Below are 57,671 nucleotides of genomic sequence, written 5' to 3' on the forward strand. Positions count from 1 at the left end.
GATCCAGCGGCTGTTCTGGATGAACCATCAGCCAGCAGATAGCCCCGATAATCGCCAGCGCAGCTGAGAAGGAAAATGAGTTTGTCCACCCATAGCGTTGAGCGATCCATGGAGTCAGTGAGGCGGTCACAGCTCCTCCAATCTGACCTCCCATGTTGACCAGACTCGAAAATACTCCCGAGCTGCGACCTGCAATATCGACGGAAACCGACCAGAATGAGCTTTGTGAGAGATATAGCGCCCCTGCACCGCCAGCAAGAATGACACCTGCCAGTTGCGGGCTGTGAACCTGAGCTCCCAAAACAAGAAAGATTGCAGTCAAGAACAAAGCAATCGATGCCAGACCGCAGCGCCCCATCCGTAGACCAAATCTGCGAGTCATCCGGTCACTCAGGACTCCTCCAATCAGACAGCACACGGTCATCGAAAGAAAGGGCAGCATTGCGTACTGCGCGCTCGCTTTCAAATCGAATCCGCGCACCTGAGCCATATAAAGAAAGAACCAACTGAAGTAGATCCAAGCAACATATCCAAAGCTGAAGTAACCAATCATAAGCGCCGGCAAATCGCGGCGGTGGAGGATTGCCCGCCAGGAGATCGGCGAATCGGCTGCTTCAGAATCGGCCGCAGCGGAAGATGAGGTCGTCGCGCTGAAAGAGAGACCATCGCGAATCTCCTTCAGTTCCTCTGTCGTCATTCCTGGATGCTCTTCAGGGGTATCCCGCGAAGACTGCCACCATACAATTCCAACGGCAAATCCAATAATGGCGCTGCACCAGAATGCAGTGCGCCAGCCGTGATGCGTAATCAACCAAGTCAGCATGGGCGGTGTAAGACCGCTTCCAGCACCAACGCCGGCAAAGATCAGTCCATTAATAACGCCGCGCTCCTGCAAAGGGACCCATCGGGCGACAAATTGGTTCGCCGCAGGATAGATGACACTCTCTCCAGCTCCCAGAAGGAAGCGGATGCCAATCAGAAAGACGACAGCAAAAGGCATGCCGCTTGGGAGTAAGGCGGTCAATACCGTGGTCACCCCCCACGACATCACACCAAGGGTCAGGACTCGCCGAGGTCCAAACCGCGCAGAGAGCCATCCTGCGGGGACCTGAAACCCCGCATAACCGATCAGAAATGCACTGAAAACCCAGCCGAGGCGCTGATTTCCCAGACCATATTCAGTACTGATCTGAAGTCCTGCGATGGAGATATTTGTGCGATCAAGAAATGCGACTCCGCTTAATACAAACAGCCAGAAGGCCAAAAAGTACCGCACTCGCAACCAACGTCCAAACATCCCCGCTCCCAATGGCGCCCCCACTTCCCTCACATAACTTCACCAATAGAAACATGGCTTAATCGCAAAGCCCTCAGGCAAAGACACCCCGACCGAGCAGGGTCAAACAATCTGCTGACTGGAGTTGCCATTACTATACAAAATCCCATAGACGTTCGGCCCGTCTTTTTAGAGTCTTAGGGGGAAATTGATCTCGCGCGTCGAACGGTCGCCACCTTTCCACTCAGGAATATCATCCTGTCTAAATCGTTTTAATTGACGATCTCTCACCCTCCGCATTAGCATGAACACGCAAAATCAACCGCTTAAGGGAGCTTCATGCAGATTCTCTGGTCAGGAAAGTTCCTTCCCTTAGCCTGCTTCGCAGTATTTTCCATAGTGAACGTATCGATCAGCGCCCAGGTGACGACGCCGGCTTCACCCTCCGCTCGTCCTTGGATGAACAAAAACCTGTCTCCGGATGAACGAGCAGAACTGGTTCTGAAGCAGATGACTTTAGAGGAAAAGATCAACCTGCTCCATGGAACCGGAATGGCGCACGTACCGAACTGGCAGACTCCATTGACCTACCTCTCTAATGGCGGAGCCGGCATGACGCTTGGGGTTCCGCGTCTGGGAATTCCGAATATCTACATGTCCGACGCCGCTTACGGGGTTCGCAGCAGTGGGGAGAACGGACGCTATTCGACAGCTCTTCCCTCTCCTGTTGGGGCTGCCTCCAGCTGGAGTACCGAAGCGGCATGCGAATACGGCGGACTCATTGGACGTGAACTCAGGGCACAGGGCTACAACATGACACTTGGCGGCGGTGTAAACCTCACACGCGAGCCTCGTAATGGACGCACCTTCGAGTACATGGGTGAGGACCCCTTGCTCGCCGGAACTCTCGTGGGCCATCGGATCAAGTGCGAACAGGCCGAACATGTTATCGGGGACATCAAACACTACGCACTCAACGACCAGGAGACAGGGCGAAATATCGTCGATGTGCACATGTCCAAACGGGCCATGCAGGAAAGCGATCTGCTCGCCTTCCAGATCGGCATTCGAATCGGTAACCCAGGTGCGGTCATGTGCTCCTATAACCGTATCGATGGTGATTATGCCTGTGAGAACAAATACCTCCTGACCGATGTTCTTAAAGAGGAGTGGAACTACAAAGGCTTTGTTGTCTCCGATTGGGGAGGAACTCACAGCACCCAAAAGGCGTCTGCTGCGGGGCTCGATAACGAGCAACCCATGGATCAATACTTTGGCCCCCAACTAAAAGAGGCCGTCGAATCAGGACGAGTCCCCATGACCGAGATTGACGATCACGCCCACCGCATACTGCGATCTGAGTTTCTTTCCGGCATCGTCGATGACCCCATACAGAAGAGCGTCGTCGATGTCGAACGCGGCTTCGAGATTTCTCAACGAATTGAAGAACAAAGCATTGTTTTACTCAAAAATGAGAAGAACATCCTTCCGCTTGATCAGACCGGAGTCCATAACGTAGCGATCATCGGGGCCCATGCGGATGTCGGAATGATCTCTGGTGGTGGATCAGCGCAGGTCGATCCACCAGGAGGAAACGCCATCATGCCTCCAGGACAGGGCGCTACTCACTGGCAGGATCACATTTGGTTCCCTACCTCGCCATTGAAGGCATTAAAGGAGAAGCTGCCCGGTGCGAACTTCACGTTCAATACAGGCGACAATGCAACTTCCGCAGCTGATCTGGCCCGGAAGTCTGATATCGCCATCGTCTTCGCCTCTCAGTGGACTTCAGAAGGGATGGACCTGCCCAACCTCTCTCTTCCCAATCATCAGGATGGGTTAATTGAGCAGGTCGCGGCGGCCAATCCCCGTACAATCGTAGTTCTTGAAACCGGAACGGCGGTGACAATGCCATGGCTGAACAAGGTCGCTGCTGTGGTTGAAGCTTGGTACGCGGGTAGTCGTGGCCATATCGCACTCGCCAACGTGCTAACAGGCACAGTCAATCCGTCCGGCAAACTGGCAATGACGTTTCCAAAGAGCGAGCAGGACCTCCCACGCCCTGTGATTGCTCCGCTCTCCAAAGAAGACGAGGGTTCGGGAAGCAGTGCTGTTAATGGCACCGCACGATCCACATCCAACTACAGCGTTCACTACGATGAAGGTGTAAAGGTTGGCTACAAATGGTATGAAGCCGAGCATAAACAACCGCTCTTTCCTTTTGGGTTCGGACTGTCCTATACCTCCTATTCTTATTCCGGTCTTACGACCGACAGCACGCAGAAGACCGTATCATTCACTGTAAAAAATACAGGGAAACGCACAGGAGCGGAGATCGCCCAGATCTATGCAGTGCTGCCGCAACAAGCAGGAGAACCATTCAAACGTCTTGTAGGCTGGCAAAGGGTCGATCTCTCTCCCGGTGAATCAAAGACGATAAGCGTTACTGTCGATCCGCAGATGCTCTCGATCTTTGACGAACAGAAGAACGACTGGCAGCTCCCGCCTGGGAGATATCGGATTCTGGCAGGACCCTCCTCCGCAACCACTCCCCTGACAGGTTTCTTCGATTTGAAGTGAATCGCGATTAAAGCCATAAGGAAAATGGCTTTACGGCCTTTATCTCCCCGTAAAGTCTCCGTTGTTTTTTACTTGAACCTAGATTCTACGCAGCGTATAAAAGCCACACGCAAACAAAAGAAACCGGCATAGAGGGCCTTTTTTACTTTCTATGTACGGCAGTCCTGTGCGTTCGAGGCTGAATGGCTGTTTGTATTTTTCTCCGAAGGCTTTCTGGAAACTGGCTCCTTTTCTGGCTCTGTCTGTTGTCTCCTTCTTGTTCTTTCGCAAAGGAGAGCCTTCCCGACTGGGTTCGCACAGCAATCGCTCAGCCTCTTCCGTCCTATCCATCCGAGACGAAAGCTGTCGTACTGCTCGATGACATTACCTATACAGTCGCGCCGGATGGCACCGCGATCGAACATGCCCGAACTGTTATCAGGATTCTTCGCCCCCAGGGCCGCGATGAGGGACTGGTCTATGTTCCTTTCGACAAAGATCGCAAGATCCTCTCGATGCATGTCTGGAGCATCGGCCCCGATGGCCACGAGTACACGCTCAACGACAAGGAATTGGTAGAGTTCGGTTATCCCGGCCAAGGAAACCTATATGAGGATATGCGCGTTCGCGCTGCAAAACCTCCGGGCCGCGATCCAGGGGGAACCATAGCCTACGAGTATGAACAACGGATGCTTCCTTACATCGCCGAGAAGACGTGGTTCTTCCAAGACAGCAACCCACGGTTGCATCAGGTTTTTACTCTCGAACTCCCTGCAGGTTTCCAATACACCACTGTATGGGCTCATCATGCAGCAATTCAGGCTGCAGATTTAGAGAATCGACGCTGGCGCTGGGAGTTGCATAACACTCCCGGCATCGATCTTGAACATATTCTGTATAGACCTGCTGAGTTCTCGCTTGCGGGCCGCATGACTGTACGCTACGGCCCCACTTCTGCATCTAAAGACGGCTGGCAAAGCATCGGCGAATGGTACGACAGTCTCTCCCACGACAGGCTCGCAGTAACTCCCGATATCGCGGCAAAGGCAAGTGAGCTTACTGCTGGAAAGACAGACTTCTACGACAAAACTGAGCCAATCGCCGAATTTGTTCAAAAGCAGATCCGCTACTTCGTCATTGAGATGGGAATTGGTGGATATCAGCCACACTTCGCATCAGACATATACCGCAATCGTTATGGCGACTGTAAAGACAAGGCCACGCTGCTTTCGTCCATGCTCGCTTCTGTTGGGATTCATTCTGCACTTCTGATGGTGGACAGCCGTCGCGGCGTTATTGATCCTGAGGCACCTTCCATTGTGGGAAACCATATGGTGGTCGCCATAGAGATTCCCCAGGGTTATAGCTCTCCAAAGCTTCGCAGTATCGCCATCGCGAAAAATGGACGACACTACCTCATCTTCGACCCCACTTGGGAGGAGACGCCCTTTGGACAGCTTGAACATGAGTTGCAGGGTAGTTACGGCGTCTTGATGGAGGGTGCTAACAGCCAGGTCATCGCGCTTCCCCTGCTGCCCCCCGAGTCCAACACCATCCACCGTACAGGAAACCTGCAGCTCTTACCCGATGGCTCTCTGAAAGGCCGAATCGCCGAAGACCGCTTCGGCGATCTCTCTGACCGATGGCGAGCACTCTATACACGCAGCGATGCCAAAGAACAAAGCGAATATCTAGATCACGTTCTCGGGGAAAGTTTACCGGCATTCACAGTCTCTGATGTAAAGGTCGAAAACGCCACGACTCTCAATAAGAATTTAACTCTTACCTACGTCCTCGATGTTCCTCATTACGCACGCGCAATGGGTTCTCTCTTCACGATCCGCCCTCGTGTACTCGGCGAAGAAGCGCCTGCCACCGATCATAAAGTTCGTAAAGTACCGATCAATCTGCGTGCCGCTATGCGGGTGAACGACGAATACGACATCGAACTGCCTGCCGGTTACGCGGTGGACGAATTACCTGATTCCGTCAAGCTCGACCTTGGCTTCGCCTCATACGAGAGCTCAACCACGAGCAAAGGAAACATACTTCACTACTCGCGGACCTACACAATCCGCGAAGTAACTCTCCCACCTGAAAAATACGATGATTTGCAGAAGCTCTCGAGTGTGATCGCCACTGACGAACAGGCTCGCGCCGTTTTAAAGAAGCAATAAAGCCTCACAGAAAGAAGGAACAGAACAAAATGATCCGGGGTTCCCATCTTCTCCGCACCATATTCCTTGCGACACTGATATCGACTACTCTGCCGCTCCTCTCTGAACAATGGACGAATCCCTCCAAGGAAGAGCTCTCTATGACTTCGCAGGAGGGATACCCCGGTATTGCGGGTGTCTATCTGAACCGCGAGGAAATTACAGAAGACAAGCTACACATGTGGACAGTCTACGTCCGGCTGAAAGTGCTTACGGAAAAAGGCAAAGACTATGCGAATGTCGAGCTGAAGTACGGTTCTTCAAACAGCGGAGGCGGTTATACCGTCAACAACATCTCCGGACGCACGATTCATGCAGACGGAACGATCATTCCATTTACCGGAAAACCATATGAAAAGCTAATCGAAAAGACGCAGGGATACGATGGCTATAAGCACATGGCCAAGATCTTCACGATGCCCAGTGTAGAGATTGGGAGCATCATCGAATACCGCTACTCCTTACGCTACGATGACTATTATTTCTTTGCGCCCAGCTGGTTTATTCAGTCTGACCTTTATCTTCGCAAGGGACACTATGTCTGGAAGCCAACCGACAAACAATTGGTCAGCAAGCGGGACGGCCACGAACAACTCACCAACAGCATCGGCTGGTTTCCTGTTCTCCCTAAAGATGCGCAGATCCAGCAAACTCGGCTACCAGCAATTTCGCCGAATCCGAATGGTCAACTCATTCTTAGCCTCGACGTGCACGATGTTCCTCCGGCCCCTCAAGAGGAATACATGCCTCCGATCTCCAGCTTTACTTATCGTGTTCTTTTCTACTATTCCCCTTATCGCAGTGCGGCAGAATACTGGCAGAGCGAAGGAAAATACTGGTCAAAAAATCAGGACAAGTTCATTGGGCCTGGTTCCAAAGTTGCCGGATTTGTTCATGAACTAACGGTGCCTTCAGATAGCCAGGAGCAGAAGCTGCACAAGATTTACGCGGCTGTGATGCAGATTGAAAACACCGACTTTACCCGCGCACATGAAACAGCAGAGGATAAGGCCGCGGGATTGCGTGAAATCCATAACACGGATGACATTCTCGATCGCAAACGCGGCACTAGCGACCAGCTCACAGCGCTGTTCGTCGCCATGGCGCGTGCGGCAGGCATGAAAGCCTATGTATTTGCGGTAACTAATCGTGATCGCAGCATGTTTACCAATGCATATCTCAACATGTCGCAGCTTGATGATTCTGTTGCTGTTGTAAACCTTGACGGCAAGGAGGTGTACTTCGATCCGGGGTCACGATATTGCCCCTATGGCCACCTCGATTGGAGGCATACGTTTGCCGGCGGCATTCGACAGACAGAGAATGGAACGGCACTCTCCGACACTCCCGGAGAGCCATACACCTTCTCCCGCACTCAGCGAATTGCAGAGTTAAAGATGAATGAACATGGAGAGGTTTCCGGCATCGTCAAGCTGACTTACATGGGCGCCCCTGCGCTCGCATGGCGTCATCGCTCCTTGAGGGGAGACGACGAAAGCTTCCGTAGAGAGCTCCGCACAAATCTTGAACACTTGCTTCCAGGTGGGGTCGACATCAAGGTTATTAATATTCTCCAGTTGGAAAATTATGAGCAGCCTCTCACCGTGGAATTCACCGTCAACGGCCCTGTCGGATCACCCACAGGAAAACGTCTCTTTGTACCTGCAGACATTTTTATGAGTAATGCGAAGCCTGCTTTTCCCCATGAGAAACGGGATCTCGCCATTTATTTCGACTACCCACACATGGTTCAGGATGCTATCCGCATCCACTTGCCTGCCACGATTACGGCTGAATCCGTTCCATCTCCAGATACAGAGCAGTTCAAAAAATCGGCCTTATATACTTTGACGAACGAACAAAAACCGGACTCCGTAACGATCCGCCGCAATTTCACTCTTGGCGAGTTTCTGTTCGACGCAAAGGACTACACTGAGCTACGGGCTTATTACAGCAAAATTGAAAACAAAGACCAAGAGAATATCGTTCTCGCCAATGCGCCACAAACAAACGCGCCCAAACCAGCGCTTTCATCGAACTGAACAGATCCTCTAAAACAAAAATGCTGGATGCGCCGATAACTCGGCGCATCCAGCGCTTTTTTCTCTCTCTTCCTACAAATTTCAACAGACTGTTTTTTTGATCCCTGTCAGAAAAGCCTGTTGGACATGGTTGAAGCTCCGCCCTCGCAAAGCCGCAGCGACGATAGTGCGAGTTGCACCAGCATCGCTGAGGCGTATATAGCGACAGCCTGCATTCCGGTCGATCGCCATCTCAGGGACAAGCGAAACTCCAACACCTGCAGCAACCATTCCAAAGAGACTACTGAACTGTCCACTTTCAAATGCGATTCGCGGTGTGATGCGAGCGTGAGTACAGGCGGCAATACTGAGGTCACGGAAGCAGTGGCCATCGCGTAACATGACGAAAGATTCGCCACGAAGTTCCTTAAGCGAAAGCGATTCCTTCGTAGCTCGAGGATGATCCTTTGGCAATACAGCAAAAAGCCTCTCTGTAAGCAAGGGAAACATCTCCAGATCTTTATAACGCATCGGTAAAGCAAGGATCGCAAGATCGATCGATAGATCCCGCAAACCCTCGATCAAGACTGGGGTTGTCTCTTCAACGATTCGTAACTTCGCCTCAGGATACTTTTTGGCAAAAGACGCCGTATAGCGAGGGATCATGTAAGGGGCAATGGTGGGGATTACTCCCACAGCCACGCTACCTCGCACATCAGTCTCCTTGTCTGTCACGCTGGCACGCGCCATCTCGATCTGATCGAGAATAGAACGCGCATAAGGCACAAAAGCGCGACCTGCCTCTGTAAGACGAATACTCCGGCCTAGACGATCGAAGAGCTTCACCCCAAGATCTTCTTCAAGCTTCAGAACCTGCTGCGAGAGCGACGGCTGCGCGACCTGACAGCGCTCGGCTGCGCGGCTGAAACTCCCAGTATCCGCAATGGCACAGATGTAACGTAGCTGATGGAACTCCATAGGTAATGCCTATCTTACAGATGGGAAATATATATTGGAACTATCATGCTTCATGGTGCTACATTCATCTGGCCGACAAGATGCCTGGGCTCCTCGTCGGAGACCAGTAACCCGATTCAACCAGCCAAAGGGAGTAGAACATGTCAGCCGAAGCAAAGTGCCCATTTCATCAAGCCACAACTAACGGACCGTCGAATCGCGATTGGTGGCCGGAGCAGTTGAACCTCGACATTCTGAGGATTAACTCGTCTCTGTCCGATCCCATGGATAAGGATTTTGATTACGCCAAAGAGTTCAAGAGCCTCGATCTTGCGACTGTGAAGAAGGATCTTGAAGCCCTGATGACCACCTCACAAGCCTGGTGGCCTGCGGACTTTGGTCATTACGGTCCATTATTCATTCGCATGGCATGGCACAGCGCAGGCACGTATCGTATCGGTGATGGACGCGGCGGCGCAGGCTCAGGTCAACAGCGCTTTGCTCCTCTCAACAGCTGGCCTGACAATGTTGGCCTCGACAAGGCGCGGCGTCTGCTGTGGCCAGTCAAGCAAAAGTATGGGAAAAAGATCTCCTGGGCGGACCTGCTTGTCCTCGCCGGCAATGTCGCGCTGGAATCGATGGGCTTCAAGACATTTGGTTTCGGCGGTGGACGCAAAGATGTCTGGGAGCCGGATGAGTCGGTCTATTGGGGCTCTGAGACGACTTGGCTGGGCGACAAGCGCTATACCGGGGACCGCGAGCTTGAGAATCCTCTGGCCGCTGTGCAAATGGGATTGATCTACGTTAATCCTGAAGGCCCAAATGGAAATCCGGATCCGATCGCTGCAGCGAAGGACATTCGCGAGACATTTGCCCGCATGGCGATGAACGACGAAGAGACCGTGGCGTTGATTGCGGGCGGCCATACCTTCGGCAAAACACACGGCGCTGGCCCGGCATCCCACGTGGGGCCCGCACCTGAAGGTGCCGGTATCGAAAACCAGGGTCTTGGCTGGAAATCCAGCTTCGGCACAGGCACAGGTGCTGATGCGATCGGCAGCGGACTGGAAGTCGTATGGAGCAACACACCGACAAAATGGAGCAACTACTTCTTTGAAAACCTTTTCGACTATGAGTGGGAGCTGACAAAAAGTCCGGCAGGCGCACATCAGTGGAAGCCGAAGGGGGATGCAGGCGCAGGAACTGTGCCAGATGCGCATGATCCATCGAAACGCATTGCTCCGTCCATGCTCACTACGGACCTCTCCCTGCGTTTTGACCCTGCATACGAAAAGATCTCGAGGCACTTCTACGAGCATCCTGATGAGTTTGCTGATGCGTTCGCACGCGCATGGTTCAAACTCACGCATCGCGATATGGGTCCACGCGCTCGCTATCTTGGCTCTGAGATTCCATCCGAAGTGCTCATCTGGCAAGACCCTCTTCCATCTGTCGATCACAAATTGATCGACGCCCAGGATGTCGCTGCTCTAAAGAGCAAGATTCTGGCTTCGGGTCTTTCTGTGTCACAGCTGGTTTCCACGGCCTGGGCTTCTGCGTCCACCTTCCGCGGCTCCGACAAGCGCGGTGGTGCAAACGGTGCGCGTATCCGTCTTGCTCCGCAGAAGGATTGGGCGGTGAACCAACCCGATCAGCTCGCCAAGGTACTAAAAACACTCGAAGGCATCCAGGATGAGTTCAACAAGGCACAATCCAATAGGAAGAAAGTCTCACTCGCTGACCTGATCGTCCTGGCTGGTTGCGCAGGTATTGAACAGGCGGCGAAGAACGCCGGCATCAACATAACAGTTCCCTTCATTCCGGGGCGCACGGATGCCTCTCAAGAGCAGACTGATGTGGATTCGTTCGCTGTGCTCGAACCTGCCGCGGATGGATTCCGCAATTACAGCAGAGGCAAATTCAGCATTCCGACCGAAGCACTACTGGTAGATAAGGCTCAATTGCTGACCTTGACCGCTCCTGAGATGACAGTGCTACTTGGCGGCCTGCGCATGCTGAACACCAATGTTGGACAGACCAAGCACGGTGTTTTCACCAAGAAGCCGGAAGCCTTGACGAACGACTTCTTCAACCATCTGCTCGATATGGACCTGGAGTGGAAGGCTGTTTCGGACGCTCAGGATGTGTTTGAACTACGCGACCGCAAGACTGGGGAAGTTAAGTGGACCGGCACACGGGTCGACCTTATCTTTGGCTCAAACTCTCAGCTTCGGGCGCTTGCTGAAGTCTATGGAAGTTCCGACGCCAAAGAGAAGTTTGTTCATGACTTCGTTGCTGCCTGGAACAAGGTGATGAACCTCGATCGTTTTGATCTTGTCTAAACCAAAAAGATCGACTCTGAATCGTTTATTAATCCACTACCCGGTCAGGAATTCCTGACCGGGTAGTGGATTTTCTGCGTTTTCTAAATATGCTGTCACAGATCACAGGCAACGAATTCAGGTCCTTTTCAAAAGGCTCACATTCCATTTTCCAGACCATTGCAATGAATTCTGATTTGCCACGCAACCAACAAAATGCGAATATCGGAACCACCCATGATGAATCGTCGAAGCTTCCTGCAGACCGCCGCCGCAGCGACCATGATGTCCGCTGTATCCGCTCGAGCCAATACCCGACTGCCCATTCGCATGGCGGTTGAGTACAACATGCTGCCCGAGAACCTGTCGATCCTGCAACGCTTTCAGCTCGCCAAGGATTGCGGTTATGAGCAGATCGAATGCCCTACTACACCAGGCCAGGCCGATGCGGACGCAATGAAGACCGCTTCGAAAAAAGTTGGACTGCCGATTCACTCCGTCATGAATATGGATCACTGGAAGTATCCATTTTCATCTGCCGACCCGGCGGTGGTGGAGAAAAGCCTTGAAGGTGCGCGTACCTCAATCCGAAATGCGCATCTTTGGGGAGCCTCGACGGTACTGTTGGTACCGGGTGTGGTGAATCCGCAGACTTCATACAAGGATGCATACACGCGTTCTCAGGTAGCCATTCGTAAGCTAATCCCTCTGGCTGAGGAGTTAAACGTAACGCTCGCGCTAGAAGAAGTCTGGAACAAGTTCCTGCTTAGCCCGCTGGAATTTGCGCACTACATCGACGAATACAACTCGCCTCATATACGCGCCTATTTCGATGTGGGCAACGTCGTGCTCTATGGCTACCCGCAGGACTGGATACGCACCTTGGGCAAGCGCATTGCCAAGCTGCATATCAAGGACTTTTCGTTCCATCACGATAAAGCCAGTGGCGGCTCAGTCGCTCGCTGGGTATCTCCCGGCGATGGCGACATCGACTGGACTGCCGTCTATGCAGCGCTGGGAGAGATTGGCTATCAGGGAACGGCGACGCTCGAACTCAGTTCCGGTGACGCAGACTACCTGAAGGAAATGCGGCGCCGCTTTGCTCTCATTCTGTCTGGCGAGATGCGGTCCAAGGCTTAGCGGGACAACATGGACAGGGCATAACATAAACATCAGATCATTCGTTTGATTGTGTTTTGTTATGTATCATTTCCATCATGCGATTTATCAGTCTCGGTCTTGTGCTGATAGCTAGCCTCGTGCCACCAGTGGCCCTGGGACAAGCGCCCAGCTCTCCTCTACCGGAAGGTGCGCACCGCGAAACTGTCGAGCGCGCCTGCTCCGGCTGTCATAGCGTGCAGATGTTTACTGGACGCAGAATGAATCGGGAGGAATGGGGTACTACTGTCTCGAACATGATCGGACGTGGAGCAAAGATCACCGATGATGAGTTCGATCAGATTGTTGGTTATCTTGCAACGGCATTTCCCCCCAATAGCCAAGCCAGTGCAGGCACAGCTCCGGCGAAGCAAGCCAAGGCTCCACGCAGGCCCAGTCTGATCGATCAGGTGGGTCCCAACGACAAACAGGTCATCGATGAAGATGCCGCAGCGCTTGGCAAGACGGTCTATATTGCGCAATGCATTACCTGTCACGGAACACATGCGCGCGGTGGTGTCGGAGGCACGGATCTGGTGCGCTCAGTGCTGGTTCTGCACGATCGCTATGGCAGCACGATAGGGCCGTATCTTGCACAGGGACATCCCAAAGTGAAGCCCGTGGATCTGACTAAGGAACAAGTGGTGGATTTGTCTCACTTTCTGCATCAACAGATCGGGGACACACTGCGTACGGGGCCTTATAACCATCCATTGAATATCCTGGTGGGCGACGCAAAGGCAGGCAAGGCCTACTTTGAAGGTGCTGGCGGTTGTTCAAAGTGCCATTCAGTTACGGGAGACCTGGCACATATCGCCAGCAAGTATGCTCCATTCGCTTTGCAGCAGAAGGTTGTATTTCCAGATAATCGCGCAATCACCAAACAGGGAGCGGCCTCGCACCAGCGCAGCGTAAGAACCGTTACTGTCACAACGCCTTCCGGAACAACAGTCACCGGCGAGCCATTGAACATCGACAATTTCAATGTCTCTTTGCGAGATGCGGCCGGACAATATTACAGCTTTACTCGCAGCCCCGACCTCAAGGTAGAAAAGCACAATCCTTATGCCGGTCATGAGGCACTTCTCGACATCTACACCGACAAGGATATTCACGACGTCGTGTCATATCTGGAGACCCTGCAATGAAGTTTTTTTTTGTTCTCCTCGCTCTGCTCGCTTTGACTTCAATGCAGGCAACAGGCGCGGCGCAGCAAGTCGGCGCTGGCCTTGATCCAGCAGCATTAGTGCATCCGGCGCCGGATTCTTGGCCAACCTACAACGGAGATTATTCTGGCAGGCGCTTCAGCACGCTAACTCAGATCAATGACAAGAATGTGAAGTCGCTTAGCCTTGCGTGGCTCTATCAATTACCGAATGTGGGCGAAGGAGTGGTGCGAAGACTCGCCGGTACACCGATTGTCGTGAACGGTGTGATCTATATCACGGTGCCAGACCACGTATGGGCGATTGACGCGCGCACCAGCAAAGAATTATGGCATTACGCGTGGACCTCCAAAGGCGGCATTCATATTGGAAACCGCGGCGCGGCCATCTCTGGGAATTCTCTATTCTTCGAGACGCCGGACTGTAACCTGGTCGCGCTGAACATTGCCGATGGCAAAAAGCTTTGGAGCAAGCCCATCTGCGATCTGGACCAAATGTATTACGCGTCAGTGGCTCCCGTGGTGGTGAAAAACCACATCATCACTGGCGTCAGCGGTGACGATCTGGATCGCCCTGGATATCTTGAAGCCCATGACCCGGAGACTGGCGCGCTGCAATGGCACTGGTCCGTTGTGCCCAAACCGGGTGAGCCAGGGTCTGAGACCTGGCCGAATGCCGATGCGATGGCACATGGAGGCGGCATGACATGGATCTCACCCACCTATGATCCGGAGTTGAATCTTATCTACATTGGTACTGGCAATCCGCAGCCGGTGCTTGTCGCCAGCAAGCGTGCGGGAGCCAATCTTTATACAGAGTCGATCGTGGCTCTCCATGCAGACACGGGAAAGATGGCATGGTACTTTCAGGCGTCGCCACATGATACCCACGACTGGGACGCAATCCAGACGCCGGTTCTGTTCAACGGAGAAATTGAAGGCAAACCGCGCAAGCTGTTGGCGCAGGCCAGTCGCAATGGCTGGTTCTTTGTGCTGGACCGCAAGACAGGAAAGAACTATGTCAGCACCGAATTTGTGAAGACGAATTGGGTCAAAGGACTGGATGCCAAAGGACAGCCAATTCCCGATCCTGCTAAGGAGCCACAGATTCCCGGGGTTCTGGTTGCGCCGGATGCATCGGGCGGAGTGAACTGGGAGCCGCCAACATTCAGCCCGGCAACGGGACTGTTCTACGTGAACGCCACGCATTCGTATTCGATGTTCTATGTCTATGACGACAGTGACAAACCAGAAGGTTGGAGCGGGCAACAGAACGGCCACTGGTCTCAGGCGATACTGGAAGCCCTGGACTACCGCACAGGCAAGATCAAGTGGAGTCACAAGTGGGAGACTTCGGGCAACAAAGGTGGACTGCTTAGCACTGCCGGAAATCTTTTGTTTGCCGGCGATCCGAACAATAACTTAGTCGCGTTCGATGCAACGACAGGCAAACCGTTGTGGCATGTCGGCCTAAGCACAGGCCTGTCAAACGGCCCCATCACTTACCAGTTAGACGGCCACCAGTATCTACTCGTTGGCGCAGGCGATAAGCTGTTTGCCTTCATCATGAACTAAGTTTTTGTAGAAAATTAGAGAAGTGGCTCCTCCAGAGTAGACCTGAGGCTGATGCACGGTACTCCTTTTTACATCGAACCAACATAAATAAACCGGCGTTCCAAAATTGATTTGTGCAGGCAGTCAGTTCCTGTACGGATCTGACTGCCGCAAGCCTCGTTATCCTGCGTTAGAAATCCAATCGTAGTGCAAGCTGAACCTGTCTGGCATTGTTTGCGGAGGTGATTTTCCCAAAGGAAGACGAATTGGATGCACTTGTAGGGCTGTTAAAGTTCACATTGTTGAAGAGGTTGAAAAAATCGGCGCGGAACTGGACCCTCGAGCCTTCGCGCGATAGGAATGGAAAGTTCTTCGCAAGGCTCATATCGGTACCGAAATACGAGGGACCGATAAGACTATTGCGTCCGCTGTCACCGTACACCCCGTTTGCAGGCGTTGCGTAAGCTGTCTTGTCAAAATAGCCGCCGCTGGCTCCGACTTGGGTCCATTGCGTCTTGTTCCCACATCCGGAACAAGGATTCCCTATCAGATTCAGGCGCTCTCGACCGAGCGTTTTGCTTGACCCAAGCCACTGCGCTGCGGCGCCGGTTGTCACCGAGAAGGGAGTTCCGCTGCTATAGCTCAAGATCCCGGACAGCTGCCATCCACCTACGCCATACTGCAGGAAACCCAGGTTCTTGAACTTCGGCAGAGTCCATACTCCGTTGAGGCGGAATAGTTGTTTCTGATAGAAGTCGGACCTTGCATATTCTCCAGCAAAGAGATTCGTAGGATCCTGATTGGTTGTTGAGTCTGAATTAGGAGAAGACCCCGTATCGAGGGACTTCGCGAGAGTGTACGCCATTTGCATGGTATAGCCCGCCGAAAAACGCTTCCTCGCTGTGACCTGCAGCGAGTTGTAATTCGAGTAACCGTCGGAGAACGTACCGGTAATTCCGGCGAAATACTGGTTCTGGAAGAGGCGGCGTGATTGTGCATTTTGCGCGGTAGCACCCGGCGCATAGGGAGCATAATTGAGTTCTCGCGCGTACCACAACCTGTTCCCCAGGCCCCCCACATAGGCAGTCTGCACCATGAAATCTTTTGGGAATTCATGCTGCACGTTCAAATTGAACTGCTGTGTGAACGCATTCTTGATATGCGGATCGGGGGAATAGAACTGCGAGGGAAACGTCCACACCGGGTTGCTGAGGTTCGGAGTGAATGGAAATGGATTCGTAATCCCGGTCCCAGTGTAGGGATCGGAAAAACTGTGAGGGGTAAAAGTCAATGATGCGGAGAACGGCGGAGGCTCGATGGAATTCATCAGCGTGATGGCACCCGGCGCGTTATAGAAGATGCCATAACCACCGCGGATCGAGGTCTTGCCATCGCCAAAGACATCATAGGCAAATCCAAGACGGGGGGCGAAGTTGGCCTTGTCGGTGAAGATGAGCCCGTTAGGAATCCCCGGATCCCCGGCAGCGGCATACCCCCCTGGGGCGCTTGGGATTCGAACCGAATGATAGCTTGCGTCGAAAACAACCGTTGATGACTTAAGGCCTACCTCCTGCCATGGAAGCTGCAGATCATAGCGCAGGCCAAGATTCAGTGTCAGGCGTGGAATTACTTTGAAATCGTCTTGAACATAGAAGCTGTAATTCGTTGTTTTCTCTGAGTTGTTACGTACGTTTGACTGATAGAAGGAGGTTGGGCGTCCAATCAGAAAATCCGCGATGGCATTTCCTGTGTACCCAGGGGTGGAAAACGTTGCACTTCCAGCAGTGGAAAGGTATCCACTTTTTTGCTCTGTCTCGTGAAGGAAGAGAAAGCCAAATTGCCACAGATGCCTGCCTCTGACCCAAGACATCTTCGCGTCGATCTGCTTCAGGGCAGTATTCTCATACCACGGAGCGCCCGATGCGAAATTTCCGAGGCCGCTTATCGAAGCACTTGGGGAGATTGCCGTTGTCCCGTCTATGGCATAGTTGGCGCCCATTTCCGCCCCAGTCAGTATTTTTCCCTGCAGCACATTGTTGGTCGTAATGTTGGTGTCCGAGTATCCGAAATCACCGATCAGATTCTGAGAAAATGTATGCGTGTCCCGAACGGTAACTCCTTGATTCGGCTCCGAGTACTGATTGTAGGATGCGGTATTACCCGTATACGTGGGGCTGGCATTATTCATGCGGAAGAAGCGGACATAGGTAAGGTCTCGCTCCGTTGTCTTGTAATCGCCCCGGACAGTAAATTGGTTGCCAGTGACATTGGTAGCCCATTGGCCAATAAACTGCCCAGCCGTATTTGCGACGGGTATGTAGTAGTTCATGAAATTCACGGAAAGCGGATTCCATTCGCTCTTGGGTATCTGATTATTTGTGTAATACACCTTATTTGTAGGGGTACTAAGAAACGGATCCACGAGTGGCGTCGCAATCGCGCTGAAGTCCCCTGCGCGCTGGGCGGGCGTCATTGAGCTAAAGTTTTGAAGCGCGACCTGATGAATCCTCAGGCCTTCGTACGTAGCAAAGAAAAATGCCTTGTTCTTCATGATGGGCCCGCCGCCGGCCACGCCGAACTGGTTCTGCTTCATAAGGGGCTTAACGGCCGGCGCTGGCGCGAACCAGTTTCTTGCATTAAGCAAGTCGTTACGAATAAACTCCCATGCTGCTCCATGGAAAGTATTGGTTCCCGATTTACTTACGGCTACGAAGGCCCCTCCCGACGCGTGTCCATACTCCGCGCTATAGCTGTTGGTCAGGAGCGAGAACTCTCCGATCGCGTCCGGGTTGGGAAGGTTGACAGGGCTGTTATACAGCGCTGTTACTAACACGGCGCCATCGAGAGAGATTTGACTGCCGTTGACGCGGCTTCCGTTCACGCTGAATGTCGGCCCATTGCGTTGGTTGATGACCGCGACCGGCAGATTGGTACTCCCCACGCCGGGCACAAGAGTAATGAGCTGTAGCGTATTGCGCGTATTGAGTGGAAGCTCTTTAATTTGGGTGCTATCAATCACAGTACGGATAGCCGCAGAGCTGGTATCGACCTGCACCGTCGACTCAGAGACCTGAATGGTTTCCGTTGCGCTTCCGATTTCCAGGGTTACATCCAGGCGAGCGCTCTGGCCTGCCTCAAGAATGAGGCCGGATCGAGTGTAACTTTTGAATCCTGGTGCTACAACTGTCAGCTTGTACATACCTACAGGCAAGGAGGGAACGACGTACTCACCAGCTTCTGAAGTGGTGACAGTGCGGTCTAAACCGGTTCCAGTATTTTCGATTTCAACAGATGCATTGGGAATTACAGCTCCGGTTGGATCACCGATCTTCCCGGATACTTGTGCATTCGTTGCCTGGGCATTTGCAGAACAGATACAAAAACCTGCGGTCCAAACAAATAAGAGTAGTCGTCCGATGACCCCAAACTGCAGATACGACCGGCGCTCCTTTGTTCTCACGTCCATCATTGTGTAGCCTCCATATCCAACTTCTCGAAAAGTCGTAAACTCACATCTTCAACTTCTTCAACACCTTGAAACCTTTCAAAATATGGTCCGGTATGCTTGTCTCGCGCTCCTCGTAATAGCCTCAACGTCAGTCACGAAACGCGATGGCTTCCACCTTTGCCTGTATTTTGTCCGGGCTAACATCGGGTATGCTCTTGAGCTGCTCCAGACTCTTGATGTCACCATTCCGCTGGCGGTAAGAAACGATCGCCTGGGCTTCTTTCTCAGTCAGACCTAGCCCTTCTTCAAGCTGCACGGCGGCCGCTTTGTTTACGTTCGTCTTCCCGAAGTACTTCGAGAGATACGCGGTCACATCTGCAGTCTCCGGTTCTGATAGTTGCGCACCGCGTTCTACCATAAGGCCAACCATTCGGCGCCATCCGGCCTCTGTGTATCGTTCTCTGGTCGCCACGTCGACTACGTGACATTGCACACAAGCCCGCTGCAAAACCGCCTTGCCTTTACTCTCCAGCAGCTCATCGTTTTGCTTCTCCGCAGCCACCGTTACCGCAACAGTTTGTACGACAGGAGACTGATCGCGGACAGGAGCAGTTGCTTCGCTACTGAGATTCGATTGAGCGAGAGTGGTGAACCGATCCACGGATCGCGTGGCGTCGTCCGACCCCACGTTTTTTTGCTTGACTCCGAACGCTACGATTCGGTCCGTGCCGACATATACATTTCCATCAGCTATTGTTGGCGAATTGTATTTTCCGCTCGCTTGAAGCAGGCCAGGATCAGTTTTCCAAATGACCTGCAATGTAGTTGCATCTATTGCATAGAGAACAGGCTGTGGGGACTTGGGTCCGGTCAGGATCGCGCTGCGCGGTGCGTTCTCGTCCAACACCCACACGATCGCGTCCTTGCCACCATTGCTGCTGACCACCGGAGGGCCGGGATTCTTCAACACGAAGTCCATCGCCCGTCCATCCACCCGCATGTACGGATGAGTGCCCGCCGAACGCGATAACTGCAGTCGCACCACGCTGGGCGCAACACTGATCTCCGTGTCCTCAGGATCCTTGTTGTTGCCCGAGTAAAACAGGTACTCGTTGCCGGAGGCATTCCGGAAGTAGGCGGGGGTAGCCCGGTTCTTCGCTCGATCGAGCATGCCTTCGGTATCGGAATAGGGTCCAAAAATATTGAGCGGACCGCGCTTGCCGAATTGCGGTTGTGGTTCCGGCGGGAACAGGGATTGATCGGTGCTGGCGTCTTCGCTACAAGAACGGCGTTCATCACCGGGGACCGTGAAACTGGATTGGCCGAGGAGATACGCGTTACCCTGCTTTCCTCCCACCGCGACCAGCGGATCCTCGGAGGCCGACTTGTCGCCAACATCCGGCAGGATGGCCGCTCCGCTGCTGCCTACGTCGACATCTCCCGCCTCGGTGCGACAGTAGTTGAACGGTGTGTAGACGCCCCGCAACGTTAAGCCGGACGCGGAAACGGGATCGAATTTCAGCACCGACTGCGCCCAGTTGTGCAAGGGTGGCGCGTGTTTTTGGCTGCCGCTTGCCCCGGTCACGGCATAGATATTGCCGCGAGCATCGATGGACACACCGGTTGATCCCCACACTCCGCCAATAGAATCCTCGGCCAACGGCGTGCTGCTGAATGCTGTCGCAAGAGTCTTACGCTGCGTGTCGATCGCCACCACCCAGCCGCGACCCTGACCGATAGTGGCAAAAACATAGCGATCGTCGGGGCTGAGGTTGAGCGCACCACGCTGGATCGAGAATCGACCGGGCCGCCAAGGCGCTGCAGGGGTGTCGCCATAGCGCGGATTGCGATTGATTGGCGGTTGTTCGAGTGCTTTTTCATCCATCGCCACCGGCCAGCCGTCAAGCACCTTGCCTGTCGACAGGTCGAGTCCATACATGCGGAAGCTCGTGGTCTCGCCGCAGCTCACGACATAGAGATGTTTGCGGGCCTTGTCGATCACAGGCGTGCCGACAATGCCCATGGCGCTGGCGTCCCAACGCAGGATGCAGGGAGCATCCAATTGCGTCTTCCAGAGGATGGCACCAGGAACAACCCCATTCGATCGAGTCGCGTTGATGGCATAGACATAGCCGGTGCTCGTTGCGGCGATGACGACATGGAAGGTCTTCCCGTTATGCTCCTTGGTTTGAATCTTCAATCCATCTATATAAAGGGGTGAAGCATAAAGACGCGCCGGATATTTCCCGAACCCGTCGAGTTCAGGTGACTCCCACAGCTTGCCGAACCGTCCCCGGGCGAGCGTGACAGGAGTGAGCTTACGCTCTCTGGAAAACCAGCCGGTGCGTTGACGGTCAGCGTGCGCAGTCAGCACGTCGGCCCGTGTCGCCTCTTGCGCTACTGCCGCTCCGGTCACCGCGAGACACAAGAGTGACAGGACAAGAAAGTTTGTTGTCCGTATCTTCATTTCTCTCCGATCGCGATCCGGTCAGCAGAGTTGTAGGAGATCGACAGGACCGCGTCCTCCTTGCCGATATTGCGCGCGTTGTGCAGCGTCCCTTCGGGGATCGTCACGGTGTCGCCCGCACTCATCTCGTATTCTTTGTCACCCACCCGGTTCATGATGTGTCCCTGGACGACGTGCAGAATCTCATCGCAATTGGGGTGGCTGTGGACTGGGTTTTCCTTCCCAGGATTGATCGTGGCTATGCCTACGGTCATAAAGAGAGAGTTCCCAAGCTCCCGCGAGGCAAGCCATTCGAGCTTGCCCCAGGGCTGCGACTGGACAAGAGCATCCGCCCGCGTTAGGAGCAAACGCCGGGGTGTTGCCGAAGCACGGCCTCCTCCATGCGGCATCGTCGGGGCGTTCGTAGTCGCCCCTGCGAGCGGTACGTCGCGTTTGGATGTCCAGAGGATCGCGTTCAAGAGCATGTCGCGTATCTGCGACTGATCGAACGTCAACAGATAGTGGCCACCGGTGAATGCGAATGATCGACCGCCATTGGGCCGCTCGGCAGCCCACGCAATGACATGGTCTGCGGAAGGCTCCTCAAAAACCGGCTTGTTGTTTTGGGTTTGGATATGGACCTTCGCAGAAAGTATCGGTGTGACTTTGTCGGTCTTGGAGAAGGTCAGGGTGGGGTAGAACTCGTCCAGGAGCTCAAAGGATTTCAGCCCATTGGCAATGGGATTTTTATCCGCTCCTGAAATCTGCATCTGCACGATCTCAGTCGTGCGGTCAGCCATACCGAAGCGAACACCGCCGAGCCAATCGGCCATCGGAATCTTGCTGGTCTGGTCGGGGAGAGTGGACGCCTGGTGCAGAGCGATGAGCCCTACGCCTTTCGACATCAACTGCTCCATGGCCTTGCGACGCGACTCATCGTCTAAGGCGTGGCCCATCGTCCCGGCATGCCGTTCGCCGCCTCCGTAGTTCATCCCGAAATACATGAGGACCACATCGGCATCGGCGATCTCGGAAAGGTCCGAGGGAAAGCCCGTCGGGAATGACTTGACGACCGGATGGAGGGCCTGGAATTGGGGTGATCCCTTGATCAATCGCTCGATCGCAAGAATCCCGTCTGGATAGTCGTGCTCCGTCCGCGGATAACCCTGTTTCGCTCCGCCGATCAGAACGATCGTGGGACCCGATGGACCTGTAGTAGCCGTAGTGCCGGATTGAGCCGCAGCGGTAAAGCAAGCGACTACCAATATGCAAATAGCCAGCATTGCAGCAGGTAACTGTGCTAAAACAGCACATGAAACAGTCAGCTTCTCGATAACTCTCATAAACACACACCCTCGTAGGAGCGACTAATTACTTATTCGCCCGACAGCTAAATCCACGTTGACGCCTATAACTACAGTTGAATTTGCGCGATAAGTTGCACTAACTTCCGGCAACCGATATGAGTTGTCCTCTCCCGGCGGTCGCCTTAAATTTCTGGACCTGAGCCGTGATTGCCTGCTCAGCCGGAAGCCGTTCTACGCTGGATGCGCCAAAGAAACCTGCAACAGAGTGTGTTCGACTGAGCACAAACTCTACGTCGTCCGGCTCTGCAATCGGGCCGCCATGGCAAAGCACAATTACATCCGAGCGGACCGATTTAGCTGCGTCGCAAATCGATTGCACCCGAGAAACAGCCTGGTCAAGACTCATCGCCGTTTGGGCTCCGATTGTACCGTTCGTCGTCAACCCCATGTGTGCAACGACGATATCCGCACCTGCCGAGACCATAAGGCGTGCCTGCTCTTCGTCGAAGACATACGGGCTAGTCAACAGATCTAGTTCGTGAGCGGCAGCGATCATCTCCACCTCAAGCTCGAATCCCATTCCAGTCTCTTCGAGGTTCTGGCGGAAGTTTCCATCAATCAGGCCGACGGTCGGGAAGTTCTGCACTCCTGCGAATCCCATCTCTTTTAGCTCTTTGAGAAACCTCGGCATGATTCGAAAGGGGTCAGTTCCGTTCACACCGGCCAGCACTGGAGTGTTATTCACAACCGGCAGAACTTCACTCGCCATACTTACGACAATGGCGTTGGCATCGCCGTAAGCAAGAAGACCCGCCAGCGATCCGCGTCCGGCCATCCGGTAACGACCGGAGTTATAGATGATGATGAGATCCGCGCCTCCAGCTTCGGCGCATTTAGCGGAGATTCCAGTGCCCGCACCCGCCCCGACGATCGATGTCCCCGCCGCTACTGCCGCCTGCAGTCGTTTCAGGTAATCTTTTCGAGTCAACTCTGTTCCTCTATTTCCCATTACGCTAAGTCCCCTTTAAAGAAAGCCAATTAAGCCCGCCGTCTGTCCGGCAGCGGTGACGCTGTTGCGGTAGCCAGGAAATCCCCGGCGAAATACTTCATGCACTAACCCCTGGTGTCGCGCCAGTACCGACACTGAATCCTGATGACACTTCAGCGCATTTCAAAAATTCGTCAGCAACCGCTTCCGCAAACTCAGGGTCGTTGATGTGCCTATCCAGCTCCACGAGCTTTACATTCGGCCCGACATTCGCCCGGAGAGCATCGAACAAGCTTTTATCGGCAACCGGGTCATAGAACGGTTTTCCAGGATGATCGATGCCGGAGATACCTCGAAGCGGTAGCAATAAAACAACAGGACCCTGCGCCCGATTTAACTTTCGCGCCAACATCTCGCCGAGTTCCCTGTTTTCCTGTGGTGTTGTACGCATAAGGGTGACCGCCGGGTTGTGCGGATAGAAGAGCCGGCCGGCAAATTTGGACGGTACAGTTTCAGGTGCGCCGAAATTGACCATATCCAGGGCTCCGACGGAAACGACCTGAGGCACACCTTTTCCCCCAGCCGCCTCCAGGCGATGTGGCCCAGCGGTCAGAACGCCTCCTACAAGTTCATCTGCAAGCTCCGTAGTCGTGATATCCAAAACGCCTTTCACGAAACCCTCGACGACCAAACGTTCCATCGCCTGTCCTCCGGTTCCGGTGGCGTGAAAAACCAGAAGCTCATAGCCACGATCTTCCAGCAGCTCCTTGACGCGGTTCACGCAGGGAGTCGTATTGCCAAACATGGTCGCTGCCAGCAACGTCCGGCTGGACACTTCCGGCAAAGGCGCTCGACGTCCGCACATCCCTGCCATCGCATCCGCGGCATTCGCGAGAATGGTGGACGTAAGACTATTGAGTCCGGTGAAGTCCACCACCGAATACATCATGCAAATATCGGACGTCCCAACATAAGGCCGTACATCGCCAGACGCCATCGTTGAAAGCATCAGTTTTGGAACACCGATCGGAAGCTCGCGCATTCCAGCGGTAGCAATAGCCGTTCCCGCCGAGCCTCCGATAGCCATCATCCCTTCTCGAAATCCTCTCGCCCGGCGTTCACGCACCCATGCCGCTAGTCCTCTATGCATGGCGGCAGTTGCACGTCCACGATCTTCGGCAGCGACCAACTCAGCGATACTTTCGCCCGCAGCCCGTACTATCTCCTCGCGGGATACATCAGCCTGAAAAAGAGGAGAGTCCAGAACTCCGATGTCAACAACCGTGACGGTGAGCCCAGCCACTATCAGGCGGTCCCGCAGGAATCGCACCTCGTTGCCCTTTGTGTCCAGAGTTCCTACGACAAGGATGGAGTAAGACGCAGTCAAAGAGATTTATCTCCTTACATTGCTATCAATACAAATTGAGTACAATTAGCGAGCAATGACAAGCTAATATCGTACATGTTTTGGTGTCAAGCGGAAAATTTAGAAGTTTATCCACAAAACAATGCCAGTACAATTAGGGTATGCCGAAACCTATCGAACAGTTGGGGCAGTTTGTCTTTGAGGAGTTTGGACCACCCCGTTATGAACAGTTGGCTGCTTTTTTTGAACGCGCAATACGCGCGGGCGAGCTCAGTTCGGGAGATCGCCTTCCCACTGTACGTCGACTCTCCGGGCTTATGAGCGTGAGCGCAACAACAATCAGCGCCGCGTTCGACCTCCTGGGAAGCCGCAAATTCGTTCGGGCCGAAGTGGGACGCGGCACTTTCGTCGTTTCAGATTGGCAGGATGTAAACGGCAATTCATCAAATTCGGTCCGTACCATCCCACAGCCGCTGTCCACGTTTACGGGAACTCGAAGTCCTTGGCGCCGAAATGCCTTAATGCGTGCCAGCTCGCGACTCCGTGCCACGTATCCAACAGCAATGGAATGTAGCACAGGACGACCCGACGCGAAGCTGCTGCCACTGGAAGTTATCCGTCAAGCCTGGACAGATTGCATTCAGGAAGTCACATCCGCCGATTTGCAGTATGCCGGTCCCGAGCCCATCCGGCTTTTGGCGGACGTCCTGGTTCCGATACTGGAAACCGACCTCATTCCAGCGCGAACTCAGGATCTGATCATTGGTAGTTCAGCACAGCAGTTTTTCGCTCTCATCTATGAAGTCGTAAGCGCGAAATCGGAAAAATCCAAGTTGTCGGTCGCTGTTGAGGAGCCTGGTTATCCGACTCTGATGGACACTTTGGAGCGTGCCGGCGGCCGACTGTTGGGAATTGCCGTAGACCGGTTTGGCGCCATCCCCGCTTCGCTCGATGCGGTCTTACGAAATGGCGCAAAGCTGGTGATTTTGACGCCGCGTGGTCATAATCCCACCGGCGCTTCCTGGTCGACTGAGCGCTTATTGGAGCTGTCCGAAGTATTGAAGACTCATCCTGACGCGATCATCGTAGAGGACGATCAGATCGCAGGTATTGCCACCACCAGGCCGGGCTCGTTGCTCTCCATTCCTGAGTTAGAGAATCGGGTTGTGCATATCCGCTCATTTTCGAAATCAATAGCTCCGGATCTGAGGATGGCAGCAGCTGTCGCGCGCACCTTCATACGAGAACCGCTGTCGGAAGCCAAAACATTTGCCGATGGCTGGAGTTCACGATTGCTTCAGCGCGTTCTCGCACGGACACTACAAACGGACGAGGTAAACGCAGCCCTGAAGAAAACGCGCGATGCTTACCGTGACCGTCGGCAAAGCGCATGCGCTGCTTTGAATCAGATCGTAGCGCCACTTGGTGGCGGCTGCTGGTCCGGCCCTGATGGTGTCAACGTATGGGTGCAGTTGCCCCCTGGTGTCGATTCCAAACATATTCAGGAGCGAAGTGCAGCTGCTGGCGTTCGTATCGCTGATGGCGAACCCTTCTTCATTGCTCCCGGCCCAAATAACGTCGTGCGACTGAATGCCGCTTCGGTCGAAGCAGAAGATGCGGCGAGGGCCGGTAAGATTGTGGGGCAAGCGATTCTTGACTATGGTTGGCAGAATCCCGGGCCGATTCACGTTTAGAGCTCTGACTGGCCCGCTCGGCTAGCTTCTTCACTTCAATCAACCCGAATCCTACGACGCAATTTTCATTACACCCTTCTTGATTATCAGACACCCATATAAACGGGTCTCTCCAGTCATGAGGACTCCAAACGCGTTTCGAGCGCGCTCGTAAAATGCGAACCGGTCAATCCGAATGGGCGCTGGTACTGATGGATCATAGCGCCAAATCGTGTTCATGAAATCGGCTTCGATAGCACGGTCAAACTCCTTGTCGGCATCTACCTCGATCATGACTAGCGGATCGGTGTAGGTCTCAAATGGAAATAATGGCGCGATCCCTTCGAGGAGACCCGTAACCGAGAGCCCATCGGAGCGAAGCAGCCGCTTGGCCATGCTGGCTCCAGGAAAGTTAGAGTCAGCGAGGACCAGTTCATCTCCATGTCCCATCTCGCATAAGAGCTTGAGCAACTCTGGACTAACAACAGGTGAGATTCCCTTGAGCATCGCCTAAATCCTTTCACTTTCGAAGTGATCGCGTAATTTAACCCAACGACTGTTGATATCCGACACGACGTGAACCATTCTTGCTTCTTGCTCAAAACCCTTGCGCACCGACCAATCTGATCTGACAGTGATGTAGAAACTGGGAATTCCGAGAACAGCAATTTCGTACCAGTAAACATGAGGGTGATGGCATACGATTCCGGTTTCAGGCAGGGATCGTCTTGCTATAAGCTGCCCGTTCTAGGCTGTCGGGATCGCCCTTGAACCGGCTCTCGGCATCGAAGATCATCGTCTCGCTGCCATTCGCAGTCACTGATTCCCACTTCGGAATTCCCTCATGATTCGGATTTCCTGTACGGGCAAAATGAATCCACGCCTGACTCATCTGCCGTGCCAACCTCTTTGCCGCTTCACCGTTTCCGGTAACACTATCGCATCGCTTCGAATTGTTGAAGAAGAAGCACAAATCGAAGCAATGAAAGGCCATCGCTCGTCCGCTCAGACTCGGTGACTGCCAGTGCATCCAGAAGTTGTATGCTGGCGCCTTTCTTTGCGCAGCCTTAAGTTGCGCCTGCTTCATCGCAGCGCTGCGGAACGAGCATGCCCAAATGATTGACCAGAGTTGGAAAGGATTGGCTGTTGGGTGATCCTTGCTGAATGCGTCGTATAGTTCCTTAGCATTCGATCTGTACTGGTTGCTCAACTGCCTCATAAGCCCCTCCACAGTCAGCGAGAAGGCATCAGGCCGTCCAATCCCGGTTACAAACTCGTTCAAAACCGTACCCACCATCAGGGGCACATTAGCGCTGATCTCAGGTGCCGCTGGGTCCCACACCTGGTGCGGAATTTCTGTTCCATCGACGTATGGACTCCAGCCAAACCACCGATCTAGCGTGCGTGCGTCTGGTAGAGGAATATGGCTAATAGCACTGCGGTGGCGGCGTTGCACGTCGTTGGCGGCACTCACGATCTCCTGCCATGAGAGGTTTCGCAGTTTGTCCAAATTATTTTTGGGGATCTCAAGCTTGGCCAACAGCCCATGCGCTAGCCCCAGCGACATTTCAGGATCTGCTACTCGAAGTATCGAACCACTGTGAATCGAAGCTTTATGGAACAGTCCTTGAGCTGATGGCATGGCCATAAGAGTGCCAACTTTGCTGCCTCCACCCGATTGGCCCATGATCGTCACGTTTCCTGGGTCGCCTCCAAAGTTCCCGATGTTATCCCGCACCCACTTGAGGAGGAAAACGATGTCTGTCATACCCACATTGCCACTTGTTGCGTAATCTCCATCAAACTCGCTGAGATTCAGAAACCCGAGGGCATTTAGACGATGATTGAGGCTCACCACCACTACGTCGCCATCACGCGCCAGCATCTCGCCATCATAGGATGGCAACTCCTGGCTCGACCCATACGAAAATCCGCCACCGTGTATCCACACCAGCACCGGACGCTTCTTGTTGTCATTAATTCCCGGCGTCCAAACATTTGCGACTAAGCAGTCTTCATCCATGTAGCCCGTATCGTTCTGCCATACGAACATTGATTCGTCGCTGCCTGGACGCCAGAACGCAGGGCATGTGCGCCCGTACCATAGAGTCGAACGTATTCCCGCCCAGGGCGTAGGCGCCTTTGCCGGCATAAACCGGTTTTCCCCTCCGGTATTGGCACCATATGGAATCCCCCGAAAAACTTGGATCCCGGCTTGCTGACTACCGCGCACCTTGCCATAGACGGTTTCAACAACACCTTCCTTGTTCAAAAAGGCGCCCGAGGGCCTATTTTTGGCTATTTCCTCGGGCGCCGCGTTGCTTGGAGTTGTTGCTTTTGCCACCTGCAACGTTCCTAAGACCTCAGCACCAGCGGCGGCCACCGCGGTCTTCAGAAACATGCGACGGTCTGTTCTCATCTTTTTCACAACAGCTCCCTTGCATGTGCAGTCCCTGCGCTCCACTGGAAACTCGCTGCGTCTATATATATAGATATGCAGCTAGATATCCAGCCAGCGCAGCCTCACGGTGATCTCCATCGTTGGAGCATCAGGTTCTGCTCGTGCTCATTTCATTGCGCATCTTTCACACACCGGAAGCCAAGCGTGCCGGAACGGTCAATACTGGGAGCCATCAAAAGCAGCTTGCCGTGCTGATCGTTCCTATATGCCTCCGGAAAGTACCAGATCGATCCGGACGGACGATAGTGACTGCCCCCCCTGATAATGGCGGCGCGAGTGTGTTCATCAAGATACTCATCTGTCCATTGCCATACATTTCCGACCATGTCCATTACGCCAAACGGACTCCCCCCTGGGGATGGGCATCCACATCGCTGGGAGGAGGCAGCGTCCGCCCATTGTCCTGGATCGGTGCCAAAGCACTGCTATTAGCAGAGCAACCCGGCGAGCCTCCGCTCCGTGAGGGCGCTAGCCAATCGCAGTTGCCCCATGGAAACATGCGGCCATCGTTACCTTGCGCGGCGTACTGCCACTCCCACTCATGCGGAAGCCGCTTCCCCGCCCATTTTGCATACTCACGTGCGTCTTCGATTGACACCCAGGTGACTGGCTTGTTCCCCCATCCATCGGGATAGGAACCATCTTTCCAGTCCTCGAGAAAGTTGAGCCTATCTTTAGGCTGATAATGCGTAGCGTCCATAAACTTCTTGAACTCGGCATTAGTCACTGGGTACTTATCGATGAAAAATGGCTTGATCTGTATGGAGTGTTCATGAAAACGACGAGGACTGTCCTCCCATGCATACTGAACATCAACGCCAACATCGTTGCTCCCCTCAATCTCGATTCCCTGCACACGGAACAGATAATCGGCACCTTCGATACGAATCATTCCTTCTGGTGCGGAAGCGGCGCGCGTCGAAGGTGCGATCTCTACCATCTGTTGCGGCAGGAAGTGCCACTCATGCGAATAGCTGGACAAAGGTTTAGCAGTCATCTCCTTCATCTTTTCCATTAGCCCTTTCAGCTTCGGATCCAGTTCGCCGTTGGTAGCGACAATCGCTCCATAGCCATGACCTTCGGTCGAAAACGAAAGCACTGCCTGATCGCCTTTTATTTCTGGCTTGAGTTCCACGCCATGATAAAGATCGAAATAACGCATGCCCTGCTTGTAGGGTGTCGTCATCTGATTTCCCTCGACGTTGTATTCGTTGCGGTTCACGATGGTCCATACCGTCTGGTCGGCCAATGGCCAGCGGCTTGAGAAGACACCGTATCTCAGCATTGGGTAGTACGGCTCCCATCCCTCGCTCGCGAAAAAAGGAGCCACGGCGCGCTCGATGGTTGCCACACGACGCGTTGCCTCTGCGTCACGTGGAGTAACACCGTTCCAGATACCCCAGACGTTTTCCCAGCTTTCCCAACCTTCTCCGTTAAAGAAGGCGTACTGCAGAGCGTTGGTTTTGTCGCGATCCCAGCGGCCTTGAATATTGACCTGGTGACGTGGTTCAAGCCAGCGGTACTTGTCGACCCCAGGAGCAAATGTGTATTGGTACTGGCCCCAGGTAAGAACATTCCATGCAAGAGCTTCATCGCTGGGTCCACCCTCCGGCTCAAACGCCAATGGATGGCCCGCCTTCTCAGCAGCGAGTGAGAACGCCAGCGGCACGCCATCCTGTGTGTCACCATTGACCCCGTCGGCATCAATCTCTTTCATGAATTCCGCAAACGCCGTCGGCCAGTCGGTTCCCGGGCCTTTCGTTCCCTGGTCCCACATCATCATGGGAAACAAAACTTTCACACCTCGGCGATGAAAATCCGCCACCATGCGCTTCACGCCCTCAACACCTCCAGGCATGGAGCGCACCATGTCAAGCTGGTTTCTCTCGTCCATGCCTACGTTGGGATAAACCGCCCAAATGAGTACGGCATCGATGCCACCGTAGCGTTTCTCTAAATCGTCGAGATACCGATCTACGGTGTATTTACCTGCGACTGGGTCATAGAAATAGCGATCATGCACCATCATCTGTGGTTGTATAAAACTATGTTGCGCCCATTGAAGTTGAGGCAAATTGTAGCGGGATCCATCGTAGCCGATACGAATACGACGTTCAGTGCGCCAATGCGTATTGTCGGCGAGCCAGTCGCGATGAGTCGACGGAGTACAAGGAGCGGCCCCGGGCCGCACGATAGGACCCATCGCTAAGCACGGTGGCGCAAGAATGAGTTGGCCTTGAGGATTTCCAAACTGCGCATTGGCCTGCGCAGTGCAGAGAGCAACGAGAAGAGCGAGCCTTGCGGCACACCACATTGCTCGGAATTTAGCTTTCATGTCGTTATTCCTTTCGTGCAGGTAAGTCGTGTTTTTTTGAGACCAATATTGAAGATGCGAGGGCCATATCCGGTAGCTAAGGAACTAACTACGTTCCGCAAATTCGGAAGTAATGTAGTTCGATTCGTTCCTGATAAATTCCTCTACCTCAACCATGCTGGGCATAGAAGGTTGTGCGCCTGTGCGTGTTACGCAAATGGCTGCGACCGCCGCGGCAAACCTCGCACTGTCTAAGGGAGATTTGCCTAACATGAGGGCAGTCGCGAAGCCCGCATTAAACGCATCGCCGGCAGCCGTTGTATCGATTGCCTTGACAGCGAACGCGGGAACCAAACCTCCAATACCATCCTGCGATCTAATGTAGGCCCCATTTGCACCCATCTTCAGGACGACCCCGCGGCAACCATTGGAAAGAAAGATTTTTGCTATTTCAGCGGGTAATGGCGCACTTGATTCAGAGTGCTTATCGCCGAGATAGGACGCTGCTTCAGTCTGATTCGGTGTGAACCAAGCGATGTTTTTAAATATTCTCGGCGGTAGTTCTCTCGCAGGTGCAGGGTCGAGAATCAGAGGCACATTCTCCCGTGCGCAAATGCGAGCTAGATGTTCAACGGTTTCGAGCGGTGTCTCGAGTTGAGCCAGCACCATGCCAGCACTTCTCAAAATAGAAATGCTCGCATCAAGATCTTCAGGCGTGACTTTGGAATTGGCGCCAGGCGCAACCAGGATGCTATTGTCTCCGCGCTCTGAAACAACGACCACGGCAACGCCGGAAACACCATCACTTGTAGAAACCCCGGCTATGTCGACACCTGCTTTTTGCAAGTGGGCCCGTAGTTCAGCTCCGAACGTATCATTCCCCAGGCGCCCAATGAGTTGTACGGGATACCCGAGTCGCGCCACGGCGACGGCTTGATTCGCACCTTTACCTCCAGGATGAATCTGAAAGTCGGATGCGATGACGGTCTCGCCTACGACAGGAATTCTCTTAGTGACTGCTACCAGGTCTGTATTGATGCTGCCGACAACAACGATTGATTTTTTCGCAGGCAATTGCATTCTCCTCAAAGGGATAAAGGGTTGTTATGGAAAGATCGGAGCACAAGCGACCGCGGTCAACCCACAGAGAAAAAAGATGAACATCCATTTCAGACTGCTTTTGGAATGAGCTGGAGCTGCACTGAATTCGCGCCAGACAAATACGCCCCAACAAGCCGAAATCATTGTGGCACCTTGTCCAATGGAATAAGAGACGGCAGGGCCCACGATGTTGGCCTGCGATGCCACAAAATTGGCCATCGCTCCTGTACACCAGATCACGCCACCTAGAGCGCCCCAGAAATGCCAGATCCCGGGTGCTTGCCAATAGCTCCGGATGAAGGCCCGCTCTTGGCCATCAAGAGGAAAACGCATGAGCAGATAGTTCACCGGAATAGCGCAGATCGATACCCCAATGGCGAAGAACAACAAGATGGCATAAGGACCAGGTGCATCTTCTCCCGTCATTGACTTTGAAACGAAGGGATAGAACATACCCATCAAAAGTCCCGCGATCAAACTAATAATGATGCCGCGACGACTCATAGCTGCACGTTCTGTTTCACGCAGCCTGTAAGCGATGGCATCGAATACGATAGCCATCACCACGAGGGCGATACCGCCAAAGAGAAGCAAAGAATTTCCCTTGGGCGAAATGATGTAACTGCTGATGGCTCCCACAACAAGGGCCAAGCCAATACCAATAGGAAATGCAACTGCCAGTCCCGCTATATCGATCGCGGCAACGAGCAACAGATTAGCAACATTGAAGATGGCACCGCCTGCCATCGCAAGGAAAATCGAATGCATATTTGCGTGAGCGATGTCTGTATAGAAAGACCGCCCCACAGCTCCCATACTTCCGAGAGTTGAGCCCCACAGAACTGCTCCGACAATCAGTCCTACAATGAAGTCCCAGTAAAGCAGCTGGAAGCGATAACCAGAACAAAGCTTCATGGAATTAGCCCATGATCCCCAGCACAGCATACTGAGGATCATGAATAGAAGTGCAATACCGTACGTCTCAGGCTGATACATTGAGCGCTTCCTTTTCAATGAGGCAAGTGCAATCAAAAAAACAATCCGTACTGAGTTCGAGAAGCTGACCTTTGCGACTACCGGCAATCGGACGAACTTACTTATTTGAATGCTTTCAGAGCAAGCAAGTACTAGCTACCTGCTTGCTCCGGCCATCTCAAGTGAGTTTCAAATTTGGACTCCTTTTTGGATCTCGGGACTAACTGGAGGCTAGAACTCTAACCGCAGCGCAAGCTGAACCTGCCTTGCTGCTCCGGCGGAAGTGATCTTGCCGAAAACGGACGACGCTAACGAGGTTGTTGGGTTGCTGAAAGGCACCCGATTGAACAGATTGAAGATATCCGCGCGCAATTGAATCCTGGCACCTTCACGCTTCAAGAATGGAAAGTTCTTCGCAGCGCTCATATCGGTATTGAATGACGAGGGACCGACAAGGCTGTTGCGTCCACTGTTGCCAAAGGTTCCGTAAGTATAGGGTGCAAGGAGCGGCGAGCCGTAGGCTGCAGTATTGAAATATCCCGTTCTGGCCCACGAGTCCCGGCTACCGCAACTTGCACAGGGATTCGTGCCCGTCGCGTTCAGGCGCAGGGCTCCAATATCCCGGCCCGCTCCGAGCCACGGAGCTGCAGAACCGGTAGTCACCGAGAAGGGAGTACCGCTGCTGTAACTCACAATCCCTGAAAGCATCCACCCACCTACGGCATATTTTGCAAGTCCCAGATTTTCAAACTGCGGAAGATTCCAAACCCCGTTGACGCGCAACAAATGCTTCTGATTGAAGTCAGACCTGGAATATTCGCCGACAATGGGGCTGGCCGGATTTTGCGCGGTTCCACCATCCGCATCGGCAATGGAGCCCGAGTCGAGGGACTTCGCGAACGTGTACGCGAATTGCATGGTGTAACCCGTTGAAAAGCGCTTCCGTGCAGTGATCTGCAGGGAGTTGTAATTGGAGAATCCAATATTGGCGATTCTCGTGATGCCGGCGTAATACTGGGGCAGGAAAGGACGGCGCGACTGTGCATTCGCGGCCGTTCCGCCCGCAGAGTACGGAGCGGCATTCGCCTGGTTCCCATTCCACAACCGGTCTCCGTGACTGCCTACATAGCCGACCTGCACCATGAAGTCTTTCGGGAACTCACGCTGCACGTTGAAATTGTATTGTTGCGTGAACGCATTCTTAATATTCGGGTCCGGCGAGTAAAACTGCGCCGGAAACGGCCATAGCGGATTCTTTCCGGGGTTGAGGTAGGGGTATGGGAATGGATTCGTGTATCCAGTCCCTCCGTAGGGATCGGTGAAAGTATTCGGGGTAAACACCAGTTGCGTCTCGAAGGGAGGCGCCTCAATTTCATTGGCCATGGTGATGGCCCCGGGTGCGTTATAGAAGATGCCATAACCGCCGCGAACCGACGTCTTTCCATCGCCGAAGACATCGTAGGCAAACCCAAGACGCGGCGCAAAGTCACCTTTATCCATGAATATGGTTCCAGGCGGGATTCCTGGATCTCCAGGAAACGCGAGGCCTGGAGGGGCGGTTGGGAATCGCGTGGAATGAAAACTGGGATCGAAAGTAACGGTAGGAGAGTTGTGGTTAAATTCGACCCAGGGGAAGAAGAGATCCCACCGTAGGCCCAGAGTCAGGGTCAGCCGAGACGATACCTTGTAAGTATCTTGAGCATAGAATCCCGATTCCACTGAATGCTCGTTACCGTAATAAGGGGTGTACTGTCCGAAGCTAATGGGCTTCCCAATAAGATAGTCGGCCCAGTTGTTTCCCGTTTGCACGCCACTAAAGGTTGGATTTCCTGCGGAGTTTGTGTGGGTCCATTCGATGTGCTCTGCTTCACGAAGGGCCATCGCACCGAACTGCCATAGGTGCCTTCCTTTGACCCACGACAACTTTGCGTCGACTTGTTTCAAAGCCGTATTCTCAAACCACGGACTCCCTGAACCAAAGCTTGTGACGCCAGATACTGTCACCAACGGAGAAACGTTGTATCCGCCGGTATTATACTGGGCACCCATTTGCGCTCCCGTTATGATTGTTCCCTCGGGAGTGCCGGTGGTCGAGAGATTCGTGTCCGAAAATCCGAAGTCGCCAATCAGATTGGGTGTGAATGTGTGCGTGTCTCTGACGGTAGTACCCCAATTGGAGTTCGAGAAGTTATCGTAGAACTTAGAGGAAATGATGGCGGAATATGGAGGACCGGTTACGGCCGAGGTGACCATATGGAAGAAACGGACATACGCCTGATCGTTTTTCGTTACGCGGTAATCACCTCTGATCGTGTATTGATTGCCGCTGGTAGGAGTTGGTATCTGGTCTGTATACGCCCACAGCCCTGAGGGTTGCAGAGTTGGGGCGGGTATGTAGGTGTTCATGAAAGCCACCGACATTGTGTCCCATTCGCTCTTAGGAATCTGATTTTTACCTGCATACCCATTAGCGACCGTGTAATTACAGGGAGTGGTACCAGTACCTGGACCATTGCCATTTGCATCGCATGTGGCTTTATACGGGTCATGGAGTTGGGTCGAAACGGCGCTGAAGTCTCCACTACGTTGAGCCGGCGTTATGGTGGCGAGATTCTCAAGAGTGACTTGGTGAATTCGTAGGCCCTCGTAGGTGGCGAAGAAGAAGGCCTTATCCTTCAGGATGGGGCCTCCCCCAGCGACGCCGAATTGATTTTGTTTCAATAACGGTTTTGCCGCTGGAGCCGGCGCGAACCAGTTCCTCGCATTGAGCGCGTCGTTACGCAAGAACTCCCACGCCGATCCATGGAACCTGTTGGTTCCCGCTTTGCTGACTGCTACGAATGCTCCTCCTGACGCGTGTCCAAATTCTGCGCCGTAGCTATTCGTAAGCAGCGAAAATTCGCCAATCGAGTCAGGATTCGTAAGGTTCGCTGGGCGGTTATAGAGTCCGGTCACCAAGATAGCGCCGTCAAGTGAGACTTGACTGCCGTTAACGCGGCTTCCGTTCACGTTGAATGTCGGCCCGTTGCGCTGGTTTATTACTACGGCGGGCAGGGTGGCGTTCCCTACTCCGGGCACGAGTGTGATGAGTTGCAGCGTATTGCGGGTATTGAGGGGAAGCTCTTTGATCTGGGTGCTATCAATCTCAGTACGAATAGCCGCCGAGCTGGTATCGACCTGCACCGTCGACTCTGTAACCTGAATGGTTTCATTTGCGGTTCCGATTTGCAGGGTTGCATCTAAACGGGCGTTCTGCCCGGCTTCAAGGATGATTCCGGATCGAGCGTAGTTTTTGAACCCCGGTGCTACAGCTGTCAGCTTGTAAGTCCCCACAGGCAGGGACGGAACTACGTATTCACCGGTCGATGAAGTGGTGACGGTACGGTCTAAACCAGTTCCGGTATTTTGGATCTCAATCGATGCATTGGGAATGATAGCTCCGGTCGGGTCAGTAATCCTGCCAGATATCTGGGCATTCATTGCCTGAGCATTTGCGGAATTCACCCAAAGCACTGCGGTCGACACAAGCATCAATAACCATGCGGCCAGCCGGAGCTGCAGACATAGCCGATGACTAATAGCTTCCCTGTTCATGATTCAGCCTCCATTTCCATTTGTCGAAATCGGAGATCTGTGTCTCCGAAAAAATATAGATATTTTGAAGCTTTCAAAATGTCGAGATCGAAGCATCCTAAATCTCTTAAAGGGGACTAGGAGGCAGAACACAAAACGGGCCATACCGACTGCTAGAAATGCGTAAGCAGAAGCTCAATTGGAAAGCAAAATTTATGTTCATATATTTTTGAAAGGTTTCAAAATTACACGCAAAAATTATCCGGAATCGAGCATCGTTGTCAAGCTTTGTTTTTTGGCTCTCTCGCATATACGCAAAGATGCTGAGAACACAACTGCACTCGACCTATCGAGTTCCAATGGAGGTCCCATCCACGAATTGAATTGTTTCAAATAAGAGATTAGATTGGTTTTTGGACCTCGGTCTCTTGCGACCAGGCTCCTAAAGCCTGATGGAGAAGGTGTTATGGCCAACATGCATGATATCGCCAGAATGGCAGGGGTCTCTCTAGGCACGGTCTCCCATGTGCTCAACAATACGGCTAAAGTTCGAGAACCAAAGCGCACCCGTGTGCTTGAAGCTGTTCAATCGGTTGGATATCAGCCTAGCCAACTGGCACGCGGTCTACGACGCGATACAACCAACACGATCGGGATGATTATTCCCGATATTACGAATCCTTTCTTCCCTGCCGTCGTTCGGGGTGCCGAAGATGTGGCCTTCTCGAACGGATATCGTCTGATCCTCTGCAACACGGATAACGATCACTCCAAAGAGATCATTCATCTGAACGAGTTGAGGACCTACCTGCCAGCCGGCCTCATCGTAATTCCGTCGAATTTCAGCGAACTTGCGAAACAGGCGGAGTCATACCGGCAAGCCGGTACGGGAGTGGTGTGCGTCGACCGGCTTCCCAAAAACTGGAGCGGTGACAGTGTCACAGCAAATAACGAGGCAGGAGCTTACAACGCAACTCGACATTTGCTTCAACTGGGGCACACCAGGCTGGCAACTATCACGGGGCCTCTACACCTTACCAACTCGAAGGAGCGGCTGGCAGGTTTCAAGCGCGCACTAAAGGAAGCAAAACTTCATTTGTCTCCGGAGTACTCCCAGGAGACAAGTTTCGATAAGCAAGGAGGACATGCCAAGACTCTTATTTTGTTGCGTCTGATTCCGAGACCGACCGCAATCTTCGCTGGCAATGACTTGATTGCATTGGGAGCCTTGCTGGCTGTTCGTGAAGTAGGTCTTCGCTGTCCCGAGGATGTCTCCATTATGGGCTTCGATGATCTTGATCTGGCCGAAACCACAAATCCTTCCCTCTCGTCTGTTTCCCAGTCAGGCTACCAACTTGGTACGACTGCTGCCCGCTTGTTGCTTGATCGTAGACAAGGCGACGATAGTCCCGCAAAACACGTTGTTCTTGAGACGTTGCTAAAACTGAGGCACTCGGCGGCGCCCCCGCCTCAGACATTGCAGGCAAGTTCGTCGATGGTGAGGCACCGCGGAAGTAAACGAAAGCGTACTTGAGTGTGAAGAGCCTTTCCATATATGCAGCTTTACGCTCGGCATTGCCGCCCTCACAGAGTTCCGAACGGAGTTAGCATCGGCACCTAAACCAGAATCAGTAATGTTCTGAGACTGACATCCGGCACGACTATGGAACGGCATGGCTCCATTAAGGATGTCTAGGCCCATTTGCGTTATGCGAGCATCACGACCACTGACAGCATCTATGTGCAAATCATTCCTGCAAGGGTTCTCTCGACGGTGAATGTGACGACGCGGGCAATTCTGAGGGGGAGACAACGGTCAGCAGGCGACAGCAGAAAGTATCGATTCAACTGTGTCCAAGTTGTAAATCAGGGGATCTGTAATTCTTTGAGAAGTCTGGCTCCTCAGGTAGGACTCGAACCTACAACCCTTCGGTTAACAGCCGAATGCTCTGCCATTGAGCTACTGAGGAGTGTATCGAGCACATCTGGCGACGTGCTGCGCTTTCATTGTTATAACAAATGACGATACCGCGGTCAAAAAAGGAATTCAGAGAAGCTGCTCTTCCGTTCCAAACGGCGTTGATTCTGAACTTCTAAAGAGAACGACGGCTATAAGAAGCTGCCGTTCTCCTTAGATTGTTCCCTACGAACGTTATAGCTTATAGGCCTTCTTGACCAGGTTGACCGTCAGATCTAACACAACCTCGTGGGCCTCCGCTTCTTCCAGTCGATGTTCAGCCACCAGGCGGCCCAGAAAGGCGCAGTCGATCCGGCGGGCGACATCATGCCGGGATGGAATCGAGAGGAAAGCCCGAGTATCGTCATTGAAGCCAACCGTATTGTAGAAGCCAGCTGTTTCTGTAGCCAGTTCACGGAAGCGCATCATTCCCTCCGGCGAATCGTGGAACCACCACGGCGGTCCTAATCTAAGTGACGGATAGTGTCCGGCAAGCGGTGCCAACTCACGCGAGTAGGTCGATTCGTCCAACGTAAACAGGATGAAAGTCAACCGCAGATCGTTTCCATACTTGTTGAGCAGTGGGCGCAGGTTGCGAACATACTCCGTCGGCGAGGGGATATCGGCACCTTTATCGCGTCCAAACTTCTCGTATACCTGCATATTATGGTTGCGAATGCTGCCCGGATGCAGCTGCATCGTAAGGCCATCTTCGACCGACATACCTGCCATCTCCGTCAGCATCTGCCCCTGAAACAACTGCTGCTCTTCAGGAGTAGAACGGCCGGAGAGAATGCGTTGATAAAGTGCCTCCACAGCAGCGGCGTCAAGATCAGCAGTCATTGCGGTGAGATGTCCATGATCGGTCGCCGTAGCACCCAGGGACTTGAAGAATTGGCGACGATTACGCAGGGCATTCAGATAGCCTTTATAGGTACCGACGTTCTCGCCAGTAACCTCGCCAAGTTCTTCGATGTTCTGAACAAAGTTGACGTACTCGGCATCGATCACCGCATCAGGGCGGAAGGTAGGTAATACTCGTCCTTTCCATCCTGATTCGCGGATGGCCTTGTGATGCTCGAGAGTATCGAGAGGTGAATCCGTAGTCGAAAGCACCTCGATGTTAAACCGCTCAAAAAGAGCGCGCGGGCGGAACTCCGGTGTCTCTAGGGCGCGGGAGATGACATCGTAGTACTGGTCGGCGTTCTTTTCGCTCAGCCTCTCCTTCAAGCCAAAGAGAGTACTGAAGGAGTAGTCCAGCCACAAGCGCGTCGGCGTTCCGCGAAAGAGATAATAGTGCTTGGCAAAGATGCGCCAGACCTCTCGTGGATCGGCCTTCTGCTGTCCATCGACCTGAGGAATTCCAAGAGACTCCAGAGAGACCCCCTGCGAGTAAAGCATCCGGAAGATGTAATGATCCGGCTGAATGAAAAGTGCCGCTGGATTGGGAAACGCTTCATCCTTCGCAAACCAGGCCGGATCAGTATGGCCATGAGGAGAGATGATCGGAAGATCGCGAACCGTTTCGTAGAGCTTTGCCGCAACCGCGCGAGCCGCAGGCTCAGATGGAAATAACCGCATAGACTCAAGCATTTAAAAACACCTCAAATTGCGAGTAAGTCACCGTGAACAAGGGCATAAGCCCATATTCCCAGAAATAAGCGTGAGTTCGAACAAAACTCGACCACAGCAGGCTATCAGACTCAAATCGAAGTGGTCGACCAATTTCCGAAGGTTTACTGCGCAGGGTGATCCTGCCGTTCGACCCTTTGTCCGTAAATCCGCATAAATCCATAATCAGCCTTTAGTCTTGAAGCATGATCCACGAGATCCTTCCCGTCGGCCTGCTCCAGTGCAACTGCTCCATTCTGGGAGACGAAATCTCCCGCGAAGCCATCGTCATCGATCCCGGCGACGACATTCCGTCTATCCAGGCCATACTCCAGCGCCATGGCCTTACCGTTAAGTCCATCGTCATCACCCATGCCCATATTGACCACATCGCCGGAGCACAACGTCTCAAGCAGCTCACCGGGTCCCCCATCTACTACAACGAGAACGATCTCCCCTTGGTCAAGATGATGGACATCCAAGCCTCATGGCTCCAGATGCCCACCCCCGAGGTCGCTCCACCCGACGGCTCGCTTCAGGACGGCCAGACGATCTCCATCTCCGGCATCTCTGGAACCGTGCTCCATACCCCTGGCCACACCCAGGGCAGCATCTGTCTCTACCTACCCGAACACTCCCTCCTGATCGCCGGGGACACTCTCTTCGCCGGATCCATCGGCCGAACCGACCTTCCCGGAGGAGATACTGGACAGCTCCTGCGCTCCATTCACTCCAGCCTTCTCCCACTCCCCGACCAGATCAAAGTTGTCCCCGGTCACGGTCCCAACACCACGATCGGGGAGGAACGAGAAGACAATCCGTTTCTTCAAACTAAATAAAATCTTATATTTAGGTTGATAAATTTAACCTCAAACTTTACCTGAACCAAGCATATAACCTGGCATCAAGTTGCAGCTTCTGATTACCCTTCCAGGGCCTCGTGTGCAATCTCTCGAAGCGTCGGAAGAACATCCCCCAACGCCACCGGAACAGCATCCCGCTCCCCCAATCCGAAGTAGAGCTTGCGATAGAGCTGGTAGAGCCGCTCATACCGCTCCACAGCTTTGGGATCAGGAGCAAAGGTCTTGAATGGGAGACACAGCCTCTGCTGCGCCTCGTCGATCGAGGAATAGACTCCCGCCGCAACAAACGCAACGATCGCGGAGCCCAGGCTGGTCGGCGTACCATCCGGCACCAGAACAGGCTTATTCAGCACATTGGCATACACCTGATTCAGAACAGAGTTGTTCTGTGGAATACCTCCGCCATTGATCACCCGCTCAACTGGTACGCCATACTCGGCCATCCGCTCGAGGATGATCCTGGTGTGGAAGGCTGTCCCTTCAATCGCGGCGAACAGCTCATCCTGCGCCGTGTGGATTAGGTTCCATCCCAGGGTTACGCCGCCCAACTCCGGGTTCACCAGGACCGTGCGATCGCCGTTGTCCCAGCTCATTCGTAGTAGCCCGGTCTGGCCCGATTTATAGGTTTCAAGCCCCTGCGCCAGATCCTTAACGTTTTTCCCCGCGCGCCTCGCGATACTTTCGAAGATATCGCCGACCGCAGATAATCCTGCCTCGATTCCAGTCAGCTTCGGATGGACACTTCCCGGAACAACGCCACAGACTCCTGGAACAAGGCCGGTCTTCTCACCCATGGCAATGATGCAGGTCGAGGTCCCGACAACATTGACAACATCGCCCTCCTTACATCCCGCTCCCAGTGCGTCCCAGTGAGCATCAAAGGCTCCAACCGGAATTGGAATCCCCACCTTCAGCCCCATCTTCGCTGCCCACTCTTCGCTCAGATGGCCATAAATGTGATCTGAGGTCAGGTACGCTCCTCCGATCTTTTCTCGAACGCCTTTTAAAAGCGGATCGACTGCAACCAGAAACTCCTCTGAAGGCAGCCCGCCCCATTTAGGATTCCACATCCATTTATGTCCCATTGCGCAGACGCTGCGCTTCAGTCTGCTGGGATGCTGGACTCCAGTCAGTGTCGCAGCCACCATATCGCAGTGTTCCAACGCAGTCGCAAACCTCGCGCGCTTCTCCTCATCCGCATGGCGCAACCAGTGCAGCAGCTTGGCCCATCCCCATTCGTGAGAGTAGGCACCACCACACCAATCAATGGCCTCAAGCTTCAGCTCATGCGCTTTCCGGGTAATCTCGCCCGCCTCACGATGAGCACGATGATCACACCAAAGGTAGTACTCATCCAAAGGTTGCAGATTCTCATCCACCACCAGCACGCTGGATCCCGTGGTGTCCAGCGCTATGGCCAGAACATCCTGCCCTAAAATTCCGGTCTGGTGAAGAACGTCCTTCGTCGCCTTCACCAGCGCATTCATCTGGTCTGTGTGCGACTGCGTCGCATAATCCGGATCTTCACGCCGACGGTGCAGCGGATACTCCGCCACAGCTGTTCCTAGACGACCACGTTCGGAGTCCAACAAGGTCACACGAACACTCAAAGTTCCAAAATCGGCACCAGCTACAATCGCCATCATTCACCTTAAAAAATTAATCTTGTCCGTATGTTGCCTTCGCACCATGCTTGCGGAAGTAGTGTCTGTCCAGCAGCGATTGCGATACGCCGCACTGTGAATTCAGCAGAACGCTCATAAAGGCCATCTTGGCCACGGCCTCCAGCACGACTGCATTATGCGCCGCATCGCGTGGATCTTTACCCCATGTAAATGGAGCATGTCCCGCGACCAGCACTGCTGGAACGGCCAACGGATCGATCTCGGCAAAGCGCTCGATGATCGCGGTGCCCGTGTTCAAAACATAATCACCGTCGATCTCGTCATCGGTAAGCTCACGTGTGCAAGGAACAGGGCCATGAAAGTAGTCCGCGTGCGTCGTTCCGAGCGCAGGGATCTCGCGGCCGGCCTGTGCCCAGGCTGTCGCATTCTCACTATGTGTATGAACGATCCCACCAATACTGACGAAAGCTTTATACAGCTCCAGATGAGTCTTAAGATCGCTGGACGGCTTCAGATCACCTTCGACAATATTGCCTGCAAGATCGGTTACCACCATGTGCTCCGGCTTAAGCGCTTCGTAGTCCACCCCACTTGGCTTGATGACCACCAGGCCTTGCTCGCGGTCAATTCCGCTGGCATTTCCGAAGGTATAGAGCACCAGGCCACGGCGCACCAACTCCAGGTTGGCCTCAAGTGTGGCCTCTTTCAGATCTTCCAGCATGTTCCTGCCCTTCTGCTCAGTCCGAAAATCATCATGATCTCCTGCTCCATGATTCTTCCATTGACGGCGACCTGTCGGCAAATAATATACAAATCTTTTGGATGACTAAGAGGGGGAACGATTCAGAAGAACCGTCCGTCAAGATAGGATAGGTTTTCAACCGAATATGCCCAGTTCCCTTTCTGCGGCCGAACCATCCAGGATTCGCGTCCGAAAGCTCAAACTTCTTCCTCTGCTCGCGGCGACCTACTTTATGGTCTCGGGAGGCCCTTACGACCTCGAAGACATCATCGGCTTCGGAGGGTACGGCTGCGCGCTTCTGCTCCTGACTCTGCTTCCTTTTTTCTGGAGCTTTCCCACTGCACTGATGCTAGGCGAACTAGCTTCGGCTGTCCCGGAAGAAGGGGGGTTTTACGCATGGGTTAAACGAGCCATGGGACCCTTCTGGGGATTTCAGGAGGCTTGGCTCTCGCTCTCGGCCTCCGTCTTCGACATGGCGATCTATCCTACGACCTTCGTCCTCTACCTCGAGCACCTCGCTCCGTCACTGACGCATGGTCATCGCGCCATCGCGCTCGAGCTGGCCGTCGTTGCTGCCGCCGTCCTGTGGAATCTTCGCGGAGCCGTCAACGTAGGCGAAGGATCGGTTCGGCTCTGGCTCATTGCCATCTCTCCCTTTATAGCTCTTTTGCTCGTTGCAATCTTTGTGGGAATGCGTGGTGCAGCCGGACCCTTTGGCGGACATGCCTCTCTCGCAGCTCCGGCAGGTAAAGGGTTCTCGACCGCAGTTCTGGTTGCGATGTGGAACTACATGGGATGGGACAACGCAACAACCATCGCCAATGAAGTTGAGAATCCACAACGAAACTACCCTCGTGTCATCCTGCTGGCGGCCATCATGGTCATGCTGACCTATATCATCCCAATCTCGGCCATCGCCTGGGCCGGAATCCCGGCAGAACGGTTCTCTACCGGAGCCTGGGTCGATGCCGGCTACATCCTGGGGGGGCCCATTCTTGCTCTAGCAATCGTCCTGGCTGGTTCGCTCGATGATTTCGGAACTTTCAGCAATCTGACGCTCTCCTATACCCGTCTACCTCACGCCATGGCTGAAGACGGTTTCCTGCCAAAGGTCTTTACCAAGCGCCTGCAAAATGGAGCTCCCTGGGTTTGTATTCTTGCCTGTGGAGTCTGCTGGGCTTTGGCCTTGGGATTCTCCTTCGAGCGTCTGATCACCATCGACCTCGTTCTCTATGGGTTCTCAATGATTCTGGAATTTGTCGCGTTGATCCTGCTTCGCTGGAAGGAACCTGACCTGCCACGTCCTTTTCGCATCCCTGGACCGGATTGGGTTCCCATCTTGCTTGGCTTGAGTCCTGTTGCTCTAACCTTCTACGCCCTTTATGTTTCCCGCGGAGAGACCGTTGCTGGTATGCCAGCGCTGACCTTCTCTCTTTTGATTGCTGCAGCAGGGCTCCCCCTGTATGCCATCGCAAAACTCTCGCAGAACCGGAAAATTCCCTCTTAAAAAGAGGTCATTCATGGCAAAAAAATGAGTGATTGTCACGAAACATTCACATAGAATAGCTCTATTACCCAGAGCTAAATAATGTTATTGCAACGGTTGCGATGGAAATAAGCCATTTGACCTATACAAACCCAGAGCAAGCGCCTGATTGACAGAATTGTTTCCCGTGGTTTGAAATCATCCCACTCAAAACAATTGACCGTAAGTGTCAACTAACTGAAATTACAGCTTTTCCCTCTTTTGCGAGTTGTCTTTTCCATGGCATAGATGCCTGCTCTATGGAGGTAGGCGTAGCCTTAGTTTTTTCAAAAAAAGGAGTAGCATGTCGACCACAGTTTCACCCCAGGATCCGCGCTTTTCGATTTTGAAGAGGGGCAACAATCGTCGGTGGCCCGCTTCTGATGCGGAGACTGTCAGCCGTATTGAGGTCTGTCATAACGCAGACGACGCTGCTGAAACCCTGCAAAAGATCGTACGCGCCGGTCTGCGCCCGACCATTCGCTCTGGTGGACACTGTTACGAAGACTTCGTCTGCAACAACCCTGGTGGGGCCCTGCTTGATCTCAGCATGTTGACTGACTCCGATGCTTCGGGGAGCGGCCATACCTACAAGATCAGCACGGGAACAAGGCTTGGGGATGCCTACACGCGGCTCTATAAGGAATATGGTGTCACCTTCCCTGGAGGCTCCTGCTATAGCGTGGGCGCTGGCGGTCATATCTCAGGTGGAGGATATGGAGTCCTCAGCCGCCTTCACGGTCTAACGGTCGACTGGCTCTCCGCAGTTGACATTCTCACCGTAGACGCCTCAGGAAATGTCACCAAACGTCGTGTCGACAGCACCAATGATCCTGACCTGTTCCGCGCCTGTCGTGGGGCCGGCGGCAACAACTTTGGCGTCATTACCGCCTATTACTTCGACAAGATGCCGGTCGCTCCACGCGAGGTCGCCAACATCAGCATGTCCTTCCCCTGGGAGGATATGACTCCAGAACGCTTTGAGGCCATCATTACCACCTATGGCCACTATATGGAGACACGCGGCAAGGATCCGGATACCTGGGGCCTATTTACCTTCCTCGGCCTCTCGCATCGTTCTTCTGGCCACATCGGGATCTCGGCCCAATTCTGCAACCCCGACGGAACCTGCGATGACCTGACAGTCCTCAATGAGTTTGTGGATCTGTTCCAGCCCTGCAAACCGCTGGCAGCAGAGACCAAGCCGATGGACGCCCGCCATACTGCCAAGTCCGGTGGCAATCGCATCCTGACCAAGCCCGATGGAACGCCCCTCCCCTGCTCAGGCCCGCACAAAATGAATCGCACGGACTGGTACGACGCCACGGTTCGTGGAGGCTTTGGCGGAGGAGTACGCGCGAAGTACAAGTCCTCTTATATGAAGCGCGGATTTACACGCGATGAGGCCCGTATCATCTATAAGCACCTCACCCGGGAGATTCCTGGCGTTGAGTTGAGTGGGATTCTCGCAGCCGACTCCTATGGTGGAGCGGTCAACCGTCCGGAGCTGGCCAACGTGACCTCGGTCCCTCAGCGCGCTTCTGTTCTAAAACTTCAGTTCCAGACTTACTGGCAGGACCCGAAGGACGACGCAGCGCGAGTGCAGTGGATGAAGGACTTCTACACGGACCTTTATTCCGGCCCTGATGCCGACCCACAACACAAAGGAACCCCTTACTATAACCAGCAGTATGAGGGTTGTTACATCAATTATCCCGACGTGGATATGCTCGAATACCCATTCTGGCCGCAACTTTATTACGGCGACGGTGATCTTTACCCCTTCCTTCAGAAGGTAAAACGCAGGTACGATCCTAATAATATTTTTCACCACTCGATGTCGGTTCGGGCTTAATCTCCCAGATTGACAGATCTTTTGCATCACGGTTGTCTCGCAGTTCGCTTTAGAAGTCTGCTGTTCGGAGATTTCCTTGGTCATCTCTCCCAATTCGTGGTTGTCCAGACATCTACACAATGGCCTGGTGGCAGCGGCGCTTGCCTGCTGCCCTGCCCTTTTGGCTGCCTCATCGCCCAAGGCCAGTCCTTGTGCAGATGTACCCCACAGCGACCACCCCAAGGTTCTTCTTTCGAACGGAACCCTCGACGCCCTCTTCTTTCTTCCCGATACTCAGAACGGATACTATCGCGCCTCCCGGTTCGACTGGTCCGGCGTCATTCCCTGCGTATCGCTCAAAGGGCATCGCTTCTTTGGCGAGTGGTTCCGACAGTACGACCCCATGACCAACGATGCCATCACGGGGCCGGTTGAAGAGTTTCGCTCTTCTGATGGGGCATTGGGCTATGCAGAAGCCAAGCCCGGAGAACTCTTCGTCAAGCCAGGGGTCGGGGTGCTCCGCCGCGTCGACGACACCCCGTACAAGTTCGGCTTTACCTATCCGCTCATCGATTCAGGAAAGTGGGCGGTCAAAACGAAGCGACACTCCATCACCTTTACACAACGGCTCACGGGACCACGGGGATACGCCTACATCTATCAGAAAAAGGTTGTCCTCTCCGGTTCGGTGATGACGCTGGAGCACTCATTAAAAAATACCGGGACACGCGCAATCACGACCGATGTCTACGATCATGATTTCTTCATGTTTAATGGACGTCCGATTGGCCCCGGAATCAAGATTCGTTTCCCATTTCAGCCAAAACCGGAGACCCCATTGGGCGATGCGGTTCAGGTGGAAGGAAACGAGATTATCTACAAGGAGGAACTTACACCCAGGCATGGTGTTGCTGGCTATCTGCAAGGCTACGGGGCCAGTGCCGCCGATTATGATTTCACCGTAGAAGACACGAAACAAGGAGTCGGAATAGAGCAGAGTTCGGATCATCCGATCTCACGTTTTTATCTCTGGTCCATTCGTACGACAGTCTCGCCTGAGGCATATATCCATCTGGATATTCCCCCTGGAAAGACGGACCGTTGGAAGATTCATTACCGATTCTTTGCCAACACAACAGTAAGTCAATAGCCAAAGCATCCAGATTTTTTTTGAGGAGACTAACGATGCAAGCACGATCAATCATGCTAAAAGTCATGCTCATCATTGCGCTGGTTTCATGTAGCGCAATGACGTGGGCACAGACGATTACCGGAAGCGTGAATGGTACTGTGACGGACCCATCCGGAGCAGTCGTACCAAACGCCAAGGTGGTCGCAACCAACGTTGATACCGGTGTTGCAACCGAAACAACCACCAACAACGACGGTCTCTACAACATCCGCTTCCTCCAGATCGGACATTATAAGGTCACTATTACCTCTGCCGGGTTCTCGACAACAACCTATGGTCCGTTTGCTCTGGAAACCGGCCAGAACGCAAAGATCGATGGCAAACTGAGCCTCGAGAATCAGCAGCAGAAGGTTACCGTTGAAGCAGAGGTCGCTCCACTGATTAACACGGAGAGCCCGGTCCTTGCGACGACTCTCGATAATCGCGCGATCGAAAACTTGCCTCTGGTCAGCCGCAATCTCAACGCTCTGACGATGTTTCTTCCGGGTTCCGTTAGCACATCACCGAACAGCTTCGTCAGCAACGCATCAATCTCCGGCCCCCTCAGCGGAAACAACATGGCTGGTGCCAGCAGCAACAGCTCGGTATCGGTCAACGGCAACCGTCAACAAACCAATCAGTATCTGCTTGATGGTATGAACATCAACCAGACGCTCGACGATACCCCTGGCTACAATCCCAGCGTTGATGCTATCGGGCAGGTTCAGGTAATCTCTGCCAACGCCCCTGCGGAGTACGGCAACGTACTCGGTGGCGATATCATCTACCAGACCAAGAGCGGTACAAACCAGCTCCATGGAAGTGCCTTCTACTTTCTCGGCAATCAGAATCTGAATGCCAACAGCTGGGCAAACAAGCACGGTTCGACGATCATCGACAGAAATCCCTTCACCCGCAATATCTTTGGCGGAACACTGGGCGGACCTATCTTGAAGGACAAGCTCTTCTTCTTCGGAGACTACCAGGGCGGACGTTTTCACTCCGGTGGTAACGGAACCGCAACTGTGCTCACCGATAAGATGCGTAACGGTGACTTTTCAGAGCTCCTGAACCCTGCACTGATGTGCTCGGGCGATCCAGGTGGAGTCTGCGCGAAAAACTCTCGTCTGATTGAGTTGTATGATGCAACGGCTTCGGGTAATCCCCGTTTTGCCAATAACCAGATTCCAATCCTTAACCCCGCAGCCCAGTATCTGCTCGCGCATCCGGAGCTGTATCCCCGCGCAAATCGCGCACCTGACGCAAGCAATACCCCGGCTCGTAACAACTACGTCGGTCCCACCAAAGCTCGCAATTATGGCAATCAGTTCGACATCAAAGTCGACTGGAGAGCCACGCAGAAGGACAGCATGTTTGTCCGCTTCTCCTATGCGAACCAGGGGCAGACCACCCAGAATGTACTTCCAACCAGCTTCGCCAGCGCTCCAACCTTCCCGGTGCGTGGCGTTGCCATTAATGAAGTCCACACCTTCAACTCGGCCATGGTCAATGAGTTCCGTGCCGGCTATACCCGTATTCAGAATAACGGTGCCGTCCTGCTCGATCCGTCAGGCGTCTTTGGCTTGAACGGCGACAGCATCCTCGGCATTGGAGCCAACAACCCAGTCAAACAACAGTTCGCAGGTTTCTCTGCGCTCGGCTTCAACAACTCTGCCAGCCCGCAGGGGTTCCAGGCAACCAACGGAACAGAGTTCACCACGCTTGGTAACCAGAATACCGGCACCAACTACACCATCAACACCTTCCTCTACGGCGACAACTTCACTTGGCTTAAGAACCGCCACACTTTCAAGTTCGGTGTACAGTTCCTTCGCCAGCAGCAGAACAACTTCTACCCGGGCAATGATGGTTCGCTCGGCGGCTTCTTCTATCTTGGACCTGGAACCTCCAGCGCGGCGACTCCTGCCAACGGACACAGCACCGGTTATACCGCAGCTGACTTCCTGTTGAATCGCGCTGGTTTCAAGAGCGTCGGCGGCGTCGCCGGTCCGGTTGGCATGCGCCAGTGGCGCAATGCCTACTTCGTCCAGGACGACTGGAAGGTCACCCCCACTCTCACCCTCAACCTCGGCCTTCGCTATGAGTACTCACAACCGATCTACGAGGTTAACCATAAGATGTCGACCATCGACCCGGCCAACCCCAGCCGGATCATTCTCGACGGCAACGATACCTCTGTATGTCAGCCGTTCGGCCTACCCTGCATCACCGCCAAGGATGCTGGCTACGGTCGCGGACTGGTTGATCCATATCACGGCAGCATCATGCCCCGCATTGGTTTTGCATGGTCCGTCAGCCCCAAGTTCGTCGTTCGCGGCGGATACGGCCTGCAGAACTACATGGAAGGCACCGGTGCGAATCTCCGCATGACCACCAACCTTCCCTTCCAGGCAGCCTCCCAGCTCAGTGGAAACCTGCCTGGCCCCGGCAATTCCGCTGGTTCCTTCTATGATGTTCAGGGCGGATTCGGCAGCGCTACAGCTCTGTCGAACGTCTATAATGTCTGGAACAAGAAGATTAAACCGGCGTTTATCAGCATCTACAATCTGACCCTGGAGTATCAGCTCAACAATACTGCATCCTTCCAGGTCGGCTATGCCGGCGAGTCTGGGCAACATCTGGTCACCGCAAACCAGCGGAATCAGCTGCCCAACACCTGCGTTATTGGAGGCGTGCTCCAGGCTGTTAACACTTCCAAGCCACCAACCGCTTGCCTCACTTTGGCTCCGGCCCCCTTCTACAACACCCCTGGCATTGGTTATAACGGCGTCGTCCGTTATACGGACTCCAATGCTTCCATGAACTACAACTCCTTGCAGGTCAGCTTCCGCCAGCGCGCATGGCATGGTCTGCAATATACCGCTAACTACACCTGGAGCAAGGCGCTCACCAACAGCACCGGCTTCTATGGTGTTCCCAGTGTCACCGTGGCAAGCGCGTATGCAGAGAATGTCTATAACCTCCACAACGAATGGGGACCAACCGGACAGGATGTGCGTCACGCGGTCAACTTCAACCTGGTCTATGATCTGCCCGTCGGACGGAATCGTATGCTTGGAGGCAATATGCCCTTCATCCTCGATGAACTTGTCGGCGGATGGAAGGTCGGCATGACAGGTGTCGTCTACACGGGCTTCCCGGTCAACATCAACGCAACCAACAACACCTACGTCAATGGCAACTCACAGCGTTCGAATCACTATCGCAAGCTGAAGATCGTCAACCGCTCCATCAACAACTGGTTTGGAACCGATCCTTCTGCGATTCCCTGCGGCATTGATGCGAATGGAATCGCTATTGATAACGGCGTGTGCGCCTATGGTCAACCCAGCAATGGAACCTTCGGTACCACTCGCCCGACTTCAGAGCGCGCAGCGAGCTTCCAGACTTACGGGGCTTCGGTTACCAAGGACTTCACCATTTGGCATGAGCACCAGATCAACTTCCGTGCTGATGCTGACAACCTCCTAAACAGTGCATATCTGTCCAACCCTGCCAGCAACGTAGGTTCGCCGTCGAACTTCGGTCAGATCACTGCTGTCCGTTCGAACCCGCGTAACCTTCAGCTGTCCGTCAAGTACCACTTCTAACGCAAGTTAGAAGTCCAACCTTGAAGCCCGGTCAAATTGGCCGGGCTTCATTCTTTAAGCACCTTTATCTCCATCCATACATCCAGGAGTATCATCTTCCAGAACATCGAAGCGATCACAGCCCTGTCAAGCCCCTAACCCATATAAACCAAACAAAACAGGACACATTGCAACTGCAGATTAGACCCATTCGATTCGATAAAATTAAAGACAGCACCGAGACATGTAACCGAACCATCAGCCCTCCTCTGCGGAGTTCCAACGGGCAAATCTTCTCGACCGCATTGGAAGTACGAGCCTATCGTATTTATTTTGAATACTTTGCGCGATATTGTATGGGGGGGGAGGAGGGAGGGTACCATCGAGCGGATCCCCCTACCTCATCCCTTTCCTCATTTTGCCGATAGAGCTTCTATCCACCCGAAGGAGAGCTCCATCGCATGATCGCATCGCCCACCTTGCAGCCTGCCGAATCAATTGCCCTCGCAACACTCTCTGATACTTCCCTGCTCGACCAGACCGTAGAAGAGGTCCTCGGCATGATGATGGGCGTCCCCGTCTCTGTCTCCGACACCACCGTAGCCCCCTCCAACACCCCCATCACCATCACCGGAGTGATCGGACTCGCAGGAGCACTCAGTGGAGCTTTCTCTGTGGTCATCAATGAAATCGGAGCCCGCCAGATCACCGCCAGCATGATGGGAATGGACGAGGTCCCCGCGATTGACGACACCGTTCTGGACGGAATCGGAGAGATCACCAACATCCTCGCTGGGGCCTGGAAATTGAAGATCCCTTCCCTCAGCTCGGCCTGCCTGCTCTCCGTGCCGACGGTCGTCACCGGAACGCAATATGATGTCCACCGCAAGAGCTCGACCTTCAAACTCTCTCGCTCGTATCGGTTCAACGATTCGGCCTTCACGATCACGATCTGCGGAGAACAGACCTAGATTCTGCGCCGCCGCTGCTTCGTCATGCCATGCTGCTGAACTGCGCTGACTCTGCTAGCATCGAAGTTTGGCAACTATCATGACGAGCACCAGCACTGAAGCCCCGATCCGCGTCCGCATCGCCCCTTCGCCGACCGGCGACCCCCATGTGGGGACCGCCTATATCGGCTTGCTCAACTACATCTATGCCCGGCAGCGATCAGGCAAATTCATCCTTCGCATCGAAGACACCGACCGCACCCGCTTTGTCTCTACCTCAGAGCAGATGATCTTCGACTCCCTTCGCTGGCTGGGCCTGAATTGGGACGAAGGCCCGGATGTAGGAGGTCCATTTGGCCCCTACCGCCAGTCCGAGCGCACCGAGATCTATCGTAAACACGCAGAGATTCTTCTTACGAACGGAACCGCCTATCGCTGCTTCTGTACTCCAGAAGAACTGGAATCTGTACGCAAGCAACAGATAGCCGCAAAGCTCCCGCCCCGATATCCCGGCACCTGCCGTCATCTTTCGCCTGAACAGCTCGAGCGGTACCTCGCAGCCAATAAGCCATATACGATCCGCCTTGCAGTTCCTCCTCAGGGGAATGACCTCACATCTTCCACGACGTTCCGTGACGAGTTACGCGGAGAGATCACCTTTGAACACAACAATGTCGATGATCAGGTCCTGCTTAAATCGGATGGCTTCCCGACTTATCACCTTGCCAATGTAGTCGACGATCATCTGATGCAGATCACGGATGTGATTCGAGCGGAGGAATGGATCTCTTCCACGCCGAAGCACGTCCTCCTTTATAAGGCCTTCGGATGGCAGGTCCCACGGTTCTGGCACATGCCTCTCCTGCGCAACCTCGACAAGTCGAAGATTTCGAAACGAAAGAATCCTGTCTCCCTGATCTACTACCGGGACAGTGGATATCTGCCTGAAGCGATCATCAATTTCCTAGGTCTCATGGGCGGAGGAATGCCAGCCGACATCAATAGCGGCACCGAGCAATTCACTTTAGCGGAGATGGTTGAGCATTTTGTCTTCGCCAATATCCGGCTGGGTGGTCCCGTTTTCGATCTCACCAAGCTCAAATGGCTCAATGGAGAGTACCTGCGCAAGCTCTCGCCTGAGGATTTCTTTCAGGCGATTCGCACACGGGTCTTTGGAGACGATTATTTGCGTCAGATCTCTGCACTCATGCAAACTCGCATCGAGACACTGACCCAGTTCGGCGACCTTACTGGATTCTTCTTTTCGGATCATGTTGTGCCCACGGCAGACACCTTCTTGCCTAAAAAGCACACTCTTGAGGAGACGCTAACATTTGCACAAGATCAACTGGCGGTGCTCGAAGCAACCGACTGGACCCACGAGGCTCTCGAACGAGCGCTAAAAAACTTAGGCGAAGAGAAGTCCTGGTCGGTCAAAGAGAATTTCATGCTGCTTCGAGCCATCATTTCGGGAAGTACCGCCTCTCCTCCATTGCTGGAAAGCATGGTGATCTTCGGTAAAGCGCGATCTCTTGATCGCATTCGAAGATTCCTCGATCTTCAGAAGAAACTTGCATCTCAAAAAAAGTAGTCAAAGAAGGTAGAGCATCCGTGCTTTACCTTCTTCTTCAGGCAACGTTTGATCGCTTTTTCACCCTCTAATAACAGAACAACATCATTTTCCTGAAATCACGTGCTCATGCACGCGAGAAGCTTTTAAGTGGATTTTGAGGTGAAGGTTAGCCAAAACAAGAACACCTGCTCTAATCCTCGCCTGCGCTGGGATTGGGCCGTCCATCACATGCTGCTGAAATAACTACTAAACTTTATTTTTATCTTTTTACGGCTCCTTGAAGGATTCGTCAGAAATGGGCCTATGCGTATTCTTAGTCTGCGATTGATCATAGCGTTGATACTGGGGGTGACCCTCGTTTCTCTGGCTTCTTCCTGGTCTGATGTGCAGGATGACAAGGAATCCTTGCGCAGAGATTTGCAGCATAAGGCAGAAGCGTTAGGAGAAAGTCTTGCAAGCAGCGCCGAAATGTATCTTGCCAATGGAGATACCGCAAATCTCGAGCAACTAGTGCGACGCTTCAGCAATCGCGATCATTTGATGGGGATCGGTATCTATGACCACAACGGCTCTCAGCTGGTCCTAAGTCGCGAACTCAGTTCACTGCTTTCTACGACTCCTGACGCATTGGAAGATGCGCTTAAATACGATCGCCCCGAAAACAGATTTACCCGAATTCATTTCCGCCGCGTCTACCTGCTAGCTGCGCCACTTCACGCTCGCGATAAAAGTGCAATCGGCGGAATCGTCCTGGTTTACGAGACTGCTTATATTCGAGCCGAGACTTTTCGAATCTGGAGTCGCGTCTTTATTCACATTGCCGGCCAGGTTCTGGTCATTGTCGCGATTACCCTGCTCATTATTCGCTGGAGTCTTGTTGGTCCCATTGCGCGGGCTGCACAGTGGATGAAGGGTCTTCGCACCGGAAAATCTATCGCACAGCCGCCAAGTAAAGATCTTGACTTCCTGGCCCCTTTAGCCAGGGAGATGGCGCCTTTGGCGGAAAGCATGAAACAGGCGCGTGCCGCCGCGGAGATTGAAGCGCGCCTGCGAAATACGAATGAATCGCTTTGGACTGCTCAGCGTCTTGCAGAGCACGTTCGAGGCAAGCTAAACGGTAGCGGGTTGTTTGTTGTCTCCAATCGAGAACCGTACATCCACAATCGACAAGGGAATGAAATTACCGTCACCGTTCCTGCCAGTGGGCTTGTTACTGCAATTGAGCCCATCCTTTGTGCATGCAATGGAACCTGGATCGCTCAAGGCAGCGGAAGCGCCGACGCAGAAACCGTGGACAGCCATGACCGGCTACAGGTTCCACCCGATGATCCGAAGTACACTCTACGGCGAGTCTGGCTGACTGCGGAAGAAGAAGAAGGCTATTATTACGGATTCGCAAATGAAGGGTTATGGCCGCTATGCCACATGGCGCACACACGACCAACCTTCCGAGCTTCAGACTGGGACTACTATCAGAAGATTAACGAGCGCTTTGCCGATGCTCTGATGGAAGAGATGGAAGGAGAAGAGCATCCTGTAGTTCTCATCCAGGATTATCACTTCGCGCTTCTTCCCCACATGGTAAAAGATCGCATGCCTCATGCAAGGGTAGCGATCTTTTGGCATATTCCATGGCCCAATCCAGAAGCATTCAGCATTTGCCCGTGGCAGAAGGAACTCCTGGACGGGCTTCTTGGTGCCGATCTGATCGGTTTCCACGTGCAAGCCCACTGCAACAATTTTATGAGCACCGTCGACCGCGTACTTGAAGCAAGAGTGGATTGGGAACATTTCTCAGTCAAACGAAATAATCACTGGTCCTCAGTGCTTCCGTTCCCCATCAGCGTAGAGATGGCAGAGATGCCGGAATCCCATCCGGAGCGGAGCGCCGAAGAAGAACGCAGTGCGCTTATCGCTGAGCTTGGAATAGAAGCAAGCTTTCTTGGAGTGGGCGTGGATCGCGTCGACTACACCAAAGGGATTGTAGAGAGATTCCTTGCGGTGGAATCTTTCCTTGAACGCCATCCACGGTATCAGGGGAAATTTACATTTATCCAGATCGGGGCACCCACACGAAGCAATATCCCACGATACGCCGACTTTCAAAAAGAGGTGCAGGTCGAAGCAAACCGCATCAACGATCGCTTCAAACAAGGGAAATGGAAGCCTATCGTCTTCTTAAACCGACAGCATTCTCATAAAGAGGTCCGACGATACTATCGCGCGGCTCATCTGTGCATGGTCACATCACTTCACGATGGCATGAATCTCGTCGCCAAAGAATATGTTGCTTCTCGTGACGATGAACGCGGCGTTCTGATTCTTAGCCGATTTACTGGAGCAGCACGAGAGCTGCGAGATGCCATCATCGTCAATCCCTACGACATTCAAGAGACCGGAGAAGCAATTGCCAAAGCTCTGGAGATGGATACCTCAGAGGTTATTGACCGTATGCAGCGAATGCGTCGCACCATAAGAGAACACAATATCTATTGGTGGGCGGGAACTCTTATTGGTGAACTATGCGAGCTAAGACTCGAGCGATAGAAAACAATGGAGCTTCGATGTCAAAGGACTTCTCCGTCCCTGCTGAATTCTGGGAACAACTCCAATTATCCGAAAAGTCGGCGTTGCTATTGGACTACGATGGAACGCTTGCACCCTTCCAGATAGAACGAGACCAGGCATACCCATACATTGGAGTTTTACCGCTCCTTGAAGATATCTTGCGTTCCAAACGAACCCGGATGGTTGTTATCACAGGCCGCCCGGTTCCCGAGGCGCAGGCCCTACTCTCTCCACTGGCGGGATTTGAGATATGGGGAGCACATGGGCTGGACTATCTCCAATTGGATGGAACGATCAAAAAATACACTATCGCTCCTGAACTGATACTTCTTCTCGAAAAAGCAGAGCAACAATTGCGCACCAAGGAATTATCGGACCTGCTCGAAGCCAAACCAGGAGGAGTTGCCGTTCATTGGCGAGGTCTCTCTGAACAAGAACGCGAAAAGGTGCGATTAGAAACGTTGACAGAATGGACCGCTCTCTCTGAAACCCCGGGCATCAAGCTTCTTCAATTCGATGGAGGACTGGAATTGCGGATAGCTCATCCTGACAAAGGGGATGCGATACGAGCTATCCTTGAAGATCTTCCGAACGATGTTCCAACCGCATTTTTAGGCGACGACATCACCGATGAAGATGGCTTTCGAGCTTTGGAGGATCGCGGTTTACCAATCCTTGTCCGCGATGCTTATCGCTCTACAAATGCAACAGCATGGATAAAGCCGCCGGAAGAGCTTTTAGCCTTTCTAACACGATGGAGAGACATCGTGACTCATCAAAAAT

35 protein-coding genes and 1 tRNA gene (2 of these 36 only partly in view) are annotated in these 57,671 nt (G+C 53.4%); 18 read left to right on the plus strand and 18 right to left on the minus strand.

The features are described from left to right. Positions 1-1,297 carry the 5' portion of an MFS transporter gene (locus tag H7846_RS11145; RefSeq protein WP_186692150.1) on the minus strand. The gene continues 17 nt to the left of window position 1, outside the view, so 1,297 of the gene's 1,314 nt are visible here — the first part of the coding sequence; its start codon is at positions 1,295-1,297; the stop codon falls past the left edge of the window. Positions 1,298-1,615: 318 nt separating this feature from the next. On the opposite strand from H7846_RS11145, the gene H7846_RS11150 reads away from it, so the two are divergent. The 3 genes from H7846_RS11150 (at position 1,616) to H7846_RS11160 (ending at position 8,093) form a co-directional block, all read left to right on the plus strand. After that, positions 1,616-3,856 carry a beta-glucosidase gene (locus H7846_RS11150; RefSeq protein WP_186692152.1) on the plus strand — a complete coding sequence of 747 codons (2,241 nt, stop codon included), beginning with the start codon at positions 1,616-1,618 and terminating at the stop codon, positions 3,854-3,856. Positions 3,857-4,101: 245 nt separating this feature from the next. Further along, positions 4,102-6,012 carry a DUF3857 domain-containing transglutaminase family protein gene (locus tag H7846_RS11155; protein WP_255460567.1) on the plus strand — a complete coding sequence of 637 codons (1,911 nt, stop codon included), beginning with the start codon at positions 4,102-4,104 and terminating at the stop codon, positions 6,010-6,012. A gap of 140 nt (positions 6,013-6,152) precedes the next feature. Next, positions 6,153-8,093 (plus strand): DUF3857 domain-containing protein, encoded by a 1,941-nt coding sequence (locus H7846_RS11160; protein ID WP_255460568.1) that lies wholly within the window; start codon positions 6,153-6,155, stop codon positions 8,091-8,093. Between the two features lie 81 nt (positions 8,094-8,174). On the opposite strand, the gene H7846_RS11165 is transcribed toward H7846_RS11160, so the two are convergent. After that, complete coding sequence (locus H7846_RS11165) at positions 8,175-9,050, minus strand: LysR family transcriptional regulator (protein WP_186692158.1); 876 nt, start codon at positions 9,048-9,050, stop codon at positions 8,175-8,177. Between the two features lie 140 nt (positions 9,051-9,190). On the opposite strand from H7846_RS11165, the gene katG reads away from it, so the two are divergent. From katG to H7846_RS11185, 4 genes are all read left to right on the plus strand, one after another. Further along, the gene (gene katG, locus H7846_RS11170; protein WP_186692159.1) at positions 9,191-11,371 is read left to right on the plus strand and encodes a catalase/peroxidase HPI; all 2,181 of its coding nucleotides are present in this window, start codon (positions 9,191-9,193) and stop codon (positions 11,369-11,371) included. A 216-nt stretch (positions 11,372-11,587) separates the two neighbouring features. Beyond that, the gene (locus H7846_RS11175; RefSeq protein WP_186692161.1) at positions 11,588-12,490 is read left to right on the plus strand and encodes a sugar phosphate isomerase/epimerase family protein; all 903 of its coding nucleotides are present in this window, start codon (positions 11,588-11,590) and stop codon (positions 12,488-12,490) included. Positions 12,491-12,567: 77 nt separating this feature from the next. Then, complete coding sequence (locus H7846_RS11180) at positions 12,568-13,656, plus strand: c-type cytochrome (protein WP_255460569.1); 1,089 nt, start codon at positions 12,568-12,570, stop codon at positions 13,654-13,656. After that, on the plus strand, positions 13,653-15,248 hold the full coding sequence (locus tag H7846_RS11185) for an acido-empty-quinoprotein group A (protein WP_186692162.1): 1,596 nt from the start codon (positions 13,653-13,655) through the stop codon (positions 15,246-15,248). The genes H7846_RS11180 and H7846_RS11185 overlap by 4 nt, the downstream gene beginning before the upstream one ends. Before the next feature lie 169 nt (positions 15,249-15,417). Here the strand turns inward: H7846_RS11185 and H7846_RS11190 are convergent, their stop codons facing one another. From H7846_RS11190 to H7846_RS11210, 5 genes are all read right to left on the minus strand, one after another. Then, positions 15,418-18,696, minus strand: a complete 3,279-nt coding sequence (locus H7846_RS11190) for a TonB-dependent receptor (protein WP_186692164.1) — start codon at positions 18,694-18,696, stop codon at positions 15,418-15,420. 127 nt (positions 18,697-18,823) lie between these two features. After that, positions 18,824-21,142 carry a helix-hairpin-helix domain-containing protein gene (locus tag H7846_RS11195; protein ID WP_186692165.1) on the minus strand — a complete coding sequence of 773 codons (2,319 nt, stop codon included), beginning with the start codon at positions 21,140-21,142 and terminating at the stop codon, positions 18,824-18,826. After that, positions 21,139-22,464 carry a ThuA domain-containing protein gene (locus H7846_RS11200; RefSeq protein ID WP_186692167.1) on the minus strand — a complete coding sequence of 442 codons (1,326 nt, stop codon included), beginning with the start codon at positions 22,462-22,464 and terminating at the stop codon, positions 21,139-21,141. Before H7846_RS11200 ends, H7846_RS11195 begins: the two co-directional genes overlap by 4 nt. A 100-nt stretch (positions 22,465-22,564) precedes the next feature. Beyond that, on the minus strand, positions 22,565-23,416 hold the full coding sequence (locus H7846_RS11205) for a phosphoenolpyruvate hydrolase family protein (RefSeq protein WP_222597492.1): 852 nt from the start codon (positions 23,414-23,416) through the stop codon (positions 22,565-22,567). Positions 23,417-23,534: 118 nt separating this feature from the next. After that, entirely contained in the window at positions 23,535-24,803 is a 1,269-nt protein-coding gene (locus tag H7846_RS11210; RefSeq protein WP_222597493.1) for a Tm-1-like ATP-binding domain-containing protein, read from the minus strand. Between the two features lie 140 nt (positions 24,804-24,943). Here H7846_RS11210 and H7846_RS11215 point away from each other — a divergent pair, with 140 nt between their 5' ends. Then, positions 24,944-26,476 carry an aminotransferase-like domain-containing protein gene (locus H7846_RS11215; protein ID WP_186692171.1) on the plus strand — a complete coding sequence of 511 codons (1,533 nt, stop codon included), beginning with the start codon at positions 24,944-24,946 and terminating at the stop codon, positions 26,474-26,476. A gap of 51 nt (positions 26,477-26,527) precedes the next feature. Here H7846_RS11215 and fucU read toward each other — a convergent pair whose 3' ends face one another. From fucU to H7846_RS11245, 7 genes are all read right to left on the minus strand, one after another. Further along, the gene (gene fucU, locus H7846_RS11220) at positions 26,528-26,962 is read right to left on the minus strand and encodes an L-fucose mutarotase (RefSeq protein WP_186692173.1); all 435 of its coding nucleotides are present in this window, start codon (positions 26,960-26,962) and stop codon (positions 26,528-26,530) included. A 205-nt stretch (positions 26,963-27,167) separates the two neighbouring features. Next, complete coding sequence (locus H7846_RS11225; RefSeq protein ID WP_186692175.1) at positions 27,168-28,874, minus strand: carboxylesterase/lipase family protein; 1,707 nt, start codon at positions 28,872-28,874, stop codon at positions 27,168-27,170. A 152-nt stretch (positions 28,875-29,026) separates the two neighbouring features. Then, positions 29,027-29,248, minus strand: a complete 222-nt coding sequence (locus tag H7846_RS17975; protein WP_255460571.1) for an SUMF1/EgtB/PvdO family nonheme iron enzyme — start codon at positions 29,246-29,248, stop codon at positions 29,027-29,029. Beyond that, entirely contained in the window at positions 29,248-31,251 is a 2,004-nt protein-coding gene (locus H7846_RS11230; protein ID WP_255460572.1) for a formylglycine-generating enzyme family protein, read from the minus strand. The genes H7846_RS17975 and H7846_RS11230 overlap by 1 nt, the downstream gene beginning before the upstream one ends. A gap of 84 nt (positions 31,252-31,335) precedes the next feature. Then, positions 31,336-32,310 (minus strand): ribokinase, encoded by a 975-nt coding sequence (gene rbsK / locus H7846_RS11235; RefSeq protein WP_186692177.1) that lies wholly within the window; start codon positions 32,308-32,310, stop codon positions 31,336-31,338. A 24-nt stretch (positions 32,311-32,334) separates the two neighbouring features. Next, positions 32,335-33,327, minus strand: a complete 993-nt coding sequence (locus H7846_RS11240) for a GRP family sugar transporter (RefSeq protein ID WP_186692178.1) — start codon at positions 33,325-33,327, stop codon at positions 32,335-32,337. A 210-nt stretch (positions 33,328-33,537) separates the two neighbouring features. Then, complete coding sequence (locus H7846_RS11245; protein ID WP_186692180.1) at positions 33,538-36,900, minus strand: TonB-dependent receptor; 3,363 nt, start codon at positions 36,898-36,900, stop codon at positions 33,538-33,540. Between the two features lie 445 nt (positions 36,901-37,345). Here H7846_RS11245 and H7846_RS11250 point away from each other — a divergent pair, with 445 nt between their 5' ends. After that, complete coding sequence (locus H7846_RS11250) at positions 37,346-38,413, plus strand: LacI family DNA-binding transcriptional regulator (protein WP_255460573.1); 1,068 nt, start codon at positions 37,346-37,348, stop codon at positions 38,411-38,413. A 361-nt stretch (positions 38,414-38,774) separates the two neighbouring features. On the opposite strand, the gene H7846_RS11255 is transcribed toward H7846_RS11250, so the two are convergent. Both H7846_RS11255 and uxaC read right to left on the minus strand, forming a co-directional pair. Next, positions 38,775-38,849, minus strand: a tRNA-Asn gene (locus tag H7846_RS11255). A gap of 182 nt (positions 38,850-39,031) precedes the next feature. Beyond that, entirely contained in the window at positions 39,032-40,429 is a 1,398-nt protein-coding gene (gene uxaC, locus H7846_RS11260; protein WP_186692182.1) for a glucuronate isomerase, read from the minus strand. Between the two features lie 224 nt (positions 40,430-40,653). Here uxaC and H7846_RS11265 point away from each other — a divergent pair, with 224 nt between their 5' ends. After that, a complete protein-coding gene (locus H7846_RS11265) occupies positions 40,654-41,286 on the plus strand; it encodes an MBL fold metallo-hydrolase (RefSeq protein WP_186692184.1) in 633 nt (210 codons plus the stop codon). 83 nt (positions 41,287-41,369) lie between these two features. Here the strand turns inward: H7846_RS11265 and H7846_RS11270 are convergent, their stop codons facing one another. Further along, positions 41,370-42,953: a ribulokinase gene (locus H7846_RS11270; protein ID WP_186696329.1), complete on the minus strand. Its 1,584-nt coding sequence runs from the start codon at positions 42,951-42,953 to the stop codon at positions 41,370-41,372. Positions 42,954-42,969: 16 nt separating this feature from the next. Beyond that, on the minus strand, positions 42,970-43,656 hold the full coding sequence (locus H7846_RS11275) for an L-ribulose-5-phosphate 4-epimerase (protein WP_304487892.1): 687 nt from the start codon (positions 43,654-43,656) through the stop codon (positions 42,970-42,972). 166 nt (positions 43,657-43,822) lie between these two features. On the opposite strand from H7846_RS11275, the gene H7846_RS11280 reads away from it, so the two are divergent. The 8 genes from H7846_RS11280 to otsB all read left to right on the plus strand — a co-directional run. Then, a complete protein-coding gene (locus tag H7846_RS11280) occupies positions 43,823-45,184 on the plus strand; it encodes an APC family permease (protein WP_186692186.1) in 1,362 nt (453 codons plus the stop codon). Positions 45,185-45,506: 322 nt separating this feature from the next. Next, positions 45,507-47,057, plus strand: a complete 1,551-nt coding sequence (locus H7846_RS11285; protein WP_186692188.1) for an FAD-dependent oxidoreductase — start codon at positions 45,507-45,509, stop codon at positions 47,055-47,057. A 76-nt stretch (positions 47,058-47,133) separates the two neighbouring features. Next, entirely contained in the window at positions 47,134-48,186 is a 1,053-nt protein-coding gene (locus tag H7846_RS11290; RefSeq protein WP_255460574.1) for a hypothetical protein, read from the plus strand. Between the two features lie 35 nt (positions 48,187-48,221). Then, positions 48,222-51,818: a TonB-dependent receptor gene (locus H7846_RS11295; RefSeq protein ID WP_255460575.1), complete on the plus strand. Its 3,597-nt coding sequence runs from the start codon at positions 48,222-48,224 to the stop codon at positions 51,816-51,818. A 440-nt stretch (positions 51,819-52,258) separates the two neighbouring features. Continuing rightward, complete coding sequence (locus H7846_RS11300; RefSeq protein ID WP_186692190.1) at positions 52,259-52,768, plus strand: chemotaxis protein CheX; 510 nt, start codon at positions 52,259-52,261, stop codon at positions 52,766-52,768. Between the two features lie 79 nt (positions 52,769-52,847). Then, positions 52,848-54,338, plus strand: coding sequence for a glutamate--tRNA ligase (gltX, locus tag H7846_RS11305; RefSeq protein WP_186692191.1), 1,491 nt, complete (start codon positions 52,848-52,850; stop codon positions 54,336-54,338). Between the two features lie 450 nt (positions 54,339-54,788). After that, positions 54,789-56,867, plus strand: coding sequence for an alpha,alpha-trehalose-phosphate synthase (UDP-forming) (locus H7846_RS11310; RefSeq protein WP_255460576.1), 2,079 nt, complete (start codon positions 54,789-54,791; stop codon positions 56,865-56,867). Positions 56,868-56,884: 17 nt separating this feature from the next. Further along, positions 56,885-57,671, plus strand: the 5' portion of a protein-coding gene (otsB, locus tag H7846_RS11315; protein WP_186692193.1) for a trehalose-phosphatase. Its footprint extends 2 nt past the window's final position; only the first 787 of its 789 coding nucleotides appear in the window; its start codon is at positions 56,885-56,887; its stop codon straddles the right edge of the window (only 1 of its three bases is visible, at position 57,671).

It is taken from the genome of Edaphobacter sp. 4G125 (assembly GCF_014274685.1).
Taxonomy (GTDB): Bacteria; Acidobacteriota; Terriglobia; order Terriglobales; family Acidobacteriaceae; genus Edaphobacter.

What these genes read in the sequence shown, in the direction of transcription:
- H7846_RS11225 (WP_186692175.1), bottom strand. Translation starts at nt 28,874, where the DNA reads ATGAGAACAGACCGTCGCATGTTTCTGAAGACCGCGGTGGCCGCCGCT.
- H7846_RS11310 (WP_255460576.1), top strand. Translation starts at nt 54,789, where the DNA reads ATGTATCTTGCCAATGGAGATACCGCAAATCTCGAGCAACTAGTGCGA.
- H7846_RS11250 (WP_255460573.1), top strand. Translation starts at nt 37,346, where the DNA reads ATGGCCAACATGCATGATATCGCCAGAATGGCAGGGGTCTCTCTAGGC.
- H7846_RS11300 (WP_186692190.1), top strand. Translation starts at nt 52,259, where the DNA reads ATGATCGCATCGCCCACCTTGCAGCCTGCCGAATCAATTGCCCTCGCA.
- H7846_RS11150 (WP_186692152.1), top strand. Translation starts at nt 1,616, where the DNA reads ATGCAGATTCTCTGGTCAGGAAAGTTCCTTCCCTTAGCCTGCTTCGCA.
- uxaC (WP_186692182.1), bottom strand. Translation starts at nt 40,429, where the DNA reads ATGCTTGAGTCTATGCGGTTATTTCCATCTGAGCCTGCGGCTCGCGCG.
- H7846_RS11280 (WP_186692186.1), top strand. Translation starts at nt 43,823, where the DNA reads ATGCCCAGTTCCCTTTCTGCGGCCGAACCATCCAGGATTCGCGTCCGA.
- H7846_RS11215 (WP_186692171.1), top strand. Translation starts at nt 24,944, where the DNA reads ATGCCGAAACCTATCGAACAGTTGGGGCAGTTTGTCTTTGAGGAGTTT.
- gltX (WP_186692191.1), top strand. Translation starts at nt 52,848, where the DNA reads ATGACGAGCACCAGCACTGAAGCCCCGATCCGCGTCCGCATCGCCCCT.
- H7846_RS11190 (WP_186692164.1), bottom strand. Translation starts at nt 18,696, where the DNA reads ATGATGGACGTGAGAACAAAGGAGCGCCGGTCGTATCTGCAGTTTGGG.
- rbsK (WP_186692177.1), bottom strand. Translation starts at nt 32,310, where the DNA reads ATGCAATTGCCTGCGAAAAAATCAATCGTTGTTGTCGGCAGCATCAAT.
- H7846_RS11275 (WP_304487892.1), bottom strand. Translation starts at nt 43,656, where the DNA reads ATGCTGGAAGATCTGAAAGAGGCCACACTTGAGGCCAACCTGGAGTTG.
- H7846_RS11285 (WP_186692188.1), top strand. Translation starts at nt 45,507, where the DNA reads ATGTCGACCACAGTTTCACCCCAGGATCCGCGCTTTTCGATTTTGAAG.
- H7846_RS11240 (WP_186692178.1), bottom strand. Translation starts at nt 33,327, where the DNA reads ATGTATCAGCCTGAGACGTACGGTATTGCACTTCTATTCATGATCCTC.
- H7846_RS11195 (WP_186692165.1), bottom strand. Translation starts at nt 21,142, where the DNA reads ATGAAGATACGGACAACAAACTTTCTTGTCCTGTCACTCTTGTGTCTC.
- H7846_RS11270 (WP_186696329.1), bottom strand. Translation starts at nt 42,953, where the DNA reads ATGGCGATTGTAGCTGGTGCCGATTTTGGAACTTTGAGTGTTCGTGTG.
- H7846_RS11180 (WP_255460569.1), top strand. Translation starts at nt 12,568, where the DNA reads ATGCGATTTATCAGTCTCGGTCTTGTGCTGATAGCTAGCCTCGTGCCA.
- katG (WP_186692159.1), top strand. Translation starts at nt 9,191, where the DNA reads ATGTCAGCCGAAGCAAAGTGCCCATTTCATCAAGCCACAACTAACGGA.
- H7846_RS11175 (WP_186692161.1), top strand. Translation starts at nt 11,588, where the DNA reads ATGATGAATCGTCGAAGCTTCCTGCAGACCGCCGCCGCAGCGACCATG.
- H7846_RS11165 (WP_186692158.1), bottom strand. Translation starts at nt 9,050, where the DNA reads ATGGAGTTCCATCAGCTACGTTACATCTGTGCCATTGCGGATACTGGG.
- H7846_RS11230 (WP_255460572.1), bottom strand. Translation starts at nt 31,251, where the DNA reads ATGAAAGCTAAATTCCGAGCAATGTGGTGTGCCGCAAGGCTCGCTCTT.
- H7846_RS11160 (WP_255460568.1), top strand. Translation starts at nt 6,153, where the DNA reads ATGACTTCGCAGGAGGGATACCCCGGTATTGCGGGTGTCTATCTGAAC.
- H7846_RS11185 (WP_186692162.1), top strand. Translation starts at nt 13,653, where the DNA reads ATGAAGTTTTTTTTTGTTCTCCTCGCTCTGCTCGCTTTGACTTCAATG.
- fucU (WP_186692173.1), bottom strand. Translation starts at nt 26,962, where the DNA reads ATGCTCAAGGGAATCTCACCTGTTGTTAGTCCAGAGTTGCTCAAGCTC.
- H7846_RS11295 (WP_255460575.1), top strand. Translation starts at nt 48,222, where the DNA reads ATGCAAGCACGATCAATCATGCTAAAAGTCATGCTCATCATTGCGCTG.
- H7846_RS11265 (WP_186692184.1), top strand. Translation starts at nt 40,654, where the DNA reads ATGATCCACGAGATCCTTCCCGTCGGCCTGCTCCAGTGCAACTGCTCC.
- H7846_RS11200 (WP_186692167.1), bottom strand. Translation starts at nt 22,464, where the DNA reads ATGAGAGTTATCGAGAAGCTGACTGTTTCATGTGCTGTTTTAGCACAG.
- H7846_RS17975 (WP_255460571.1), bottom strand. Translation starts at nt 29,248, where the DNA reads ATGGACATGGTCGGAAATGTATGGCAATGGACAGATGAGTATCTTGAT.
- H7846_RS11245 (WP_186692180.1), bottom strand. Translation starts at nt 36,900, where the DNA reads ATGAACAGGGAAGCTATTAGTCATCGGCTATGTCTGCAGCTCCGGCTG.